Source organism: Streptomyces sp. NPDC088350, from assembly GCF_044753545.1.
Lineage (GTDB): Bacteria > Actinomycetota > Actinomycetes > Streptomycetales > Streptomycetaceae > Streptomyces.
The window spans coordinates 585,823-638,746 of the sequence record NZ_JBIVNL010000007.1; the positions used below are offsets into that span (position 1 = coordinate 585,823).

50 protein-coding genes (1 of these 50 cut by a window edge) are annotated in these 52,924 nt (G+C 70.1%); 31 read left to right on the forward strand and 19 right to left on the reverse strand.

Features of this window, described 5'->3' with window-relative positions; all coding sequences use genetic code 11:
• The 3 genes in view from ACIQBL_RS27330 to ACIQBL_RS27340 are tightly spaced (at most 58 nt apart) and all read left to right on the forward strand, a layout consistent with a single transcriptional unit that may run on beyond the window.
• On the forward strand, positions 1–4,022 hold the 3' portion of the coding sequence (locus ACIQBL_RS27330) for a LamG-like jellyroll fold domain-containing protein (protein WP_401945688.1). It extends 5,533 nt beyond the left edge of the window; 4,022 of the gene's 9,555 nt are visible here — the last part of the coding sequence; its start codon lies beyond the left edge, outside the window; it ends in the stop codon at positions 4,020–4,022.
• 43 nt (positions 4,023–4,065) lie between these two features.
• Positions 4,066–4,569, forward strand: coding sequence for a hypothetical protein (locus ACIQBL_RS27335; protein ID WP_401945690.1), 504 nt, complete (start codon positions 4,066–4,068; stop codon positions 4,567–4,569).
• A 58-nt stretch (positions 4,570–4,627) separates the two neighbouring features.
• Positions 4,628–5,071, forward strand: a complete 444-nt coding sequence (locus ACIQBL_RS27340) for a hypothetical protein (protein ID WP_401945691.1) — start codon at positions 4,628–4,630, stop codon at positions 5,069–5,071.
• A gap of 844 nt (positions 5,072–5,915) precedes the next feature.
• On the opposite strand, the gene ACIQBL_RS27345 is transcribed toward ACIQBL_RS27340, so the two are convergent.
• On the reverse strand, positions 5,916–6,905 hold the full coding sequence (locus tag ACIQBL_RS27345; protein WP_401945693.1) for a DEDDh family exonuclease: 990 nt from the start codon (positions 6,903–6,905) through the stop codon (positions 5,916–5,918).
• 172 nt (positions 6,906–7,077) lie between these two features.
• Here ACIQBL_RS27345 and ACIQBL_RS27350 point away from each other — a divergent pair, with 172 nt between their 5' ends.
• The 8 genes from ACIQBL_RS27350 to ACIQBL_RS27385 all read left to right on the forward strand — a co-directional run bounded on the left by ACIQBL_RS27350 (position 7,078) and on the right by ACIQBL_RS27385 (position 14,759).
• Positions 7,078–7,875, forward strand: coding sequence for an acetoacetate decarboxylase family protein (locus tag ACIQBL_RS27350; RefSeq protein ID WP_401945695.1), 798 nt, complete (start codon positions 7,078–7,080; stop codon positions 7,873–7,875).
• Positions 7,875–8,759: an SDR family NAD(P)-dependent oxidoreductase gene (locus tag ACIQBL_RS27355; RefSeq protein WP_401945697.1), complete on the forward strand. Its 885-nt coding sequence runs from the start codon at positions 7,875–7,877 to the stop codon at positions 8,757–8,759. The genes ACIQBL_RS27350 and ACIQBL_RS27355 overlap by 1 nt, the downstream gene beginning before the upstream one ends.
• Positions 8,760–8,769: 10 nt before the next feature.
• Positions 8,770–10,053 carry an amidohydrolase family protein gene (locus tag ACIQBL_RS27360; RefSeq protein WP_401945698.1) on the forward strand — a complete coding sequence of 428 codons (1,284 nt, stop codon included), beginning with the start codon at positions 8,770–8,772 and terminating at the stop codon, positions 10,051–10,053.
• On the forward strand, positions 10,050–11,297 hold the full coding sequence (locus ACIQBL_RS27365) for an amidohydrolase family protein (RefSeq protein ID WP_401945700.1): 1,248 nt from the start codon (positions 10,050–10,052) through the stop codon (positions 11,295–11,297). The genes ACIQBL_RS27360 and ACIQBL_RS27365 overlap by 4 nt, the downstream gene beginning before the upstream one ends.
• Before the next feature lie 24 nt (positions 11,298–11,321).
• Entirely contained in the window at positions 11,322–12,041 is a 720-nt protein-coding gene (locus tag ACIQBL_RS27370; RefSeq protein ID WP_401945702.1) for a VIT family protein, read from the forward strand.
• Between the two features lie 100 nt (positions 12,042–12,141).
• Positions 12,142–13,008 (forward strand): sterol desaturase family protein, encoded by an 867-nt coding sequence (locus ACIQBL_RS27375; RefSeq protein WP_401945703.1) that lies wholly within the window; start codon positions 12,142–12,144, stop codon positions 13,006–13,008.
• Complete coding sequence (locus tag ACIQBL_RS27380; protein ID WP_401945704.1) at positions 13,005–13,670, forward strand: lysoplasmalogenase; 666 nt, start codon at positions 13,005–13,007, stop codon at positions 13,668–13,670. Before ACIQBL_RS27375 ends, ACIQBL_RS27380 begins: the two co-directional genes overlap by 4 nt.
• A 42-nt stretch (positions 13,671–13,712) precedes the next feature.
• Positions 13,713–14,759: a zinc-dependent alcohol dehydrogenase family protein gene (locus ACIQBL_RS27385; RefSeq protein ID WP_401945705.1), complete on the forward strand. Its 1,047-nt coding sequence runs from the start codon at positions 13,713–13,715 to the stop codon at positions 14,757–14,759.
• Here ACIQBL_RS27385 and ACIQBL_RS27390 read toward each other — a convergent pair whose 3' ends face one another.
• The 3 genes from ACIQBL_RS27390 to ACIQBL_RS27400 form a co-directional block, all read right to left on the reverse strand.
• Positions 14,760–15,770 (reverse strand): CopD family protein, encoded by a 1,011-nt coding sequence (locus ACIQBL_RS27390; RefSeq protein WP_401945706.1) that lies wholly within the window; start codon positions 15,768–15,770, stop codon positions 14,760–14,762. It abuts the gene before it with no gap.
• Between the two features lie 100 nt (positions 15,771–15,870).
• Positions 15,871–17,400, reverse strand: a complete 1,530-nt coding sequence (locus ACIQBL_RS27395; protein WP_401945707.1) for a CoA transferase — start codon at positions 17,398–17,400, stop codon at positions 15,871–15,873.
• Between the two features lie 102 nt (positions 17,401–17,502).
• On the reverse strand, positions 17,503–19,035 hold the full coding sequence (locus tag ACIQBL_RS27400) for a S8 family peptidase (protein ID WP_401945709.1): 1,533 nt from the start codon (positions 19,033–19,035) through the stop codon (positions 17,503–17,505).
• Positions 19,036–19,277: 242 nt separating this feature from the next.
• On the opposite strand from ACIQBL_RS27400, the gene ACIQBL_RS27405 reads away from it, so the two are divergent.
• From ACIQBL_RS27405 to moaA, 3 genes are all read left to right on the forward strand, one after another.
• Positions 19,278–19,634, forward strand: coding sequence for a DUF485 domain-containing protein (locus ACIQBL_RS27405; protein ID WP_401945711.1), 357 nt, complete (start codon positions 19,278–19,280; stop codon positions 19,632–19,634).
• Positions 19,631–21,250 (forward strand): cation acetate symporter, encoded by a 1,620-nt coding sequence (locus ACIQBL_RS27410; RefSeq protein WP_401945712.1) that lies wholly within the window; start codon positions 19,631–19,633, stop codon positions 21,248–21,250. Before ACIQBL_RS27405 ends, ACIQBL_RS27410 begins: the two co-directional genes overlap by 4 nt.
• Positions 21,251–21,408: 158 nt before the next feature.
• Complete coding sequence (gene moaA / locus ACIQBL_RS27415; RefSeq protein WP_401945713.1) at positions 21,409–22,398, forward strand: GTP 3',8-cyclase MoaA; 990 nt, start codon at positions 21,409–21,411, stop codon at positions 22,396–22,398.
• Positions 22,399–22,422: 24 nt separating this feature from the next.
• Here the strand turns inward: moaA and ACIQBL_RS27420 are convergent, their stop codons facing one another.
• On the reverse strand, positions 22,423–22,641 hold the full coding sequence (locus ACIQBL_RS27420) for a hypothetical protein (RefSeq protein WP_401945714.1): 219 nt from the start codon (positions 22,639–22,641) through the stop codon (positions 22,423–22,425).
• Between the two features lie 223 nt (positions 22,642–22,864).
• Complete coding sequence (locus tag ACIQBL_RS27425; protein WP_401945716.1) at positions 22,865–23,263, reverse strand: DUF3099 domain-containing protein; 399 nt, start codon at positions 23,261–23,263, stop codon at positions 22,865–22,867.
• A gap of 265 nt (positions 23,264–23,528) precedes the next feature.
• Here ACIQBL_RS27425 and ACIQBL_RS27430 point away from each other — a divergent pair, with 265 nt between their 5' ends.
• Positions 23,529–23,807 carry a GlsB/YeaQ/YmgE family stress response membrane protein gene (locus ACIQBL_RS27430; protein WP_043685229.1) on the forward strand — a complete coding sequence of 93 codons (279 nt, stop codon included), beginning with the start codon at positions 23,529–23,531 and terminating at the stop codon, positions 23,805–23,807.
• Positions 23,808–23,870: 63 nt separating this feature from the next.
• Here ACIQBL_RS27430 and tyrS read toward each other — a convergent pair whose 3' ends face one another.
• From tyrS to ACIQBL_RS27445, 3 genes are read right to left on the reverse strand one after another with little or no spacing between them, the layout of a single operon-like run.
• Positions 23,871–25,139, reverse strand: a complete 1,269-nt coding sequence (gene tyrS / locus ACIQBL_RS27435; RefSeq protein ID WP_401945717.1) for a tyrosine--tRNA ligase — start codon at positions 25,137–25,139, stop codon at positions 23,871–23,873.
• A 45-nt stretch (positions 25,140–25,184) separates the two neighbouring features.
• On the reverse strand, positions 25,185–26,579 hold the full coding sequence (locus ACIQBL_RS27440; RefSeq protein WP_401945718.1) for a metallopeptidase TldD-related protein: 1,395 nt from the start codon (positions 26,577–26,579) through the stop codon (positions 25,185–25,187).
• Positions 26,576–28,099, reverse strand: a complete 1,524-nt coding sequence (locus tag ACIQBL_RS27445; RefSeq protein WP_401945720.1) for a TldD/PmbA family protein — start codon at positions 28,097–28,099, stop codon at positions 26,576–26,578. The genes ACIQBL_RS27440 and ACIQBL_RS27445 overlap by 4 nt, the downstream gene beginning before the upstream one ends.
• Positions 28,100–28,339: 240 nt before the next feature.
• Between ACIQBL_RS27445 and fabG the strand changes: the two genes are divergently transcribed.
• From fabG to ACIQBL_RS27460, 3 genes are all read left to right on the forward strand, one after another.
• Positions 28,340–29,059: a 3-oxoacyl-[acyl-carrier-protein] reductase gene (fabG, locus tag ACIQBL_RS27450; RefSeq protein WP_401945722.1), complete on the forward strand. Its 720-nt coding sequence runs from the start codon at positions 28,340–28,342 to the stop codon at positions 29,057–29,059.
• A 5-nt stretch (positions 29,060–29,064) separates the two neighbouring features.
• Positions 29,065–29,832, forward strand: coding sequence for an enoyl-ACP reductase FabI (fabI, locus tag ACIQBL_RS27455; protein WP_401945723.1), 768 nt, complete (start codon positions 29,065–29,067; stop codon positions 29,830–29,832).
• A 175-nt stretch (positions 29,833–30,007) separates the two neighbouring features.
• Complete coding sequence (locus ACIQBL_RS27460) at positions 30,008–30,361, forward strand: hypothetical protein (RefSeq protein ID WP_401945725.1); 354 nt, start codon at positions 30,008–30,010, stop codon at positions 30,359–30,361.
• A gap of 49 nt (positions 30,362–30,410) precedes the next feature.
• Here ACIQBL_RS27460 and ACIQBL_RS27465 read toward each other — a convergent pair whose 3' ends face one another.
• Entirely contained in the window at positions 30,411–31,100 is a 690-nt protein-coding gene (locus ACIQBL_RS27465) for a FadR/GntR family transcriptional regulator (protein WP_401945726.1), read from the reverse strand.
• Between the two features lie 70 nt (positions 31,101–31,170).
• Between ACIQBL_RS27465 and ACIQBL_RS27470 the strand changes: the two genes are divergently transcribed.
• The 4 genes from ACIQBL_RS27470 (at position 31,171) to ACIQBL_RS27485 (ending at position 33,627) form a co-directional block, all read left to right on the forward strand.
• A complete protein-coding gene (locus ACIQBL_RS27470) occupies positions 31,171–32,487 on the forward strand; it encodes a CynX/NimT family MFS transporter (RefSeq protein ID WP_401945727.1) in 1,317 nt (438 codons plus the stop codon).
• Positions 32,488–32,535: 48 nt separating this feature from the next.
• Positions 32,536–32,652 (forward strand): SGM_5486 family transporter-associated protein, encoded by a 117-nt coding sequence (locus tag ACIQBL_RS27475; RefSeq protein WP_019060691.1) that lies wholly within the window; start codon positions 32,536–32,538, stop codon positions 32,650–32,652.
• 184 nt (positions 32,653–32,836) lie between these two features.
• Positions 32,837–33,043: a hypothetical protein gene (locus ACIQBL_RS27480; protein ID WP_401945729.1), complete on the forward strand. Its 207-nt coding sequence runs from the start codon at positions 32,837–32,839 to the stop codon at positions 33,041–33,043.
• 65 nt (positions 33,044–33,108) lie between these two features.
• On the forward strand, positions 33,109–33,627 hold the full coding sequence (locus ACIQBL_RS27485; RefSeq protein WP_401945731.1) for a SixA phosphatase family protein: 519 nt from the start codon (positions 33,109–33,111) through the stop codon (positions 33,625–33,627).
• A 173-nt stretch (positions 33,628–33,800) separates the two neighbouring features.
• On the opposite strand, the gene serB is transcribed toward ACIQBL_RS27485, so the two are convergent.
• Both serB and ACIQBL_RS27495 read right to left on the reverse strand, forming a co-directional pair.
• On the reverse strand, positions 33,801–35,009 hold the full coding sequence (serB, locus tag ACIQBL_RS27490) for a phosphoserine phosphatase SerB (RefSeq protein ID WP_401945732.1): 1,209 nt from the start codon (positions 35,007–35,009) through the stop codon (positions 33,801–33,803).
• A 465-nt stretch (positions 35,010–35,474) separates the two neighbouring features.
• Entirely contained in the window at positions 35,475–37,472 is a 1,998-nt protein-coding gene (locus ACIQBL_RS27495) for a streptophobe family protein (RefSeq protein WP_401945733.1), read from the reverse strand.
• A 241-nt stretch (positions 37,473–37,713) separates the two neighbouring features.
• Here ACIQBL_RS27495 and ACIQBL_RS27500 point away from each other — a divergent pair, with 241 nt between their 5' ends.
• Positions 37,714–40,221 carry an FHA domain-containing protein gene (locus tag ACIQBL_RS27500; RefSeq protein ID WP_401945734.1) on the forward strand — a complete coding sequence of 836 codons (2,508 nt, stop codon included), beginning with the start codon at positions 37,714–37,716 and terminating at the stop codon, positions 40,219–40,221.
• A gap of 90 nt (positions 40,222–40,311) precedes the next feature.
• Here the strand turns inward: ACIQBL_RS27500 and ACIQBL_RS27505 are convergent, their stop codons facing one another.
• The 3 genes from ACIQBL_RS27505 to ACIQBL_RS27515 all read right to left on the reverse strand — a co-directional run bounded on the left by ACIQBL_RS27505 (position 40,312) and on the right by ACIQBL_RS27515 (position 43,153).
• Entirely contained in the window at positions 40,312–41,076 is a 765-nt protein-coding gene (locus ACIQBL_RS27505) for a transglycosylase SLT domain-containing protein (protein WP_401945736.1), read from the reverse strand.
• 299 nt (positions 41,077–41,375) lie between these two features.
• A complete protein-coding gene (locus ACIQBL_RS27510; protein ID WP_401945738.1) occupies positions 41,376–42,461 on the reverse strand; it encodes an S-adenosylmethionine:tRNA ribosyltransferase-isomerase in 1,086 nt (361 codons plus the stop codon).
• Complete coding sequence (locus ACIQBL_RS27515) at positions 42,458–43,153, reverse strand: SDR family NAD(P)-dependent oxidoreductase (protein WP_401945739.1); 696 nt, start codon at positions 43,151–43,153, stop codon at positions 42,458–42,460. The genes ACIQBL_RS27510 and ACIQBL_RS27515 overlap by 4 nt, the downstream gene beginning before the upstream one ends.
• A gap of 184 nt (positions 43,154–43,337) precedes the next feature.
• Between ACIQBL_RS27515 and ACIQBL_RS27520 the strand changes: the two genes are divergently transcribed.
• From ACIQBL_RS27520 to ACIQBL_RS27535, 4 genes are all read left to right on the forward strand, one after another.
• Positions 43,338–44,483 carry a GAF domain-containing sensor histidine kinase gene (locus ACIQBL_RS27520; RefSeq protein ID WP_401945740.1) on the forward strand — a complete coding sequence of 382 codons (1,146 nt, stop codon included), beginning with the start codon at positions 43,338–43,340 and terminating at the stop codon, positions 44,481–44,483.
• Positions 44,476–45,117 carry a response regulator gene (locus ACIQBL_RS27525; RefSeq protein ID WP_401945741.1) on the forward strand — a complete coding sequence of 214 codons (642 nt, stop codon included), beginning with the start codon at positions 44,476–44,478 and terminating at the stop codon, positions 45,115–45,117. The genes ACIQBL_RS27520 and ACIQBL_RS27525 overlap by 8 nt, the downstream gene beginning before the upstream one ends.
• 166 nt (positions 45,118–45,283) lie before the next feature.
• Entirely contained in the window at positions 45,284–45,523 is a 240-nt protein-coding gene (locus ACIQBL_RS27530) for a chaplin family protein (protein ID WP_401945742.1), read from the forward strand.
• A 214-nt stretch (positions 45,524–45,737) separates the two neighbouring features.
• On the forward strand, positions 45,738–45,977 hold the full coding sequence (locus ACIQBL_RS27535; RefSeq protein WP_401945744.1) for a chaplin family protein: 240 nt from the start codon (positions 45,738–45,740) through the stop codon (positions 45,975–45,977).
• 321 nt (positions 45,978–46,298) lie between these two features.
• Here the strand turns inward: ACIQBL_RS27535 and ACIQBL_RS27540 are convergent, their stop codons facing one another.
• A complete protein-coding gene (locus ACIQBL_RS27540; protein WP_401945746.1) occupies positions 46,299–47,087 on the reverse strand; it encodes a hypothetical protein in 789 nt (262 codons plus the stop codon).
• A 132-nt stretch (positions 47,088–47,219) separates the two neighbouring features.
• On the opposite strand from ACIQBL_RS27540, the gene ACIQBL_RS27545 reads away from it, so the two are divergent.
• The 3 genes from ACIQBL_RS27545 to ACIQBL_RS27555 all read left to right on the forward strand — a co-directional run bounded on the left by ACIQBL_RS27545 (position 47,220) and on the right by ACIQBL_RS27555 (position 49,638).
• Positions 47,220–48,011, forward strand: coding sequence for an ABC transporter ATP-binding protein (locus ACIQBL_RS27545; RefSeq protein ID WP_401945747.1), 792 nt, complete (start codon positions 47,220–47,222; stop codon positions 48,009–48,011).
• A gap of 80 nt (positions 48,012–48,091) precedes the next feature.
• On the forward strand, positions 48,092–48,526 hold the full coding sequence (locus ACIQBL_RS27550; protein WP_043685042.1) for an NfeD family protein: 435 nt from the start codon (positions 48,092–48,094) through the stop codon (positions 48,524–48,526).
• A gap of 152 nt (positions 48,527–48,678) precedes the next feature.
• Entirely contained in the window at positions 48,679–49,638 is a 960-nt protein-coding gene (locus ACIQBL_RS27555; RefSeq protein ID WP_262061871.1) for an SPFH domain-containing protein, read from the forward strand.
• Between the two features lie 141 nt (positions 49,639–49,779).
• Here ACIQBL_RS27555 and ACIQBL_RS27560 read toward each other — a convergent pair whose 3' ends face one another.
• From ACIQBL_RS27560 to ACIQBL_RS27570, 3 genes are all read right to left on the reverse strand, one after another.
• Positions 49,780–50,286, reverse strand: coding sequence for an HNH endonuclease (locus ACIQBL_RS27560; RefSeq protein ID WP_401945749.1), 507 nt, complete (start codon positions 50,284–50,286; stop codon positions 49,780–49,782).
• Positions 50,287–50,431: 145 nt separating this feature from the next.
• Positions 50,432–50,971, reverse strand: coding sequence for a YbhB/YbcL family Raf kinase inhibitor-like protein (locus ACIQBL_RS27565; protein ID WP_401945751.1), 540 nt, complete (start codon positions 50,969–50,971; stop codon positions 50,432–50,434).
• Positions 50,972–51,011: 40 nt separating this feature from the next.
• Positions 51,012–51,794, reverse strand: coding sequence for a sporulation protein (locus tag ACIQBL_RS27570; protein ID WP_401945753.1), 783 nt, complete (start codon positions 51,792–51,794; stop codon positions 51,012–51,014).
• A gap of 137 nt (positions 51,795–51,931) precedes the next feature.
• On the opposite strand from ACIQBL_RS27570, the gene ACIQBL_RS27575 reads away from it, so the two are divergent.
• Entirely contained in the window at positions 51,932–52,573 is a 642-nt protein-coding gene (locus ACIQBL_RS27575) for a DNA-3-methyladenine glycosylase (RefSeq protein WP_401945754.1), read from the forward strand.
• Positions 52,574–52,924 lie beyond the last annotated feature (351 nt).

Sequence of the window (52,924 nt, forward strand, 5' to 3'; positions counted from 1 at the left end):
CCGGCTCCTCGGGCACGACCGACGTCGCCGAGCAGGACTCCTACGACGATGCGGCCAACCTCACTGCGAAGACCACCGCTGACGGAACACTCACCACGTCGTACACGGTCGACGCGGCCGACCGCACCACGGCCACCACGACGGACCCCTCCGGCCTGGCGCGGACCACCGCTTACACCTTCGACGACGACTCCCGGGCCCTGACCTCGACGCAGACCGACGCGGCGGGCGACCCGGAACAGAAGTGGACGTACACCTACGACGCGGCCGGTGACCCGCTGTCGGCCGCTCAGTACGTCTCCAGCTCCCTCACCCTCACCACCAAGGCCACCTACGACGAGCGCGGCCTGAAGGTCACCGCGACCGACGCGCTGAACAACGTCACGACGTACGCCAACGACGAGGCCGGCCGGCCGACCACGACCACGAGCCCGGCGATCACCACGACCACACCCGGCACCGGCGCGACCGCCACCCTCTACCCCGTCACGATCAACGGCTACGACACCTTCGGTGACCGCACCGCGGCCGAGGACGCGAACGGCCACATCACGGCCACCGCCTACGACCGCGACGGCCGCAGGACCGGTACCACCCTCCCGTCGTACAACGGCACCTCCGCCACCACCGCCTGGACCTACGACGCCTCCGGCGACGTCCTGACCGAGACCGACGCCAAGGGTGAAACCGACTACGCCTACGACCAGTTGGGCGACCTGGTCCAGCAGACCAACCCGGCGATCAGCATCTCCGGCACTGCCACCCGCGGCACCCTCACCTACGCCTACGACCTCGCCGGCGACCGCCTGACCGAGACCTCCCCCTACGGCGCCGTCACCCACCACAGCTACGACGACCTGGGCCGGGACAGCAGCACCTGGACGTACGTGTACACCTCCACCAGCGCGCAGACGAAGCAGGAGACCGACACCGCCTACAACACCGCGGGCCAGGTCGCGAACACCACTTCGGCGAGCGGCGTCAGCGCGAAATACACCTACGACGCGCTGGGCCGCACTCACACGGCCGCCGACACCACAGGCGACACCACCACTTACACCTACGACCTGCGCGACGACGTCATCAAGACCGCCCTGCCGGACCAGACCGCGCAGACCGCGACCTACGACGCGGCCGGCCGCAAGACCGCCACCGCGAACCTGGACGCCGGCGGCTCGGTGCTGTCCTCGACGTCGGCGACCTACACCGACGACGGCGAACTGCGGACGACGACCGACGCCCGCCAGCACACCACCAGCTACGAGTACGACGCCGTGGGCGACCTGACCAAGCAGACCGAGCCGGTCACCGACAGCGCCTCGATCGTCACCACGTACGGCTACGACGTCGCCGGACACCAGACCGCGTACACCGACGGCAACGGCGACACCACGTACTACACGTACAACTCCCTCGGCCTGCCCGCGAGCAAGGAGATCCCGGCCGTCACCGGGTACACCGGCGACGCCGACCGGACCACCGCCTACGCCTACGACGAGCGCGGCCGACTCGTCACCGAGACCGACCCCGGCGGCGTCACCCTCACCAACACCTACGACGCCCTCGACGACCTGACCGCCCAGACCGGCACGGGCGCCGACGCCACCACCGCCGACCGCCACTTCACGTACTCCCTGAACGGCCACCTGGTCGCCTCGGCGGTCGGCGGCATCTCGGAGTACTACGACACCAACGCGCTCGGCGACGTCCTCACCACGTCCGGCCAGGCGGGCAGTTCGTCCTTCACCTACAACGCCGACGAGAGCCCGGCGACCAGGACGGATGCCTCGGGCACGAACACGTACACGTACGACACGGACGGCCGCCTGAACACCGACACCGACGCGTCGACGGGCACCACCCTGACCTACCAGTACAACTCCCTCTCCCAGCCCAGGTCGGTCACCTACGGCTCGGCGGGCGACGTGCGCAACTACGGCTACGACACCCTGCACCGGCTGACCTCCGACATCCTGGCCACAGCCTCCGGCACGACGGTCGCCAAGGTCGCCTACGACTGGGACAAGAACGACAACCTCACCACCAAGACCACGACCGGCGTCCAGGGCGCCTCGACGAACTCGTACGCCTACGACTACGCGAACCGCCTCACGTCCTGGACCTCGGGCTCCGCGACCACCGGCTACACCTACGACGCCGACGGCAACCGCCTGACCGCGGGCGCGACGACGTACACGTACAACGCCCGGGACCAGCTGACCTCCGACGGCACGCTCAACTACAGCTACACGGCCCGCGGCACCCTCTCGGCAAAGGGCTCCACGCCATACACCTTCGACGCCTACGGCCAGCAGGTCACGGCCGGTGCCACGACTTACACGTACGACGCGCTGGGCCGCGCCATCGCCGCCGGTTCGACCACGCTCGCCTACTCCGGCACCGACAACACGGTCGCCTCCGACGGCACGAGCACCTACAGCCGCGACCCGTCGGGCGCCCTGACAGGCGAGTCCTCGGCGACCGGCGCCACCCTGGCCTGGACCGACCTGCACACGGACGTCATCGGCCAGTTCACGGCGACCGGCACCACCCTGACCGGCTCGGCGAGCTACGACCCGTGGGGCACGACCACCGCCTCCACCCTGACCGGCAGCGCCGGCTACCAGAGCGAGTACACCGACCCGGCGACAGGCAACGTGAACATGCACGCCCGCTGGTACAGCCCGGGGACGGGGGGCTTCGACTCGGCGGACACGGTGGACAATCCGGCGGTCGGGGACAGCGCCAACGCGAACGACTACGCCTACGCGAACGACACGCCGATGACCGGGACGGACCCGAGCGGGCACTGCTTCTGGGACGCGTGCATCGGAGAAGCGGAGGGCGCCTACCTCCTGGGCGCGGCCCTGATCAGCACCTGCATCGAGTACTGCTCGGCGCTTTCCAGGACCATCTCCGACGCCCTGTCCTCCTCCAGTTCCTCGTCGCACAGCCACACTTACTCCTCCTCGGCCGCCGCCGGCCACGCTGCCGCCCACGGCCGTACCTGCGCCCAAACCCATTCCTACTCGTTCTGCGAGTCCCTCCAGAGCAGCGGCTCGTCCAGCACGGGCCGGGGTGGCGGAAACGGCGGAGGCGGCTCCGGCGGCGGCACGTGCTACTCCTGCGGCGGTGGCGGAGTCAGCCCTGCGGAAGCGGCCGCGGCGGCGGCCAGGGCAGCGGCGGCTGCGGCAGCGGCCGAGGCCGCCCGCCGCGCGGCGATCCGCGCCCACGCCATCAAGATCACCGCGTCCATCGGCAAGTCGACCCTGAAGGTCCACTCGATCTCGGCAGCTGCCGAGCCCCCGACCACAAAGATCAACATTGGGAACTCGGTGCGCAACGCGGCCTCGGCGGTCGCTGCGGGGCTCACGACAGCTGCCGTCTGCGTGGTGACCGGCGCCTGCGCTCCACGGGACGACGAGTCGTCCACCTGCGCGACGAACGGTGACGGGTGGGTCGACTATCAGAGCACCGATACATCGCACGGCAACCGGGCCCAAGGCGTCACGGCGTGCCTCACCGAGCAGTATCTGGACGACCATCCGGGATCGGACACGACCCAGGACACTCGTCCGCCCGGCTACGACTGGGCCCGGCGATACGCCCGACACCTCGGCGCCGTGCCCCGGGTGTCGGTGAACAACTGCCACCTCCTCGGTAGCCAGCTCTCCGGCTCCGGAACCGACCTGAGGAACCTGTCGACCTGCGGTCGTGATGCCAACGCCTACCCGAAGCGAGGTGGTCTGGGAGCTATGGACAACATGGTTCAATTCGAGAACCAGGTGCAGGCCCAAGTGGAGAAGGGCGAGACGGTCCTGTACTCCGTCCACCCCACATATTCGGGCAATCGCGTCACGCCGGAGGCGTACGAGATGACGGCCACAGCCTGGGACCGAGATGGCAACCTGGTCGGAACCACGATACGCAGCGTGCCCAACCTGATGAACACGCCACGGGGCTGGCGCAACCTGGGCACCGTGGTGGACACGCGCACCGGCAGGGATGTCCCGACCTCATGACCAACGGATCCGATCGATACGAGAGGACATCATGCACTGGGCTGTGGAAGAGCTGAGCCGGGTTGTGCAGCCGCCCTCGGACGGCGGCGACACGGTCGACTGGGATGCTCTGCGCGCTGAGACGGGATGGGAGCTCCCGGCTGACTATCGCGACTTTGTCGCGGCGTACGGGCTGGGTTCGATCAGCGACTCGATCGGCATCCTTACGCCCCCATTCGACGGCTATCCATACGGCGACCACCTGCTCTACGGCGTTCAGTGGCCGCCGGTTGACGGGACGTTGACCTGGGCGTCGAACGAAGCTGGTGACGACTTCCTTTGGCGGTGCGCCGGTGAGCCCGACAAGTGGCGAGTGGTCGTCAGGCCCAGGGACCGCCGCCGGGACCACGAGTACGACATGGGAATGGCGGAGTTCCTGCTTCGCCTGGTGAGGGGCGACATCCGTCCGCCGCTCGGGGCCCGGCTTGATCTGCCGGCCGCGTTCGAATCCTGGCGCGAGGAAGAACGGAGCCTGCTCGACGAGGACGGTGATCTTGAAGGCTTCTGACCGTGCCCACCGCCCGTCTCGTGAACGGTGGTGGGTCGTTCTCGGCGCGGGTGTCGCAGTGCTCCTGGCCGTGGCCGGTGTCGTGGCGCTGCTCCTGCCCTCGGAATCCAGCGAGGACGCGACGCCGCCCGTGCCGGTGTCGCACGTCGACACCGCCACCCGAGCCTGTCTCCTGACGTCCACTGACACGGACACGACGGGCACCTGGGCGGCGATGCAGAAGGTGGCCAGGACACGCGACACGAACATCGTCGTGCAGCGTTACCGCCTGCCTACGTCGGCGAACGCCGCCGCCTACGTCAACACCCTCGTCCAGCTCCGCTGCTCCACGATCGTCACCACGGGCACCGGGGCCCGCTCCGCCGTGGCGTCCCGTCTGGTCGACGGACACATCCCGAACGTCCGCTTCGTGGTCGTCGCCGAACAGCCGGTGTCGGGTGCAACGCATCTGAGCCCGGACTCGGTGAGCACATCGGCCCTGACTCGGGCGGTAATGCGCTGAGCGGCGCGAACCGGTACCTCTGACCGGGAGCCCGATCTCGAAACACCTTCACCTCCATCGGGTCGACGTCCTGCACGCCATGCTCAAACACCGCGTCATCTACGAGCCGACACACGAACAAGCCGCCTGATCAAGAACACAGACCTTGACCAAAGAGATAAGAGCACCCCCCCGACTGGGAAGAGACCGAGGACCGTCCACCCTGCTCACCGGCGACTGCTGGCCCTGCCCTCTGTCCCGGTCTCGACGGACACGACGGGCGCCTGGGCGGCGAAGCGGGGGCCAGGATGCGCGACACGGACATCGGGGAGCGGTGTTACCGCCTGCCCACGTCGGCGAACGCCGTCGCCTGTGTCAACACCCGAGCCTGGCGGTGACGCTCGTTTGACGCTCTGACTTCATGGGTTCTCGCGCGGTTCCGCATCGGGTGCTTCCGTCGCCTGGAGGCGCGCTGTTGTGGGGCAACACCATCGAGGGCGACCAGTTGTTCCTGGTCGACCGAGGCGGAGGCCGGTCGCAGCTGGGCCGACTGGTATGACATGGACCTGCAGTTCGGCATGTGGTTTCGGACGTCCCAGTGACTGAACGCCAGGCATTTCAGGTGAGGCCCTCGGCTTGTTGACGAGGGGTCTCACGGCTCAACTCGTCAGCCAGGGGGCCTCGTTGGCTACCTGTCCTTGCGCACTCGACCTGCCGCACCGCGCCCTGCGCGTGCACCTCGAAGCTCATGCCGTAGTCATTGCCGCACACTTCACATCTCGCCATGCGCCACAGGGTGGGCCGTCCACCCGGCACGGGCGAGCGGGCGCGGGGCGAGTCGCGCCCCAATCACCCGTCCGTACGGTCAGTCCGCCTGCTCGACATCCCGGAGGAGCTGCCCGAAGGCCGCCTCGTCGACCACCGGGGTGCCGAACTGCCGGGCCTTGAGCACCTTCGAGGTGCCCGAGTCCGGGTCGTTCGTGACGAGCAGGCTGGTCAGCCGGGACAGGCTCGTCGCGACATGCAGCCCGGCCTCCACGGCCCGGTCCTCCAGCAGCTCGCGCTCGACGGACGTGTCCCCGGAGAACGCGATCCGCATGCCCTGCTTGAGCGGCCTGCCGTCCTCGAACCGCCCCGGGTTCGGGTACGGGCACGCGGGCCGCTTGCGCGCGGGGCGCCAACTGCCCGCCCCGTAGCCGCTGTAGCCGCCCCCCTGGTGCCCGATCCGGGGCGCGGGCCGGTCGGCGGTCCACTCGGTCAGCGGCCGGCACTCGTGCAACGGCAGCCGTACGCCGGTTTGCGCCGCCGCCCGCAGGCTCGGCCGGAACGCCTCGGCGAGCACGCGCGCGTCGTCCAGCGCGTGGTGCGCGCGCTGCTGCACGACACCGAAGTGCGCCGCGAGGGACTCCAGCTTGTGGTTGGGCAGCGGCAGGGCCAGCTCCTTGGAGAGCGCGATGGTGCACAGCCGCTGACGGACCGGCGGCTCGATCGCCACGCGCGCGTACTCCCGCGCGATCATCTGCCAGTCGAAGACCGCGTTGTGCGCGACCAGCACCCGGCCCTCCAGGCGGGTCGCGAACTCCTCGGCGATGTCCTTGAAGAGGGGCGCGCCCTCCAGTACGTCACTCGTCAGACCGTGGATCCACACGGGGCCGGGATCGCGCTCCGGGTTGACCATCGTGTACCAGTGGTCCTCGACCTCGCCGAGCGCGTCCAGACGGTAGACGGCCGCGGAGATTATCCGGTCGTCCCGGGCCAGGCCGGTGGTCTCCACGTCGACGACCGCGTATCCCTGGGGATACGCGGCCGGCCACGGAGTGGCTGCGGACACTGCGGGCGCGTGGTCTTCGAGCATGGTCACTGAGGATACGGGCCGTCACTGACAGCCCCGTCCCTCAGGTGCCTTGTTCCGCCCACCCGTTCGGGTCCGCCGAACGCACGCACGCGTGGCTATGGACCTTTTGCCCGCCCGGTGCAAGCGTGCTGCCCGCCTGACGGATGACGGCCTACGAAGGGCGGTACGGCGTATGGCACGCGTACGGTACGGCGCACGGACCGAGGCGGAGATCGCCGCCGCACGCACAGCGAGCTCCAAGCTCCCCGACATCTGGTCCACCGGTGTGGTGGCCGTCTGGGAGAGCGACCCGGACGCGGTCGCGGCGGTCCTGCCGCCGCCCCTCAAACCCACCGGGCGGCCCCTGGTCCGTGTGAACATCAGCAAGGTCGAACTGACCGGATATCCCCTGGGCGCCGGCTCGTTCGCGGTCGCCGCCGCGCACGAGGGCGTCGAGGGCTGGTATCCACTGGTGATGCCGATGACCCACGAGCGGGCTCTCACCGGCGGCCGTGAGGTCTTCGGCGAACCCAAGAAACTCGGCGAGGTGACCGTCGAGCGGGTGGGTCTCGTCGTGCACGCCTCCCTGGCCCGGCACGGCATCGCCTTCGTAGAGGTCCGGGGCGCGGTCGGCGAGGAACTGCCCCTCCCCGGGCCGACACAGAAGACCGACTTCTACTTCAAGTTCCTTCCCGCGGTGGACGGTTCGGGCTTCGACGCCGACCCCGTGCTCGTGCACTGCCTGCGCAACGAGAAGGTCCGCCGACTGGAGCGCGTCACCGGAGACGTCGTCCTGCGCGAGTCCATGTACGACCCGGTGGCCGACCTCCCCGTGCGCACCCTCGTCGACATCACCATCGGCGAGAAGGCCAGCGACCAGCGCGGCAAGGTCGTCGAACGGGTCGACGCGCGGGCCCTGTTGCCGTACATCCACCAGCGCTACGACGACCCGCAGCAGATCCATGACGGACCGCCGGAGGGGAGTGTGTGATGGAGCTGACGGAGGGGCAGGTCGCCGTCGTCACCGGGGCCGCGAGCGGGATCGGACTCGCGATGGCACGGCGGTTCGCGGCCGACGGGCTCAAGGTGGTGCTCGCCGACGTGGAGCAGGGCGCCCTCGACAAGGCCGCCGCCGATCTGCGCGCGGACGGTGCCGACGTGCACGCGCGCGTGGTTGACGTCGGCGTACGTCAACAGGTCCTGGATCTCGCCGAGTCGGCGTACGAGACGTACGGCGCCGTCCATGTCCTGTGTAACAACGCGGGGGTCGGCTCGGGTGCCGAGGGCCGGATGTGGGAGCACGAACCGAACGACTGGCAGTGGGCGTTCGCCGTCAACGTGTGGGGCGTCTTCCACGGCATCCAGGCGTTCGTGCCGAGGATGATCAAGTCGAATCAACCCGGTCATGTCGTCAACACGTCCTCCGGGGACGGCGGTATCGCCCCGCTGCCGACCGCCTCCGTGTACGCGGTCACCAAGGCGGCCGTCGTGACGATGACCGAGTCCCTGTACGCCCATCTCAGGGCGGAGCACGCGCGCGTGGGCGCCTCGGTGCTCTTCCCGGGGCCGCACATGCTGCGCACGGGCCTGTGGGAGTCGCACCGCAACCGGCCCGACCGGTACGCCAAGGAGCGCCCCCGGAGGACGCCCTACCGCAGCCTCGACCAGTGGGAGACCGCGATGAGGGAGGCGGGCAAGGAGGTCGCCTTCACGCCCGTCGAGGAGGTCGCCGACCTCGTCGTGGACGGGATCCGCGCGGACCGCTTCTGGCTGCTGCCCGAGAGCGAGCACAGCGACGCCCAGATCAGGGCCCGGGCGGCCTCGATGCTCGACCGGGCGAACCCGTCGTACCTCGAAAGCTTCATCCTGGACTGAGGGGGCCGTTGTGACCGACCAGGAGCCGTACCTGATCATCTCCTCCGACTGCCATGCCGGACTGCCCACCGAGGAGTACCGGCCCTATCTGGACGCCCGGTTCCACCGGGACTTCGACGAGTTCCTCGCCGGGCGCGACCGGCGCCGCGAGGAGATGACCCGGCTCGGCATCCGCAACGAGGCGTTCGCCACCAAGTGGTTCCAGGACAACGAGGAAGGCCTGCGCGGGGGTTGGGACACCGCGCAGCGCCTCAAGGAGCTGGACGGGGACGGGGTCGCCGCCGAGGTGGTCTTCCCGGACGCCGACGCCGTGGACAGCCGGACCGCCGCGCCCTTCGGCGTCGGTCTCGGCCTCTCCGGGGACCAGGACCCCGAGTTGGGCATGGCGGGCGCCCAGGCGCACAACCGCTGGCTCGCCGACTTCGTCTCCGAGAACCCCCAACGGCACTGCGGGGTCGCCCTGTTGCCGGTGACGGCTCCCACGGAGAAGGTCGTCGCGGAGATCCACCGTGCCAGGGAGTCAGGGCTCGGCGCCCTGATGATCCCCTCCATGTGGGTCGACAAGGAGCCCTACCACGACCGCCGTTACGACCCGGTGTGGGCAGCCGCCGCCGAGTGCGCGATGCCCGTACTGACCCACTCCGGGGCCGCGCCCCGCCACGAGTACGGCGACCACCTGGGCATCTACGTCAGCGAGGTCACCTGGTGGCCCGCCCGGCCGCTGTGGTTCCTCCTGTGGTCCGGGGTCTTCGAACGCCACCCGGGCCTCAAGTTCGGTGTCGCGGAGTCGGGTTGCTGGTGGCTGCCGAACCAGCTGTGGTTCATGGACCGCCTCTACCTGGGCGCCCACGGCGGCAAGAAGCTCTCCCCCTTCGCGGAGCTGAAACGGCCGCCGAGCGAGTACCTCGACCGGCAGATCTTCATCTGCGCCACAAACACCAAGCGCCGCGAACTGGCCCAGCGCTACGAGATCGGCGTCGACAACATCCTCTGGGGCAGCGACTTCCCGCACCCCGAGGGCACCTGGCCCGACACGCGCGCGTGGCTGAAGCGGACGTTCCACGACATCCCGGTGGACGAGACCCGCCGCATGCTGGGCCTGGCGGCGGCGGACGCCTTCGGCTTCGACACGGCGGCGCTGGAGCCGCTGGCCCGCCGTATCGGCCCCACCCCTGCCGAACTCGGCCAGCAGGACGACCAGGAGGCCGTGACGGCGTCCTGGGCGCGTTCACGCGAGGTCGGCCGGCACTGGCTGACCGACCACGACTTCCCTGTGCTGGGGGTGACGCCATGAGCGTTGCAGACTCTGTGAGTGAGGACCGGTACACGGTCGTCTCGGCCGACTGCCACGCGGGCGCCGATCTCCTGGACTACCGGCCCTACCTGGAGAAGCGCTACCACGACGAGTTCGACGCGTGGGCGGCCACGTACGTCAACCCGTACGAGGATCTCCTCGCCGACACGGCCGACAAGAACTGGAACTCCGAGCGGCGCATCGCGGAGCTGGAGCAGGACGGGATCGTCGCGGAGGTCGTCTTCCCGAACACCATCCCGCCGTTCTTCCCGTCCGGCTCGCTCATGGCGCCCGCGCCGACGCCCGAGGAGTTCGAGCGCCGCTGGGCCGGTCTGCGCGCCCACAACCGCTGGCTGGCCGACTTCTGCGGGGCTGCGCCGGGCCGGCGGGCGGGTGTCTTCCAGGTCCTCCTGAACGACGTCCAGGAGGCCGTCCAGGAGATCCGCCGGGCCGTCGCGGCGGGCCTCCGGGGCGGCCTGTTGCTGCCCGGTACTCCACCCGGCTCGGGACTGCCGGAGCTCCACTCGTCGACATACGACCCGATCTGGGCCGTGTGCGCGGAGCTCGGCGTCCCCGTCAACCACCACGCGGGCTCGGCGTCCCCGCCCCTCGGCGACGAACCGGCCGCCCGCGCGGTCTACATGGTCGAGACGACATGGTTCTCGCACCGCGCCCTGTGGCACCTCATCTTCGGCGGCGCCTTCCGCCGGCACCCGGACCTGAAACTGGTGCTGACCGAGCAGGGCTCCGGCTGGATACCCGGGGTGCTCGACATGCTGGACTACTACCACGGGCGTCTGGTCGCGGCTGCGGCGAAGGCGTCCACGGCGGAGTCCAAGTTCGGCGCGGGGCTGGCCGCCTCGATGGGCAAGGGCCCGTCGGAGGTCTGGCGCGACAACTGCTTCGTGGGCGCCAGTTTCATGCGCCCCCATGAGGTGCCCCTGCGCGAGCGCATCGGCATCGAGAAGATCATGTGGGGGAGCGACTATCCGCACGACGAGGGCACGTACCCGTACTCCAGGGAGGGCCTCCGCTTCGCCTACGCGCGCGTGCCGCGCGACGAGGTCGCGGCGATGATCGGCGGCAACGCGGCCCGCGTGTACGGCTTCGACCTCGACGTCCTGGACCCGATCGCGGCGAAGGTCGGCCCCACGGTACGCGAGATCGCGGAGCCGCTCGCCGAACCGCCGGCCGACGCGACGAGCCCGGTGTTCGCGCGAGGGGCGTCGGTACGGGTGTGGTGACACCCGGGGTGGAATCCTCCGGGGGTGACGGAAACCAACGGCGAGTCCCACTCCGAGGCCCACAACGGCAGCCTCGGCTCCCGCCTGAACTGGCTGCGGGCCGCGGTCCTCGGCGCGAACGACGGCATCCTGTCGACCGCCGGTCTCGTCGTCGGCGTGGCCGGTGCCACGGACGACCGCTCGGCACTGCTGACGGCCGGTCTCGCGGGTCTCCTCGCCGGTTCCATGTCGATGGCGGCGGGGGAATACGTGTCCGTCTCCACCCAGCGCGACTCGGAGAAGGCCGCCCTGGCCCTGGAGAGGCGCGAGCTGAAGGAGCAACCGGAGGCCGAACTGGAGGAGTTGACCGAACTCCTCCAGGACCGCGGCCTGACCCGTGAGGTGGCCATGGAAGCGGCGGCCCAGCTCACGGAACGCGACGCCCTGCGCGCCCACGCGCGCGTGGAGCTCAACATCGACCCCGACGACCTCACCAACCCCTGGCACGCGGCCTGGGCGAGCTTCCTGTCCTTCACGGCCGGCGCCCTGCTGCCCCTCCTGGCGATCGTTCTGCCCCCGGCAGGCTGGCGCCTCGGCGTCACCGTGCTCTCGTCCCTGGCGGCCCTCGTCCTCACCGGCTGGGCCGGCGCACGGCTCGGCGCGGCCGGTCCGAAACCGGCGATCGTGCGGAACGTGGCCGGTGGCGCGCTGGCGATGGCGGTGACCTATGCGGCGGGCACACTGCTGGGGGCGGCGGGGGTGTGACCGGTTGGCGGAGATCGCCAACAAGCAAGCGCGTACCCCAGGTAATACTTGTGGGTAACAACGTCTGGTCGTGGCCGATGCGCGGGCCTACGGTTCACCCATGCCGAACCTGCCCGACGCCGTGCTCTGGTCGATACCCGCCTTCGTACTGCTCACGGTGATCGAGATGATCGGCGTGCGCGTCCATCCCGACGAGGACGCGGCGGGCTACGAGGCGAAGGACGCCGCCACGAGCGTCGGCATGGGGCTCGGGAGCCTCGTCTTCGACTTCCTCTGGAAGATCCCGATCGTCGCGGTCTACACGGCGATCTACGAACTCACGCCGCTGCGCGTGCCCGTCCTGTGGTGGACGATCCCGCTGATGCTGCTCGGGCAGGACTTCTTCTACTACTGGTCCCACCGCGGCCACCACGTCATCCGCATCCTGTGGGCCTGCCACGTCGTCCACCACTCCAGCCGCAGGTTCAACCTCACCACGGCCCTGCGCCAGCCCTGGACGACCCTCACGGTATGGCCGTTCTACGTCCCGCTCATCGCCCTGGGAGTGCATCCCGCCGCACTCGCCTTCTGCTCCTCCGTGAACCTCGTCTACCAGTTCTGGATCCACACCGAGCGGATCGACAAGATGCCCCGCTGGTTTGAGTTCGTCTTCAATACGCCGTCCCACCACCGGGTGCACCACGCCTCCCAAGGCGGCTACCTGGACCGCAACTTCGGCGGCATCCTCATCGTCTGGGACCGGCTCTTCGGGTCGTTCGTGCCAGAGGTTGAGCGGCCCGTCTATGGGTTGACGAAGAACATCAACACATTCAACCCGATCAAGGTCGCCACCCATGAGTACGTCGCCATCGCCAAGGACCTGAAGGCGGCGACCAGTTGGCGCGAGCGCGCGGGGCGGGTGTTCCGGGGACCGGGCTGGACACCGGCGGCCGCGGTGGAACGGGCCGAGGAGTCCGTGGCCGCGTGAGAGCGTCCCGGGCGCTGTCGGGTGCCTTCGTCCTCGTCACCGCCCTCGACCTCGTCTCCCTCGTCGTGGGCTTCCGCGCCGGCCATCTGGTCACCAAACCGCTGATCATGCCGCTGCTCGCCGCGTTCGCCGCCCGCGCGGGCGGCCCTCGGCTCCTGGTCGCCGCCCTGCTGTGCGGCTGGGGCGGCGACGTCCTGCTGCTCTCGGACACCGGCCCCGCCTTCATGGCCGGGATGGCCTCCTTCGCCGCCGGTCACGTCTGCTACCTCGTCCAGTTCCGGCGCCATGGTCCGCCACGCGCACGTGTGGGGCTGCTCGCCGTCGGCTACGCGGTCGCCCTCGTCACCCTGGTCGTCCTGTTGTGGCCCGACCTGCCGTCAGGCCTCCGTGTCCCCGTCGCCGGCTACAGCACTCTTCTGACCGCCATGGCGTACACCGCGGCCACCAGGCTCGGCCCTGTCGCCGGGCTCGGCGGGCCGCTCTTCATGCTCTCCGACACCCTGATCGCGACCGGCGTCGCCGACTGGCCGCAGCTGCCCCGGCCCGACTTCTGGATCATGCTCACCTATGCGGCGGCCCAGTTCCTGCTGGTCCGGGGCGCCCTCGATGCGCGGCCCGCACCGGTGGCGGCGTACCGTGAAGTGCGCTCGACCACCCCCTGAGCGCACCGCACCAGCACACCAGAGACGAGAAGGATCCTCGCCATGCGCGCCACCACCATCCACGCCCCGTTCGACATGCGCGTGGAGGACGTGCCCGAGCCCCTGGTGCAGCTGCCCACCGACGCCGTGGTCCGGGTGCTGCGCGCCTGCATCTGCGGCAGCGACCTGTGGGCGTACCGCGGTGAGGCGGCCCGGCAGCCGGGGCAGCGGATCGGGCACGAGTTCCTCGGGATCGTGGAGGAGACGGGCTCCGAGGTGAACGGCGTCAAGGCCGGTGACCTCGTGGTCGCGCCCTTCATGTGGTCCGACGGCGTCTGCGACTACTGCCGCGAGGGCCTCACCACCTCCTGCGTGCACGGCGGCTTCTGGGGCGCCGTGGGCTACGACGGCGGCCAGGGCGAGGCGGTACGCGTGCCCTTCGCCGACGGCACCCTCGTACGGCTGCCGAAGGAGGCCGCCTCCGACGACCACCTGCTGTCCGCGCTGCTGACCCTGTCGGACGTCATGGGCACCGGCCACCACGCGGCCCTCGGCGCGGGGGCCCGCAAGGGTGCCACCGTCGCCGTCGTGGGCGACGGAGCCGTCGGCCTGTGCGCGGTGCTCGCCGCCAAGCGTCTCGGCGCCGAGCGGATCATCGCGCTCGGCCGTCACACGACCCGCACGGACATCGCCCGCCGCTTCGGCGCCACCGACGTCGTCGCCGAACGCGGCGAGGCCGCCGTCGAGGCCGTCCGCGAACTCACCCGAGGCCAGGGCGCGCACGCCGTCGTCGAGGCCGTCGGCACCGAGCAGTCCATGCGTACGGCCGTCAACGTCACGCGCGACGGCGGTGCGATCGGCTTCGTCGGCGTGCCGCACGGCAGCGGCACGGGTCTCGACCTCGGGGTCATGTTCGACCGGAACATCGCGCTGCGCGGCGGGGTCGCGCCGGTCCGTGCGTACATCCCGGAACTGCTGCCCGACATCCTGGACGGCACCATCGACCCCTCGCCCGTCTTCGACCTGACGGTCGGACTGGAGGGCGTCCCCGACGGCTACAAGGCGATGGACGAGCGCACGGCCCTGAAGGTCCTGGTCACCAACAGTTGATCAATGCCAGCGGATCGGCAGCGGCAACGCCGTCAACAGTCCGGAGACCATGACCACCACCCCCAGGGCGACGACCTCGGCCCGCGCGGGTGAGCAGGCGGTCAGCGGATCGGCGGCCCGCCGCAACCGGTACCGCGACCACAGCGCGAGGACGGCGACGGTGGCGACGAGGATCACCTTGGCGAGCAGGGTGCGCCCGTACGCCGTCGTCGTCAGCTGGTCCAGGATCGTGCCGACCGGCATCCGGCGCAGCGAACTCCACACCCCTGTCGCGGTGATCGCGGCGAGCAGCACGGCGGCCACGCGCGCGTAGAGCCCCAACAACGCGGCCCCGGCCTCCTCGCCCCGCCACGTCCGCAGGGTCCGCAGCACGTGCAGCAGACCGCCCACCCAGAGCGCCGCACACGTGAGGTGCACCAGGGTCAGCTCGGAGCCGACCAGCGGGCTGTGCTCGCTCGTCGGATGCGCGCGCAGCGCCTCCGCGACGACCACGGCGGCGAGCGGCCACACCTGGATGCCGGGCCGGCGCGAGCGGGCGCACAGGGCCGCCACGGCGAACGCGTTGACCTCCAGGAGCGCCAGCTTGCCGTCACGGGACTGGTAGAGGCCGCCGACGTCGATCTGGGCGAGGCCGCTCGGCACCAGGTTGCCCGTCGCCACGACCGACGCGAGCCCCAGCGCGGCGACGAAACCGGCACCGGCCGCGTACGGCGCCCAACTGCGGGGGCCGTTCGAGGGAGCACCGGGCACGGTACGGGCCAGCCGGTTCACGAACAGCTCACCCAGGGGGACGCACAGGGCCCCGAACAGCACCGCCCGCAGCAGCGCGATGCCGCCGACACCGGGCGCGGCGGCCTCCCCGGTGCCGTGCAGTGCGGCGGACGGCCCGAGCAGCGGGATCAACGCGGCGAGCCCCACCAGGGCCAGTACGGCGACGGCCCGACGCGTACCGGGGCGCCGCCCGGAGCCGCTCGTGCCGGCCGCCTCGACAGTCGGTCGTATCAAGGTCACCCCACGATCTTCACCAGCCGTCACATAACCGGGCAAGTGCAACAAAACAACTGGCGGAACGGTATTCCGCTCATAGGTACGTTTCCGGCCGACCCCCGGATCAAGCCCAACGAGCCGCGTCAGTGCCCCAACGACCCGGCGGACGCGCCCAGTTCGCGGGCCCGCCGGTGAAGGAGACCGGCGACAGCGCGTGCCGCAGCCGCCCGATACCGCTGCCCGTCTCGACCAGCCAGGCGTCGGGCAGGTTGTACGCCGTCCCGCTCTCCTCGTGCGCCGTTCCGTCCCGCCAGTGTGCCGCCGGGCTGCTCGCGTACGCCGTCCCGCCGTGCTTGTCCGCCGCCCGGCCCTCCCCGTGTCCCGTCCGGCCCTGCTTGCCCTCGTGCGCCGTTCCGGCCACCGCTTCTCCGGCCGCAACCCCTCTCCGCTCGCCCCCGCCCGTCGTCAGCCAGGCCGCGGTCCGCGCGAGTGCCAGCCGCAGGACGAGGCTGTGGCCCTGCTCCGACTGTTCCGTGAGCGCCCGCAGCACGGCCGCCGCGAGGAGATACCCGGTCCCGTGGTCGAGGGCCTGCGCGGGCAGCGCACCGGGCCGCGCCGGCGACCCCTCGACCGCCGCGATACCGGTGGCGACCTGCACCAGGCTGTCGAACCCGCGCCGGCCGCCCCACGGCCCGTACGCGCCCCACGCCGACAACTGCGCCACGACCAGCCCGGACCTGCGGCCGACCAGGGCCTCGGGGGAGAGCCCGAACCGGTCCAGAGCGCCGGGCCGGTACCCGGTGACGACCACGTCCGCCCGTGCGAGCAACTCCTCGAAGGCCCGCCGGTCGGCCGCCGTGCCGAGGTCCAGCCGAGTCGACCGCTTCCCGAAACCGGTGTCCGCGTGTGCGTCGGGGTCCTCCGGCAACTGCGGGGCGTCCACGCGCAGCACGTCCGCGCCCAGCAGCGCCAGCGTGCGGGTGGCCACCGGGCCCGCGATCACCCGGGTCAGGTCGAGCACGCGCACCCCGGCGGCGGGCAGCAACGGGTCGCCGTCGAGCGGCGGGAGTTCGCGCGCGCGTGCGGTGCCGAGCCGCTCGCGCTCGACGAGCGGTCGCCCGGCCACCGCGGCCCCCTGCGGGTGCGCGGCCCACTCCTCCGCCGTCCGCAACGCGACCGCGAGACCTCCGGCGCCGAACACCGCGGTCTCGACCTCCAGGGCGGACCGCTCGGCGAGCACGCCGGCCACGTCCTCGACCGACGCGTCCTCCGGCAGCTTCAACGCGCCCAGCAGCCGCGCCCGGTGGTGCGGATAGTTCGCGTGGGTGCGGACCCAGCCGTCGGCTGTCCGCCAGAACCGTGACAGCGGCGCGAACGTGACCGGCGCCCGCCCGTCGATCAACAGATGCCGCTCACTGACGAACGCCGTGGCGACGGCCCCGTCGTCCACCCGCACCCCGGGCACCTCCGCGAGCCCGGCCCGCCGCGCTCCCAACTCGGCGGCGGCCAACGCGCACGCTCCCACGCAGGCCCGCGCCAACTCCCGTACGGGAAGCCGCGCTTCGAGCGCCCCCTGGCGCACGACGGTCGAGACACCTGAGACCAGGGCGGGATCGCCGCCCGTCGCTGCCCATGCCACCTTGATGTCAGTCATGATTGAACTATGCAGTATTGATTCAATCAATATATGTAGGGATGCCTGTACGCACGAACGGGCCGGGCGGAGATCCGCCCGGCCCGTCGACGGGTGTCTTGTCTACTTCACCGCCCGCAGTGCGTTGACGATGCCGAACCCGTAGAAGCCGTTGACGCGCTTGCCGCCCACGCAGGTCGCGTCCACGACGCCGTCGCCGTTGGTGTCGTACGGGTCGGTCGGGCAGCCCGGGTTGTCCGCCTCGGCCTTCAGCAGCGCCTGCAACTGCGCCGGAGTGGCGTACGGGTGGGTGGACTTCAGCAGCGCGGCCACGGCGGCGACGTGCGGGGTCGCCATCGAGGTGCCCTGGAGGTAGCCGTACGTGTTGTTCGGCAGCGTGGACAGGATGCGGCCGTTCTTCGACGGGGTGTCCGGGATCTGCCGCGCGTCCCCGCCCGGCGCCGACACGTCGATCACGCCCTGGCCGTAGCTGGAGAAGTACGACTTGGCCTTCTTGACGCCGACCGAGCTGACCGTGACGATGCCCGGCAGCTGGGTCGGCACGTCGAAGCACTCGTGCGGGTCGACCGTCCGCGTCACCGCGGTCGAGTCGTCGGGGCTGGAGTCGTCGACCAGGGCGTCCGAGTCGAGGTCGTCGTTGGAGTTGCCGGCCGCGGCGACATTGAGCGTGCCCTTGCTCTGGGCGTACAGCTGGGCCCTGTTGACAGCGTCCACGATGGCACGTTGATCGGGATCGTCCATGCAGTTGTACAGCCAAGGATCAACGTAGTAGCTGTTGTTGGTGATCTCCACGCCGTGATCCGCGGCGAACACGAACGCGCAGACCACGCTCTCCGGGTAGAACAGCTGACTCGAGTCCGGCTCGGCCACCGTGATCCCGGAGACCTTCACACCCGGCGCGACCCCCGCCACACCGATGCCGTTGCGGGCGGCGGCGATCTCACCCGCGACATGCGTGCCGTGGTAGTGGGCGGAGTCCACGGGGCGCCAGGAGCCGTATGTCGTGTCCGCCTTGCCGCCCACGCAGTTCGCGGACTGCGAGGGGGAGAAGTTCGGGGCGATGTCCGGGTGGGTGTCGTCGACGCCGACGTCGATGACGGCGACCGTCACGCTCTTGCTGCCCGGGTTGATCTTCGCGGCCTTGTCGGCACCGATCGCGGGCAGGTCCCACTGGTCGGCCTCAAGAGGCTCGCTGTCACCGGCGGCAGCGGAGGCCCTCGCCGTCTTCGCGGCCTGCTCCTTGGAGAGGTACTGCACCGAGCCCTCGTCGGTCGTCGAGGCCAGGCTCAGCGGCGCGGTGCGCGTGGCACCGGCCGACTGCACACCGCGCACCTTGCGGATGACCGTCCCGAAGTCGGGGTTCGCCGAGTGCACGACGATCACACCGATCTTCTCGTACGTCACCACGATGGTGCCGCCGGCCGCATTGATCGCCTTCTTGACCGAGTTGATCGTCCAGTGGTCCAACCGAGTGTTGACCACATACGCGAGGCTGGGCGCGTCAGCGGTCTGCGCGGTGGTCCCCGCGACCGGGACCGCCGAGGCCGCCGACGGAAGGAAGCCGAGCGAGGCGGTCAGCGACAGCACGACCGGGACGGCCAGGGCGAGCCGGCGTCTGGGGCGCAGATGAGCCATGGGATCTCCACATCATCCGAAAACGAAACGGCCCGAGACGTGGTGGCGCGCTCGGGCAGGTACATGACGAGTGGTGCAGACCTGAAGTTATCTCCCGTGGCGGCCGGCCAGCAATGATTTCCCAAAGGCGACTACCGAAAGAAGTCAAAGGCGTTGAACCGGTCGACGTGTCGCGCCGTGCCCTTGGGCAGGAAGCGCCAAGTCCGATCAGAACCCGCAGCTCCGCAACGCGAGGAGACACCGTGGCCACCGAGACACCGCCACCCTCGAAAGCCGAACGCAAACTCCCGACCACCGAGGAGTTCGAACAGGTCCAGGAGAGCGCGGAGTTCGCCGAACTGCGCCACGCCCACCGCTCGTTCGCGTTCCCGCTGACCGTCGCCTTCATCGCCTGGTACCTCCTGTACGTCCTGCTGTCCAACTACGCGGGCGACTTCATGGACACCAAGGTCGTCGGCAACATCAACGTCGCCCTCGTCCTGGGCCTCGGCCAGTTCCTGACCACGTTCCTCATCGCCTGGTGGTCCGCGCGGTACTCCGCCACGAAGCTCGACCCCAAGGCCGATGCCATCAAGTCCCGGATGGAGGGCGGCGCATGAGCCCCGCGATCACCCTGGCCGCCGGCGAGGCGAGCCAGCACCGGCCGCTGATCATCACCCTGTTCGCGGTCTTCGTCGCCGCGACACTCGTCATCACCGTATGGGCGGGCCGTCAGACCAAGAGCGCCGCCGACTTCTACGCGGGCGGCCGCCAGTTCACCGCCTTCCAGAACGGCCTCGCCGTCTCCGGCGACTACATGTCCGCCGCGTCCTTCCTGGGGATCGCGGGCGCCATCGCCCTCTTCGGCTACGACGGCTTCCTGTACTCCATCGGCTTCCTGGTCGCCTGGCTGGTCGCCCTGCTCCTGGTGGCCGAACCGCTGCGCAACTCCGGCCGCTACACCATGGGCGACGTCCTCGCGTACCGCATGCGCCAGCGCCCGGTCCGTACGGCGGCCGGCACCTCGACCATCGTGGTGTCGATCTTCTACCTGCTGGCCCAGATGGCCGGCGCGGGCGTCCTGGTCTCCCTGCTCCTCGGCATCACCACCGACGCCGGCAAGATCGGCATCGTCGCCCTGGTGGGCGTCCTGATGATCGTGTACGTCACCATCGGCGGCATGAAGGGCACCACCTGGGTCCAGATGGTCAAGGCCTGCCTGCTCATCGCGGGTGCCCTGCTGCTGACCTTCCTGGTGCTGCTGAAGTTCAACTTCAACGTCTCCGACCTGCTCGGCAAGGCCGCCTCCAACAGCGGCAAGGGCTCCGCCTTCCTGAACCCCGGCCTCAAGTACGGCGCCACCGGCACCACCAAGCTGGACTTCATCTCCCTGGGCCTGGCCCTGGTCCTCGGCACCGCGGGTCTGCCGCACATCCTGATCCGCTTCTACACGGTGCCGACCGCCAAGGCCGCCCGTAAGTCGGTCATCTGGGCCATCGGCCTGATCGGCGCCTTCTACCTGATGACCTTGGCCCTCGGCTTCGGCGCGGCGGCACTGATCAAACCCGACGAGATCATCGCCTCCAACAAGGCGGGCAACACGGCGGCCCCCCTCCTGGCCCTCCATCTGGGCGGCGTCGACTCCAACTGGGGCGCCATCCTCCTGGCCACCATCTCGGCGGTCGCCTTCGCCACGATCCTCGCGGTCGTCGCCGGCCTGACCCTGGCCTCGTCCTCCTCGTTCGCCCACGACATCTACGCGAACGTCATCAAGCGGGGCCAGGCCACGGAGAAGCAGGAGATGTCCGCCGCCCGCTACGCCACGGTCGGCATCGGCGCCGTCTCCATCGTCCTCGGCGCCCTCGCCCGCGACCTGAACGTCGCCGGCCTGGTCGCCCTCGCCTTCGCGGTAGCCGCCTCCGCCAACCTCCCGACGATCCTCTACAGCCTCTTCTGGAAGCGCTTCACCACTCCAGGAGCCCTGTGGTCGATCTACGGCGGTCTGGTCACCGCGGTCGGTCTGGTCCTGTTCTCGCCCGTGGTCTCGGGCAAACCCGCGTCGATGTTCCCCGGCGTCGACTTCCACTGGTTCCCCCTGGAGAACCCGGGCATCATCTCCATCCCCGTCGGCTTCCTGCTGGGCTGGCTCGGCACGATCCTCTCCAAGGAGGAGCCGGACACCGCCAAGTACGCGGAACTGGAGGTACGGTCCCTGACCGGCACCGGAGCCCACTGATCCGCTCCGAGTCCCCCCACGCCGACGGCCGCGTCGTAGATCCCTACGACGCGGCCTCGTCGTACCTCGTGGGATCGGGCCGCTCTCGTTGTCAGTGGTGTCGCGTAGGCTCGCAGGTGTCGGAAAACATGCGATCAAAATCGAGGGAGGGGGCCCACGTGCTCATCGACACCTATGGCCGAGTGGCCACCGACCTGAGGGTTTCGCTGACCGACCGGTGCAACCTCCGGTGTACGTACTGCATGCCCGAGGAGGGCCTGCAGTGGCTGGCGAAGCCCGACCTCCTCACGGACGACGAGATCGTCCGCCTGATCGACATCGCGGTCACCTCCCTCGGTATCGAGGAGGTCCGCTTCACCGGCGGCGAGCCCCTGCTGCGCCCCGGCCTGGTCGGCATCGTCGAGCGGGTCGCGGCCCTGGAGCCCCGCCCGCAGATGTCCCTCACGACCAACGGCATCGGCCTCAAGCGCACGGCGACCGCCCTGAGGAAGGCGGGCCTGGACCGGGTCAACGTCTCCCTGGACACCCTGCGCCCGGACGTCTTCAAGACCCTCACCCGCCGCGACCGCCTCAAGGACGTCCTCGCCGGCCTGGAAGCCGCCCACGACGCGGGCCTGACCCCGGTGAAGATCAACTCGGTGCTGATGCCGGGACTCAACGCCGACGAGGCCCCGGACCTGCTGGCCTGGGCCGTCGAGCGCGACTACGAACTGCGCTTCATCGAGCAGATGCCCCTGGACGCCCAGCACGGCTGGAAGCGCGACGGCATGGTCACGGCCGGCGACATCCTCGCCTCCCTCCGCACCCGCTTCGAGCTGACCCCCGAAAGTTCCGACGAACGCGGCTCGGCCCCGGCCGAACGCTGGATCGTGGACGGCGGCCCGCACCGCGTGGGCGTCATCGCCTCGGTCACCCGCCCGTTCTGCGGAGCCTGCGACCGCACCCGCCTCACCGCCGACGGCCAGATACGCAACTGCCTGTTCGCCCGCGAGGAGACCGACCTCCGCACCGCCCTGCGCTCCGACGCCCCCGACGCCGAGATCGCCCGCATCTGGCGCCTGGCGATGTGGGGCAAGAAGGCGGGCTCGGGCCTGGACGACCCGTCGTTCCTCCAGCCCGACCGCCCGATGTCCGCGATCGGCGGCTGAGCGACCCCCGCAGGCCCGCAAGGCTTACGAACCCTCGGGCGCTTCCCAGTCCTCGAACTTGACGACGTCCTTCAGGAATGCGCGTACACCGAGGAACTGGGAGAGATGCTCGCGATGCTCCTCGCACGCGAGCCACGTCTTGCGTCGCTCCGGCGTATGGATCTTCGGGTTGTTCCACGCGAGGACCCACACGGCGTCGGAGCGGCAGCCCTTCGCGGAGCAGATCGGTGTCTCGTCACTCACGGGAACTCACGGAATTCGTCTCACAGATGCGCTGAAAAGGCGACGCCGAGCAGCCACGGGGGGAGCTGCCCGGCGTCGGTCTGTCGCTCCGACGGGGGATGCGGAGCGCGTACGAAGTATGTCACGGGTAACCGGTCGCTCGGCACCGGAACAACATGATTGATCTGAGCTTTTCTTGAGCTCGATGCGGAGCCGACTTCCGTTTCTGGCACGTTCGCCATGGTCACGACCGGTCGTACGGTTCGCCTCCCGCACCCGGCGTCGGCTCGGGCACGGCCCCTTCCGGGACGGGTTCCGCGAACGCCCCGTCGGAGCGCGGCGGTGCGATCATCGGCCGCAGCGGAGCGGTGACGAACGTCGACGGAAGCCCCGGCGCGTTCTCCCGCCCGGCGTTCGCGATCACCACGGCGACATAGGGAAGCAGCACACCGAGCACCAACGCGACGATCGCGACGTGCCGTTCGACGTTCCACAACGAGACGGCGAGGATCACCGACGCCGTACGGATCGACATCGAGATGACGTACCGGCGCTGCCGACCGCGGATGTCCTCCGCGAGTCCCGTCCGGGCTCCGGTGATCCGGAACACCTGGGCGTTGCCTTCGCCGTGCAGCTTCCGCATCACATTCCACCATCCGCCCGCATCGGACTCTCCCCGGCCCGCACACCGGTTCGCACCCGATCCGGGAACCGGGCCCCGACACGTCCTACGTTACGCCGCGCCTCCGCCGCCTTCGAGACCGGGGGACCTCCGGTCCGGGCGACGGATCTGCGCCGTAGCGCGTATGGCCGTACCCGACATGCGCCGTACGGCGACCGGACCCACACTTGGCGTAATGCTCACGTCGAACGTCGAGCTGTACGTCGAGCCGTACAAGGAGGCAGCCATGGGCTGGTTGTGGGCGATCATCGTGGGATTCGTGCTGGGCCTGATCGCGAAGGCGATCATCCCGGGCAAGCAGCACAGTCCGCTCTGGCTGACCACCATCTGCGGCATTCTCGGCGCCATCGTCGGCAACGCGATCGCCCGAGCGGCCGGCGTCGACGCGACCAGCGGCATCGACTGGAGCCGCCACGCGTTCCAGCTCATCGCCGCGATCATCATCGTCTTCGTGGTCGACATGGCCTACATGGCGACAATCGGCAAGAACAAACAACGAGCCTGACAGTCGTATGACGAGGGGTGGTCTCCCGAACCGGGAGACCACCCCTCGTCATACCTCAAGCACTCACGCGCCCGTGACCTCCACCGCGGCAAGGTTCTTCTTCCCCCGCCGAAGCACCAGCCACCGCCCGTGCAGCAGATCTTCCTTCGCCGGCACGGCATCCTCGGCGGCGACCTTCACGTTGTTCACGTACGCGCCGCCCTCCTTCACCGTGCGGCGGGCTGCGGACTTGCTCGCCACCAGGCCGACCTCGGCGAACAGGTCGACGACCGGGCCGAGTTCGGCGACCTGGACATGCGGCACCTCGGAGAGCGACGCGGCCAGCGTCCGCTCGTCCAGCTCCGCCAGCTCGCCCTGCCCGAAGAGCGCCTTGGACGCGGCGGTCACCGCGGCCGTCTGCTCGGCTCCGTGCACCAGCGTCGTCAGCTCCTCGGCGAGCGCGCGCTGGGCGGCGCGGGCCTGGGGACGCTCCTCGGTCTGCCGCTCCAGCTCCTCGATCTCCTCGTGGGACCGGAAGCTGAAGATGCGCAGGAACTTGGAGACGTCCCGGTCGTCCGCGTTCAGCCAGAACTGGTAGAAGGCGTACGGCGTGGTCATCTCGGGGTCGAGCCAGACCGTGCCGGACTCCGTCTTGCCGAACTTGGTGCCGTCGGCCTTCGTGATCAGCGGGGTGCCGAGCGCGTGCACCACGGCCTCCGGGTCGACCCGGTGGATCAGGTCGGTGCCGGAGGTGAGGTTGCCCCACTGGTCGCTGCCGCCGGTCTGGAGCGTGCACCCGTGCCTGCGGTACAGCTCCAGGAAGTCCATGCCCTGGAGGATCTGGTAGCTGAACTCGGTGTAGCTGATGCCCGCGTCGGAGTTGAGCCGACGGGAGACGGCCTCCTTCGCGATCATCTTGTTGACCCGGAAGTGCTTGCCCACGTCCCGCAGGAACTCGATGGCCGACAGGCCCTGGGTCCAGTCCAGGTTGTTGACCATGATCGCGGCGTGCGGGCCCTCGAAGTCCAGCAGCGGAGCGATCTGCGCGCGCAGCCGCTCCACCCAATTGGCCACGACGTCGGGCGAGTTGAGCGTCCGCTCCGCGTTGGGCTTCGGGTCGCCGATCAGGCCCGTGGCGCCGCCGACCAGGCCCAGCGGACGGTTGCCCGCCTGCTGGATCCGGCGCATCGTCAGGATCTGCACGAGGTTGCCGAGGTGCAGGCTGGGCGCGGTCGGGTCGAAACCGCAATAGAACGTGACGGGACCGTCCGCGAACGCCTTGCGCAATGCGTCCTCGTCAGTGGAGAGGGCGATGAGCCCGCGCCACTGCAGTTCGTCGACGATGTCCGTCACGGTTCTCGTATCTCCTTGGGATGGTCTCGTGAATCAGGTACGAGGTTATACGCCCTGACTGACAGAGCTCATATTGAAGTCCGGCACCCGCAGCGCGGGCATCGCGGCCCTAGTGAACCAGTCGCTCCATTCCCTCGGCAGCGTCTTTTCCGTCCGCCCCGCCTCGGTCGCCCGCCCCAGCAGGTCCACCGGCGACTCGTTGAACCGGAAGTTGTTCACCTCGCCGCTGACCTCGCCGTTCTCGACGAGGTAGACGCCGTCCCGGGTCAGCCCGGTGAGCAGCAGCGTCGCCGGGTCGACCTCGCGGATGTACCAGAGGCAGGTCAGCAGCAGCCCGCGCTCGGTGTTCGCGACCATCTCCTCCAGGGAGCGGTCCTCGCCCCCGCTGAGGATCAGGTTGTCGATCGACGGCGCCACCGGCAGCCCGGTCAGCCCCGCGCTGTGCCGACTGGTCAGCAGATGCTCCAGCTCGCCCTCGCGCACCCAGTCGGTGGCCGTCAGCGGCAGCCCGTTGTCGAACACCGACTGGTCGCCGCCGGAGGTGTGCGCGAGCACGAACGGCGCGGACTCCAGTCCCGGCTCGTTCGGGTCGCTGCGCAGCGACAACGGCAGCTCGGTGAGCTTCTCGCCGACGCGGGTGCCGCCGCCCGGCTTGGAGAACACCGTGCGCCCCTCGACCGCGTCCCGGCCCGACGCCGACCACATCTGGTAGATCAGCAGGTCCGCGACCGCGGTCGGCGGCAGCAGCGTCTCGTACCGGCCCGCGGGCAACTGGATCTTCCGCTCCGCCCAGCCCAGCCGTACGGCCAACTCGGCGTCCAGGGCCGCCGGGTCGACGTCCTTGAAGTCCCGGGTCGAGCGGCCGGCCCAGGCCGAGCGCGTACGGTCCGGGGACTTGGCGTTCAGCTCCAGCGTCCCGTTGGGCTGGTCGTGGCGCAGGCGCAGCCCCGTCGACGTACCCAGGTAGCTGGTCACCAGCTCGTGGTTGGCGAAGCCGTACAGCTCGCGACCGCCCGCACGCGCGCGTGCGAAGGATTCGCCGAGCGCCGGCGCGAAGTCGGTGAAGACGGAGGACGAGGTCTCGGCGGGCGCGTCCGTGAAGTCGGGCGACTCCGGTACGCCGGTGACGAGCGGCTGTGCGTCCTCGGCGGGCGCGGCACCCCGCGCGGCGGCCTCGGCGGCCCGCACCAGCGGTTCCAGCTCCTCCGGGGTGACGGCGGACCGGGACACGACCCCCGAGGCCGTGCCCTCCTTGCCGTCGACCGTCGCGATGACGGTGAGCGTGCGCCCGCGCGTGACGCCGTTCGTGGTCAGCGCGTTGCCCGCCCAGCGGAGGTTGGCGGTCGACTGCTCGTCGGCGATGACGACACAGCCGTCGGCCCGCGACAGTGCGAGGGCGCGCTCGACGATCTCGTGCGGCTTGTTCGTACGAGGACTCATCGACCGGCCTCCTGCGTGGTGTTGAGGATGTTGACGCCCGTGAAGAGGGCCGACGGGCAGCCGTGCGAGACCGAGGCGACCTGGCCCGGCTGGGCCTTGCCGCAGTTGAAGGCGCCGCCCAGGACGTAGGTCTGCGGACCGCCGACGGCCGCCATGGACCCCCAGAAGTCGGTGGTCGTCGCCTGGTAGGCGACGTCCCGCAGCTGTCCGGTGATCCGCCCGTTCTCGATCTTGAAGAACCGTTGCCCGGTGAACTGGAAGTTGTAGCGCTGCATGTCGATCGACCACGACCGGTCGCCCACCACGTAGATCCCGCGGTCGACCCCGCCGATCAGGTCCTCCGTGGACAGCCCCGCAGGGTCCGGCTGCAACGACACGTTGGCCATGCGCTGCACCGGCACATGGCCGGGGGAGTCGGCGTACGCGCAGCCGTTCGAGCGGTCGAAGCCGGTCAACCTGGCGATGCGGCGGTCGAGTTGGTAGCCCACCAGGGTGCCGTCCTTGACGAGGTCCCAGGACTGGCCCTCGACGCCCTCGTCGTCGTAGCCGATGGTCGCGAGGCCGTGTTCGGCGGTGCGGTCACCGGTGACGTTCATCCGCTCGGAGCCGTACTTCAGCTTGCCGAGTTTGTCGAAGGTGGCGAAGGAGGTGCCGGCGTAGGCGGCCTCGTAGCCGAGCGCGCGGTCCAGTTCGGTGGCGTGGCCGATGGACTCGTGGATCGTCAGCCACAGGTTGGACGGGTCGACGACGAGGTCGTACAGGCCCGCCTCGACGCTCGGCGCGCGCATCTTCTCGGCGAGCAGCTCGGGGATGCGCGCCAGCTCCTCGTCCCAGTCCCAGCCGGTGCCCGTCAGGTACTCCCAGCCGCGGCCCACGGGCGGCGCGATGGTGCGCATGGAGTCGAACTCACCGCTCGACTCGTCGACCGACACCGCGTTCAGCTGCGGATGCAGCCGGACCCGCTGCTGGGTGGTCACCGTCCCTGCGGTGTCGGCGTAGAACTTGTTCTCGTGCACGGTGAGCAGCGACGCGTCCACGTGGTTGACGCCGTCCGCCGCGAGCAGCCGGGCACTCCAGTCCGCGAGCAGCCCCGCCTTCTCCTCGTCGGGCACCGAGAACGGATCGATCTCGTACGACGAGATCCACGTCCGCTCCTCGTGCACGGGCTCGGCGGCCAGCTCGACGCGCTCGTCCGACCCGGCCGCCTTGATCACCTGGGCGGAGAGCTTCGCCATCGCCACCGCCTGCGAGGCGACCTTGGCGGCGGCGTCGAGACTCAGGTCCACCCCCGACGCGAACCCCCAGGTGCCGCCGTGCACGACCCGCACCGCGTACCCGAGGTCGGTGGTGTCCGACGTACCGGCCGGCCGCGCGTCCCGCAGCCGCCAGGACGCGCTGCGCACCCGCTCGAACCGGAAGTCCGCGTGCTCCGCCCCGAGCGCACGCGCGCGTGCCAGCGCGGCGTCGGCCAGGGCGCGTAGCGGAAGTGCCGTGAAGGCTTCGTCGATGGAATGGGGCACGGAGGTCTCCCTGCTGTCGTGGCCTGTCGGGTCCGATCATGTCGCGCGAGCGGGTTCGGGGACCACACGTTTCCGCGCCGCGTCGGCACATTCTGTAGGGACCCGACAGCGAGTCCCGTAAGCCACTGTCGGTGCCCGATTGTCCCGAGACGGGAGCGGACCGATAGGTTTTCGATAAAGCCGCCTGTCGACCAGGTGTACCGGGCAGGCGTGCAGGACCGCTATCGAAAGGGTGATCCGTTGAGCCGCTCGGTTCTCGTCACCGGAGGCAACCGGGGCATCGGCCTCGCCATCGCCCGTGCGTTCGCCGACGCCGGCGACAAGGTCGCCATCACGTACCGCTCGGGTGAGCCGCCGGCCGCCCTCCTTGAATTGGGCTGCCTGGCCGTGAAGTGCGACATCACCGACTCCGAGCAGGTGGAGCAGGCCTACAAGGAGATCGAGGCCGAGCACGGCCCGGTCGAGGTCCTGATCGCCAACGCCGGCGTCACCAAGGACCAGCTCCTGATGCGCATGTCCGAGGACGACTTCACGTCGGTCATCGACACCAACCTCACCGGCACCTTCCGCGTCGTCAAGCGCGCCAACCGCGCCATGCTGCGCGCCAAGAAGGGCCGCGTCATCCTGATCTCGTCGGTCGTCGGCCTGATGGGCGGCCCCGGCCAGTCGAACTACGCCGCCTCCAAGGCCGCCCTCGTCGGCTTCGCGCGCTCCCTCGCCCGTGAGCTGGGCTCGCGCAACATCACCTTCAACGTCGTCGCGCCCGGCTTCGTCGACACCGACATGACCAAGGTGCTCACCGACGAGCAGCGCGAGGGCATCATCAAGCAGGTGCCGCTCGGCCGGTACGCGCAGCCCGAGGAGGTCGCCGCGACGGTGCGGTTCCTCGCCTCGGACGACGCCTCGTACATCACTGGAGCCGTCATCCCCGTTGACGGCGGACTGGGAATGGGTCACTGATCACCATGAGCGGAATTCTCGAGGGCAAGCGCGTCCTGATCAGCGGTGTGCTGCTGGAGTCCTCCATCGCCTTCCACGCCGCCAAGCAGGCCCAGGAGCAGGGCGCGGAGATCATCCTGACCGCGTTCCCGCGGCCCACGCTGACCGAGCGCATCGCCAAGAAGCTCCCCAAGCCCACCAAGGTCATCGAGCTCGACGTGACGAACGACGAGCACCTCGCGCGTCTCGCCGACGTCGTCGGCGAGGAGCTGGGCGGCCTCGACGGTGTCGTGCACTCCATCGGCTTCGCGCCGCCGGACGCGCTCGGCGGCAACTTCCTCAACACGCCCTTCTCGTCGGTCGCCACCGCCATGCACGTCTCGGCGTTCTCCCTGAAGTCGCTGACCATGGCCTGCCTGCCGCTGATGCAGAACGGCGGCTCGGTCGTCGGCCTCACCTTCGACGCGTCCTTCGCGTGGCCGCAGTACGACTGGATGGGCCCGGCCAAGGCCGCCCTGGAGGCCACCAGCCGCTACCTCGCGCGCGACCTGGGCAAGCAGAACATCCGCTGCAACCTGATCTCGGCGGGCCCGCTCGGCTCGATGGCCGCCAAGTCCATCCCGGGCTTCGACGAGCTGGCGTCCGTGTGGGACAACCGCTCCCCCCTGGAGTGGGACCTCAAGGACCCGGAGCCGGCCGGCAAGGGCATCGTCGCCCTGCTGAGCGACTGGTTCCCGAAGACCACCGGCGAGATCATCCACGTCGACGGCGGCCTCCACGCCATCGGAGCCTGACCTCCCGGCCCGGCCTCTCCTACGGCGTCGACGCCCCGTTTCCCGCACCGCGCGGGGAGCGGGGCGTCACCCGTTCGGCCCCTCCGGCCGGGCGGGGGCGCATCACAACTGCGCACTCTGGATTACGCGTTCACCACGCGATTCCCTCCCCAGCACCGCCGAGGAGGTTCCCCTTGTGCGCCTGTCCCGCAGCCTGGCCTCAGTGACCGTCGCCGTCGCTCTCGTCATCTCCATGGCGTACGAGGCGATCCCCCACGCACGCGTGGAGGCCCGAAAACCGGCCGCACCCCAGCTGTTCGGCGCCGCCTGCCACACCACCGTCCACGGCTCGCACGTGATCGCGTACTGCCACAACCCGTACCCCCAGACCGACCGCGTCAGCCTGCACATCGAGTGCGACCGCTGGTGGGACGTCGACAGCGACGGCACCGGGACCGACGCCGGACCGGCACAGACCGTACGACTGACGGGCCGCTGCTGGGAGGACGTCCGCGCGGTGTGGGTCAGCCACCAGAAGCGGGCGAGTTGAGCCCTTACGAACAGGGCGACTACGAAGAGGGCAACTAGGAAGAGGGCAACTACGAAGAGGGCGATTCGAACCGCCCCGGGCGGCACACGAACGGATAGCTCGCGGCCTCCGCCCCGGCCGCCCCCGCGTCCCCCGCGCGGATCGCGTCCACGAGCGGCGTGTGGTCCATGTACGTCTCCGGGGTCAGCTCCTCGCCGACGTCCGCGCGCAGCCAGTCCCGCAGCACCTCGCCCAGGTCGGCGTACATCGCCGTCATGACGTCGTTGTGGGAGGCCGCCACCACGGCCATGTGCAGGGTCGCGTCGGCCGTCACGAAGGCCTCTGTGTCGCCCGACTCCCAGGCCTCCTCACGCCGTACGAGCAGGGCGTCCAGCTGCTTGAGGTCCTTCTCGGTGCGCCGCTCGGCCGCCAGCTGCGCCGCCGCGGACTCCAGCGTGGAGCGCAGTTCGGCGATGTGCCGGGGGTCGGCGTCCGCGAAGCGGCGGTGCATCACGCCCGCCAGCTCGCTGGTCGCCACGACGTATGTGCCCGAGCCCTGGCGGATGTCCAGCAGGCCGTTGTGCGCGAGCGCGCGGACGGCCTCGCGGACCGTGTTGCGGGCGACCCCGAGCTGTTCGACCAGCTCCGGCTCGGTCGGGATCCGGGAGCCGACCGGCCACTCGCCCGAGGTGATCTGGTTCCGCAGCGCGGCGATGACCTGCTCGGACAGCGCCGAACGACGGGGGTGGCTCAGGGGCATGGCACACCTTCGCATGTGCGGGGCGGGAGCGGGCCACCCGGGGATGGACAACCAATCATCCCATGATTCTATGATGGGTGGCATGGCAAGCGAGGAAACCCGGACAGTGAAGTCCACGACGAACGTCAGCAGCTCCGCCGCGAGCGACACCCCGGAGCCGACCGGAGGAGCGTCCACGCGCGCGTGGACGACGCGTCTGTTCGCCGCCGGCATCGTGCTCGCCGCGCTGAACCTCCGCCCCGCCATCACCAGCCTCGGCGCCCTCCTCGAAGAGGTCCGCGACGGCCTCGGCATGAGCGGCAGCGTCGCCGGACTGCTCACCTCCGTGCCCCCGCTGTGCTTCGCCCTCTTCGGTGTCATGGCCCCACGCCTGGCCCGCCGCTTCGGCCCCGCCGCCGTGGTCTGCGCCGGCATGGCCGCCATCACCGCGGGCCTGCTCATACGGCCGTACATCGGCGGTACTACCGGCTTCCTGGTCGGCAGCGCGCTCGCGCTCATGGGCATCGCGGTCAGCAACGTCCTGATGCCGGTGATCGTCAAGCGCTGGTTCCCGGACCGGGTCGGCTCCATGACCGGCCTGTACTCGATGGCCCTCGCCCTCGGCACCGCCGCCGCGGCAGCTGTCACCGTGCCCATGACCGAGGCCCTGGGCGGCAGTTGGCGCTCCGGCCTGGCCGTGTGGGCGGCGCCGGCCGCAGCGGCCGTACTGCCGTGGACCGCTCTCCTGCGACACCGGGAGGCGCCCTCCGACCAGCACTCCCGCGCGCGGGAAGCACGGGAGGCCGGGCATGTGCAGCCCCGGCTGCGGATCACCCACAGCCGTACCGCCTGGGCGCTCGCCGTGTTCTTCGGGCTCCAGGCCACCGCCGCGTACATCACGATGGGCTGGATGGCGCAGATCTTCCGGGACGCCGGGGTCTCCGCGGGCACCGCCGGGCTGCTGCTGGCGGTCACGATGGTGATGGGCGTGCCGCTGGCCTTCGTCATCCCGCGCGTGGCCACCCGGCTGCCCCGGCAGGGCCCGATCGTGATCGCGCTCGGCGTCTGCGGACTCGCCGGATACGCGGGCCTGTACCTCGCCCCGGCCGGCGGAGCCTGGGCCTGGGCCGTGCTGCTCGGCGTCGCCAACTGCGCCTTCCCGCTGGCCCTGACGATGGTCGGCATGCGGGCCAGGACCGGCGCGGGAGTCGCCCAGCTGTCGGCCTTCGCGCAGAGCACTGGCTATCTGATCTCCATCCCGGGACCGCTCCTGGTCGGGGTGCTCTACCAGCACAGCGGCGGCTGGGGACTGCCGATCGCCCTCATGGCAGGCCTGATGATTCCGCAGATGGCCGTGGGCGTCCTCGCGGGACGCGACCGCACCGTGGAGGACGAGGCGGCGCGCTGACCCCGCCCCGGCGGACGCGGCGCGGACGGCGGATGCGAGACTTGCCGTATGCCAGTGCTCGACCCGAACCCCCAGAACGGCCAGCGGAAGATGCTCATCGTCTTCGGCTCGTTCTTCGCCATCTTCATCGTCATCGCCATCATCGCGACGATCGCGTCCCCGTGACCGGACGCCCGTGAGTACGCCTCCGCGGGCCGATGGTGGGGTTGTCCCCACCATCCCCTAGGGGGTGAGGCTCAGGGTCAAGTGGGTGGATCTCCGGATGGGTTGGGGGCCGCGCGTTCCGTAACTTCGAGGTGTGACCGCGAGAAGCGGATCGCGGACCACTCGGAGACCAGCGGAGGCATCCATGTCGGCCCCTACGCACACCCGGCCCCACCCGGCGACCACGGGCGGCGTCGACATCAGGCTGCCGTGGTGGGCCCTCGCCCTGCCTGCGCTCGCCTTCATCGTGCTGCTCGTGATGATGCTCAATCCCACGGACGCGCAAGCGGCGGCCTCGGACCCGATGATCACCCATCTCTTCGAGCGCGTACAGCAGCTCATAGCCCGCTGAGCACGGGCGGAGCCGCCCGTCAACTACCCGCGCCCCATGGCCTGTTTCATGCGAAGCTGGATCCCATGAGCGTCGCAGAACCCCGCAGGATTGTCCTCTTCCGGCATGCGAAAGCCGACTGGCCCGAGGTGACCGATCACGAGCGACCGCTCGCCGACCGCGGCCGCCTGGACGCGGCCACCGCCGGAAGCAGACTGGCCGACACCGGCATCCCCTTCGATCTGGCCCTCTGCTCCACCGCGGTCCGTACCCGGGAGACCTGGAAGCTCGCCGTCCACGAACTCGCGCACCGGCCGAAAACCGTCTACGAGGAGCGGCTCTACGAGGCCTCTCCCGGCGAGCTGATCGCCGTGCTGAACGAGACGCCCGACGACACGCAGAACCTGATCCTCATCGGGCACAACCCGGGAGTGCAGGGCCTGACCGAGGTCCTCTCCGGCCCGGGCACCGGCGAGGCCCGCGAGTGGCTGACCCGCCGCGGCTTCCCGACCGCCGCCTTCGCCGTCCTGACCTTCAACGGCTCCTGGAAGGCACTGGAGCCGGGGGTGGCGACGCTGGCCGACTACTGGGCGCCGTCCGAGTAGACCCACGGCTCGGGCCATGGTGAGTCCGTGCCGGAGGTCCTGGATGGTGTCGCCGCGAATGTGACACTTCCTACCGGGAGTGTCACATTCGCGGAACTGGTACCCGGCCCCCCATGGGTTCGCCAAGAGCATCCCACGCGCTGCCGGGCCCCTGAAGGTCGTGAAGACAGGTGTCAGTCCTCGTCGTGCGTGTCCGCCGCCTCGACCTCTTCGCGGGTGACGCCCAGCAGATACAGCACGGTGTCGAGGAACGGCACGTTCACCGCCGTGTGCGCGGCCTCCCGGACGACCGGCTTCGCGTTGAAGGCGACGCCGAGACCGGCCGCGTTGAGCATGTCCAGGTCGTTGGCGCCGTCGCCGATCGCCACGGTCTGCGCGAGCGGTACGCCCGCCTCGGCGGCGAAGCGGCGGAGCAGCCGTGCCTTGCCCGCGCGGTCCACGATCTCGCCGGTGACCTTGCCGGTCAGCCTGCCGTCCACGATCTCCAGCGTGTTGGCCTGGGCGAAGTCGAGCCCGAGCCGGTCCTTGAGATCGTCGGTGACCTGGGTGAACCCGCCCGACACGACACCGACTTGATAACCGAGCCGCTTGAGCGTCCGGATCAGGGTGCGGGCACCCGGCGTCAGCCGCACCTCGCTGCGCACCTTGTCGACGACCGACGCGTCCAGCCCCGCCAGCAACTCCACGCGCGCGTGCAGCGACTGCTCGAAGTCCAGCTCCCCGCGCATCGCGGCGGCCGTCACCTCGGCGACCTCGGCCTCGCAGCCGGCGTGCGCGGCGAACAGCTCGATGACCTCGTCCTGGATGAGCGTGGAGTCGACGTCCATGACGACGAGCCGCTGGGCCCGCCGGTGCAGCCCCGCCGCCACGACGGCGACATCGACGCCGAGCGCCGCCGCGTGGGTGGCGAGGGCGGTGCGCAGGGGCTCGGTCTCCACCCCGGACACCGCGAACTCGACCGCTGTCACGGGGTACTTGGCGAGCCGGAAGATACGGTCGATGTTGCCGCCGGCCTTGGTGATGCGGGCGGCGATCGCGGCGGTGGACTCCGCGGTGAGCGGATGTCCGAGCACGGTCACGAGGGAACGCCCGAGTCCGCGCGGCCGGTTGTCGCCGAGGCCGGAGATGATCTCCGCCTGCATCTTCATCGACTCGGCCCAGCTGTGCACGGTGGCCCGCAGATCCCCTTCGAGCCCGGCGGGCGGTGGCGTCACCAGCGCGCACAGCACCATCCGGCCACGCGTGACGACCTGCTCGATGTCGACCACGTCGACGGAGTAGGCGGCGAGGGTGTCGAAGAGTCCGGCCGTGATGCCCGGCCTGTCCTTGCCGAAGATCTTGACGAGGAGAGTGGGGACGTCAGAGGTCTGCGAAGCGCTCATGGTGTACCCACCGTATCCGGCACGGAGTGCCTAATGCCGCAGAGGTCCGCCTAGCGGACACGGAACAGTGGGTGTCGGGTCGGTGGCGCGCAGCTTACGGGGCGATCACGAAGGTGCTGGTGGGCGGTCATGAGTGGGCTGGGGCGATCGGGGTGGGGCGCGGCGCCGATCAGGAAGTGGACGGGGAGTGGGCAAGAGGTGACCGGTACGGCCCTGGACGCGGCGGATACGGCCGGACGGGTGGGGGCGCCGAGCGGTGGGCCGTGGCCCATGGGCTGGTCTGCCTAAGGGATTGGTGTGCCCGGGGGTTGGTTGGTCCACGGATGACGCCCAGGCACACCGTCCGACGTCGCCCGCGGCTCACCCGGCACCGACGACGAGGCTCACCGGCGCCCCTTGGGCCTCCCGGCACCGACGACAAGGATCACCGACGTCCCTTGGGCCTCCTGGCACCGACGACGAGGCTCACCGGCGCCCCTTGGGCCTCCCCGGAGGCAGCGGTGGTGGTGGCGGGGGCGGAGGAGGCTGCTGACCGTCCTCCGAGTCGTCCCCCGGCCAGTCCCGCGCACCAGGCCCGGGCCGACGCCGAGGCGACCGGGACGGCGGCTCGTAGGGCTGGGCCATGGTTGGAGCGCCGTACAAGTCGACCGGCGGCGAAGGGGCGCCGGGCGACTGCGGGTCGTCGTAGGAGCGAGTGCCGTCGTCCGGAGGGACGACTCCGGGCTGCTGCGAGGTTCCGGGGTACGGGGGGACTCCGCCCGGCCCTGCGGCTCCGGGTGCCGGCCCACCCCTCCGCGGTGCCGGCCTCCCACCGGGCCACGCTCCACCCGGCGGCCTGCTGTCCTCCGGCTGCCGTAGCTCGTCGGGCAGTTGCAGATACGGGTTGGTCGCGGGGTTCGGTGCGCGATACGGCGTGCTCGGTACGTAGGGGCCCGAGTGCCCGGCGGTCTCCGGATGGCCTGCTTCTCCCGCGCTCCCCACAGGCTGCGCGTGTTCCGGATAACCTGGCTGCCCATGCTGCCCCGGCACTCCGGCCCCCGGTCCCGCCCCCGGAGCCGTAGCCCCCGAGTCACCCAGTGCCAACCGTGCCGCGTGCCGTCCGGCCGCCCCGGTCGCGTACGCGAGCAGCCCCCCGACGCCTCCCGCGCCCGCACCCCACAGCGCGCCGAGCAGCAGCGCCATGCCCAGATGCCCGTGCAACTCGATCCCGGCGCCGAACGCGTCGAACCCCAGCACCGACAGTGACGCGTCCACGGACACGTCCGTCAGCCAGGCCAGCAACGGCAGTGTCAGCGCGGTCACGACCCCCAGCCGTACGGCACACCGCCCGGCGAAACCGAGAGCTCCCGCCCCGCCCTTTGCCCCCACAGGGGTCCGTGCCGCGGTGAGCACCCCCGCCAGCAGCATCATCAGTGCCGCGGCGACCCCCAACAGCCATACCCGGCCGTCCAGTTCGGCCAGTCGCCCGAGTGTCACCGGCTGGTCGGACTTCACGCTGAGGAGTTGGTCGAGGGGGTGGGGGAGCAGCTTCGCCAGTTCGCCGGTCGCCTTGCCGTCCCAGGGGACGAAGAGGCCGAGCGGGATGCCGAGCCAGACCCCGTTGGGCGCGCCCAACAGCGCGGCGCCCGCGATCCGCTTGGGGTGGTCGTCGCCGACCGCCGCGTACGCCGCCGCCGCGAGCCCCGCCGCGACCGCGACCAGCAGCACCGCGACGAGCGCGGACGCGGCCGGCCGTACGACACGGTGGACGGCCTCCCAGCCGCGGGGGAGGGGCGTACGGCGGGACGCCAGCAGGGCGATCAGCAGGATGCCGGCCGACCAGCCCAGGCCGCCCAGCAGCGTCGGCGCCGTGTCGACGGTGAAGCCGACCGCCGCCTTCGCCTTGACCAGGTCGCCGATCCTGCCCGGCAACAGGCCGCCGATGTCACCGATGCCGGGGATGTTCACCCCGCCGCCACCGCTACCGCCCGTCAGTTTGTCGAGGCCCAGCTTGTTCCCGTCGATCGTGATGACGTCGTGCCCGGCCCAGGCCAGCCCGCCGAGCATCGCCACGAAGAGCGCGATCACCGAGCCCCCGCGCGCGAGGAGTTCGGCCGGGGCGACCACAACTCCGGCCGCGCGCAAGGACCGTAGGAAGAAATACGACAGCAGGAGCGCTCCCGCCAGGCTCACGCCCAACGGGGTGATCGTGACGGCTGTGGTGGCCTGGGCGCCGGTCAGGCCGAAAGCGGAGACATCGCCGGTCGGTGTGACCGAACCGCCCGCGCCGAGGGCGACCACCGCGGCGGTCATCGGGCCGAGCGAGCCCGTCGCGTCGGCGCCCAGCAGGTGCAGGCCGAGCGCGGCCGTGCCCGCCATGCCTATCAACGCCCAGCTCACCGCGGCGATCGCGGACAGCAGGACGTCGCCCCAGGGCACCCTCGTGTCGTAGTTCGCCGTCCTGACACTCGTCGCTGAGTTCATGGCAGACCCCCCGATCCGCGGCGCGGTGCGGACACCACGCGTGTCCCCCCTCGCGTGGATTACCACTCTCCGGGTCGGTTTCCACCCCGTCAACGGAACCGGCGGAAGCGTGCGGGCGTGGTCTTCACAAGGCCCGACTTTCGGTCAGGGGGTGCAGCCTGAAATAGTTCCCGACGATGTTCGCCATCCCTAGACTCCCTGTGATGGGGGTAACTCGGGGGACTACTCAGTGGGGCATGGAGTGCCGGAACTCGTAGTGGAATTGAATGGACGGACCTGGACGCTCGACGCGTCCAGGCCCTACACCCTCGGACGTGATCCGCAGGGGGATGTCGTGGTCGACGACGCCAGGGTCTCCTGGCGGCACGCCACGATCAGCTGGAGCGGCCGGAGTTGGGTGATCGACGACCACGGCAGCACCAACGGCACGTTCGTGCAGGGCCAGCGCATCCATCAGATGGAGATCGGCCCCGGCTCGTCCGTGTACCTGGGCAACGCGACCGACGGCCCGCGCCTGAACCTGTCCGGCGCCGCGGCCTCCGTGGCCACGCCGCAGGCCCAGCCGCAGCAACAGCCGTACGCCGCACAGGGCGCGGGCCCCGGCTGGGCACAGCAGGCGCCGCCGCAGCAGACGCCGGAGCAGCAGCGGTATCAGCCGCAGGCGGCTGCCGCGCAGATTCCGCAGCAGCCGGGACCCGGTGTCGGCGCGGGGGCGCCGCCGGTCTACGGCGACCGCAGCCCGACCACGTTCCACCAGTTCTCGCTGGGCCGCGTGATGCGCATCGGCCGTGCGCTGGAGAACGAGTTGGTGGTCTCCGACCTCCAAGTCTCGCGCCACCACGCCGAGTTCCACGCGACGCCCGACGGCCGCTTCGAGATCCGCGACCTGGGCTCGCACAACGGCACGTACGTCAACGGCCAGCCGATCACCAAGGGCGGCTCGGCGCTGCTCGGCCCGAACGACATCGTCGGCGTCGGCCACTCCACGTTCCGCCTGGTCGGCGACCGGCTCGAGGAGTTCGTCGACACCGGTGAAGTCTCCTTCTCCGCACGGCACTTGACGGTGACGGTCGACGGCGGCAAGCAGATCCTCAAGGACGTCTCCTTCGGCGTCCCGGAGAAGTCGCTGGTCGCGGTCATCGGCCCGTCCGGCTCCGGCAAGTCGACCCTGCTGAAGGCGCTCACCGGTTACCGGCCCGCCAACGAGGGCGATGTCCTCTACGACAACCGGAACCTCTACAAGCAGTTCGCCGAGCTGCGCCAGCGCATCGGTCTGGTCCCGCAGGACGACATCCTGCACAAGGAACTGACCGTCAAGAAGGCCCTCAAGTACGCGGCCAAGCTGCGCTTCCCCGCCGACACCACCGGCACCGAGCGCGAGGCCCGTATCGACGAGGTGCTGCGCGAGCTGAAGCTCGACATCCACAAAGAGAAGAAGATCACCTCTCTCTCCGGCGGCCAGCGCAAGCGCGTCTCGGTGGCCCTGGAACTCCTCACCAAGCCCTCGCTGATCTTCCTGGACGAGCCCACCTCGGGCCTCGACCCGGGCATGGACCGCGATGTCATGCAGCTGCTGCGCGGCCTCGCCGACGACGGCCGCACGGTCCTCGTCGTCACCCACTCCGTGGCCGAACTGGCGATCTGCGACAAGCTGTTGGTGATGGCGCCGGGCGGCTCCGTCGCCTACTTCGGCCCGCCGGAGGAGGCCCTGAACTTCTTCGGCTACGACACCTGGGCCGACGTCTTCTCCGCCTTCGAGAACTACCGCGACTACGACTGGGCGGGCCGCTGGAAGGGCTCGCAGCACTACCAGATGTACGCCGCCGACATCGACGCGATCGCTCCGCAGTCCGTACAGATGCCGCCGATGCAGGCGATGAAGCCGCCGAAGCCGCAGGGCTGGATGTCCCAGTTCGTGACGCTGGTGCGCCGCTATGTCGCGGTGATCGCCTCCGACAAGGGCTTCCTGGCGCTGATGGTGATCCTGCCGGGCGTCCTGGGCGCGGTGAGCCTGCTCATCGACTCGGGCAACAGCCTGCTGCCCAACCCGCCCAGGGCGAACGGCCAGATCATTCCGAACGGCACGGCCACCACGGTCCTGCTGATCCTCGCGGTCGGCGCCTGCTTCGCCGGCGCGGCCAACTCCGTCCGTGAGCTGATCAAGGAACGGGTCATCTACGAACGGGAGCGCGCGACCGGCCTGTCCCGTTCCGCGTACCTGATGTCCAAGGTGTTCGTGCTCGGTGTGATCACCGCGCTCCAGGGCCTGATGGTCGGTGTCATCGGCTTCTCCAGCCGGGAGATCCCGAAGCAGGGCCTGGTCCTCGGCAGCCAGACCATGCTCGAACTCTGCATCCCGATCATGGGCCTCGGCTTCACCGCGATGATGTTCGGCCTGATCATCTCCTCGCTGGTGAAGACGGCCGAGAAGACCATGCCGCTGCTGGTGATGTTCGCGATCATCCAGGTCGTGTTCACCGGCTGCCTGTTCACCCTGAACGGCGCGATCGGCGTCAACCAGTTCTCGTACCTGATGCCGTCCCGCTGGGCGGTCGGCGCGGCGGGCGCCACGCTGGACTTCAACAGGATCAGCCCGCCCAAGCCGGGCGACAGTAACGACCCGCTGTGGAACCACACAGTCGGCGCCTGGGGCATGGACATGGCCGCCCTGATCGTCCTCGGCGTGGTCTGCGGCTTCTTCGTGGCCCGCTTCCTGCGCCGCCACGAGCCCGAGGTCATGCGCAAGTAGCGGTTCCCGTACGACGCCGAAGGGCGGCACCCCTCACACGGGTGCCGCCCTTCGGCGTCGCTGCCGAGACCCAGAGGTCCGCCGGAGGCCTCAGTAGGCGCTGTTGACGTTGTCGATCGAGCCGTACCGGTCGGCCGCGTAGTTCGCCGCGGCGGTGATGTTGGCGACCGGGTCGTAGATGTTCGTCGAGGTACCGGCGACGTGGTACGCGTTGAACGTCGGCTGGATGACCTGGAGCAGACCGATCGACGGGGTGCCGTTGACCGCGTTGACGTCCCAGCCGTTGACGGCGCTGGGGTTGCCCGAGGACTCCCGCATGATGTTCTTGTACAGGCCGTTGTACGAGCCCGGGATGCCCTTCGCCTTCATGATGTCCAGCGCCTCGTTGATCCAGCCGTTGAGGTTGTTGGTGTACGTCTTCGCGGCGACGGGCTCGATCGTGACGCGCTCGCTGGCGCGGCTCGCGGCCTCCTTGGCCTTGCGCGCGGCCTCCGCCTTCTTCTTGGCGGCGGCTTCGGCGGCGGCCTTCTTCTTCGCGGCGGCGTCCGCTTCGGCCTTCGCCGCCTTCGCCTTCGCGTCGGCCTTCGCCTGGATCGCCTCGGTCTTCACACTGGCACCGGCGAGCTGGTCGGTGACGCTGGCCTTGACGCCCTTGATCGGCTCCGAGCTGTACGCCACCTTCGCCGAGGACGCGGCGTCGGTCGTGGTCGTCCCCGCGTCGCCGGGCACGGCCGAGAAGGCGAGGGCGGCGGCGCCGAGCGTGGCGACACCGGCGAGCGCGATCCTGTGCTGCCTGGTCAGCTTGGGCAGCTTGGTCAGGCGACTATGACCAGGAGTGCTGGAGTTCTTGGGCATGACGGATGGACCTCTTCGAATTGCGCGGAGGTCGCTCTGCGGTCCGGCGGGGACGCGGGTGCTTCCGGCACAAACGCCGCGGACGGGATCCGCGGCGCTGAGCGACGGCTGCAATTCTTAGCGGTCGCAAAAACCTGTGGCAAAGGTGTGACGTACGATCCCGGGTAGTGGAGCAGTGAAGGGCAAAACGGGACAGAAGGGGATGTCCGTCCCGCTCAAGCGGGTCGCGCTTCTCTCCTATGTCCCGTAGTACGTGATCTGCGCCCTATGCGCGGGCTCACATCGACCGCACGACAACCTCACCCGCAGTTGCGTGAGCAATGCGTAACGTGAGCGCCCTCCTCCGGGAGGACGAGGTGCACGTCCCCGAACTCGTGCCACAGGTAGAGCCCGCGCAGTGCCTCCTCGTAACCACGGTGGACAGCGGCCCGCCCGGCGACCGCCTCCAGCATCAGCAGATGCGAGGCCTCCGGCTCGTGCAGCCCCGTCAGCAGCCCGTCCACCACCCGCACGCCCCGCTCCGGCGTGACGACGAGATCCGTCCACCCCGCACGCGCGCGTACGACCCCGTCGGTCCCGGCGGCCGACTCCACGGCTCGCACGGCGGTGGTCCCGACCGCGATCACCCGCCCGTCCCCGGCCCGGGCCGCGTTGATCAACCGGGCAGACACCTCCGACACCACGAACCGCTCCGGATACGGCGGCTCGTGCACCTCGGCCGACGCCACCCCGGTGTGCAGGGTGACCGGCGCGAACTGCACCCCCCTGCTCACCAGCTCCGCCACCAGCCGCGCCGTGAAGGGCCGCGCGGCACTCGGCATCTCCGCACTGCCGCTCCCGTCCCCGGACGGCAACGAGAACACCGTCTGATAGACGGAGAGCGGCTGGTCCCGCTCCGTATAGGAGTAGCGAATGGGCCGCCCGTGCTCCCGCAACAGCCCCGCCGCCCCCGGACCCGACACCCGCGCCCACCACAACCGCTCGCCCCGCCCGCTCACCGGCTCCTCCAGAGCCAGCCGCACACCCCCGGGCAGCCGCACCACCGTCCCGGCGGGACCGCCCGCACGCGCGCGTGTGGTGCCCTTCCCGTCCGGCTCGCGCAGCTCGACCGCCCACCGCTCGTCATCACCCCGCGTCGAGAAATGCACCACCACGCGCGCGTGCCCGATCCACCCGTCCACCGCCGCGGCCAGCGTCGGCGACGTGTTCACGATCAGCAGATCCCCGGCCCGCAGCAGCAGCGGCAACTCCCGGAACCCGTGATGAGACACCTCGGTACCCCGCGACACGAGCAGTCGCACGGCGTCCCGGTCGAGCCCGGGCCCGCGCTGCTCGACCGGCACGCGCGCGGACAGTTCCTCCGGAACCCGCAGGGCGATCGTCATCGCCTCTCCAGCAGCGCCGGGGCGCCGTAGCGACCGCTCGCCGGACGCTCGTCCAGCAGCCGCAGGAAGGCCGGTACCACCCCGGCCGGCGCCGGCCGGGGATCGTCGTCGTCCGGTACGGCCGCCGCGTACAGGTCCGTACCCATGTCCCCGGGGTCGACCGCCCACACCCGCAGCCCCGGCTCCTCCACGCCGAGCACGGCCGCGAGATGGTCCAGCGCGGCCTTGGACGCCCCGTACCCGCCCCACGTCTCGTAGGCCTCGGCCGCCGCGTCCGAGCTGACCGCGATCACGGCACCCGCCCGCGAGGCCCGCAGCAGCGGCAGCGCCTCCTGGACCAGCCCCAGAGCGGCCACCACGTTCACCTCCAGCGCCCGCCGCAGCCCGTCCAGGGACAGCTCCTCAAGGCGTACGAGCGGCTCGGCGCCCAGCGCGCTCGCGTTGCTCACCACCAGGTCGACGCCGCCCAGCTTCCCCGCCGCGGCCACCAGCTCCGCCCGGTGCGCGGCGTCGGTGACATCCCCGGGAAGGGCCTCCACGCGCGTGCCGTACGCGGCGACGGATACCGCGGCCTCCGTCAGCACCCCCTCGGTCCTGGCGTCGAGCACCAGGTCCCACCCCCGTTCCGCGAGGGCCTCGGCCAGTGCCCGCCCCAGCCCCTTGGACGCCCCCGTGACGATCGCTACCGACATGACACACGTCCCCTCGTCGACCACGCCTGCATCGGCGTGCCCCCACCGTAGGAACGGGCCAGCCCGCCCCGCGTCGGGCGTCGGCCGCAGCCCACCGGGGCCCTTCGACCTAGGCCCACCGGACCAGACGACGGCCGTCACCGGCCCGATCCGCGTTGTCACACCCCGCCGGTACCGTGAGGACATGAGTCAAGGTCCACGGTCCGGCCTCGCGGCGGTGAGCTCCGCGCTGCTGGCCATGAGCAGGCACCTGGAGGTGCGCGACGTCCTCAAGACGATCGTCGCCTCGGCCCGCGAGCTGCTCGACGCGCAGTACGCCGCCCTCGGCGTCCCCGACGACCACGGCGGCTTCGCCCAGTTCGTGGTCGACGGCGTCAGCGACGCCCAGTGGAAGGCCATCGGCCCGCTCCCGCGCCAGCACGGCATCCTCGCCGCGATGCTGCACGAGGCCAAGGCCGAACGCCTCGCGGACGTACGCAAGGACCCGCGCTTCGAGGGCTGGCCCGCGGCCCACCCCGACATGTCCGACTTCCTGGGCCTGCCCATCCGCGACGAGGACGAGGTCATCGGCGCCCTCTTCCTGGCCAACAAGAACTGCCCCAAGCCGAACGGCGGTTGCGGCTTCACCGAGGAGGACGAGGAACTGCTCTCCATCCTCGCCCAGCACGCGGCCATCGCCCTCACCAACGCCCGCCTCTACGAGCGCAGCCGCGAACTGACCATCGCCGAGGAGCGCTCCCGGCTCGCCCACGAGCTGCACGACGCGGTGGCCCAGAAGCTGTTCTCCCTGCGCCTCACCGCACAGGCCGCCGCCACCCTCGTGGACCGCGACCCCTCCCGCGCCAAGGGCGAACTCCAGCAGGTGGCCGCGCTCGCCGCCGAGGCCGCCGAGGAACTGCGGGCCGCAGTGGTCGAGTTGCGCCCCGCCGCGCTCGACGAGGACGGACTGAGCGCCACCCTGCGCACCCAGATCCAGGTCCTCGACCGCGCCCACACCGCCCGCGTGACCTTCACCGGCCGGGGCTTCCGCGCCCTGCCCGCCGCCCAGGAGGAGGCCATGCTCCGCGTCGCCCAGGAGGCCCTGCACAACGCGCTGCGCCACTCCGGCGCGGACCACGTCGCCGTGACCCTGGAGCGAAGCGGCTGCGGAGCGGTGCTACGGGTCACCGACGACGGCAGCGGCTTCGAACCCCAGTCGATCCGCCGCGCGGGACGCCACCTCGGCCTGGTCTCCATGCGGGACCGGACGAACGGCGTCGGCGGCACGCTGACCGTGGAATCGGCGCCCGGAAAGGGCACCACGATCGAGATGGAGGTCCCCGGTGGCTGACCCGATCAAGGTGCTGATCGTCGACGACCACCAGGTCGTCCGCCGGGGCCTGCGCACCTTCCTGGAGGTGCAGGACGACATCGAGGTCGTCGGCGAGGCCGCCGACGGCGCCGAAGGAGTCGCCCGCACCGAGGAGTTGAAGCCCGACGTCGTCCTCATGGACGTCAAGATGCCGGGCATGGACGGCATCGAGGCGCTGCGCAAGCTCCGCGAACTGGCCAGCCCCGCGCGCGTGCTGATCGTCACCAGCTTCACCGAACAGCGCACGGTGATCCCGGCCCTGCGCGCGGGCGCCGCCGGTTACGTCTACAAGGACGTGGACCCGGACGCCCTGGCCGGCGCCATCCGCTCCGTCCACGCCGGCCACATCCTGCTCCAGCCCGAGGTGGCCGGTGTCCTGTTGTCCCAGGAGGAGTCCAACTCGGGGCAGGGAAGAGGCGGTTCCCTCACGGAGCGGGAGCGCGAGGTACTCGGCCTCATCGCCGACGGCCGCTCCAACCGCGAGATAGCCCGTGCCCTGGTGCTGTCCGAGAAGACGGTCAAGACCCATGTCTCGAACATCCTGATGAAGCTCGACCTGGCAGACCGCACCCAGGCCGCCCTGTTCGCCGTACGCCACGGTCTGACCAGGTGAGCGGCACCGCAGCGGTGGAGTGACGGCAACACGGAGCGTCCCGTTCCGGGCTGAGATTCATACCGTCGTGGGAATGTCCCCCGGATGGCGCATCCTTCGTGGATCTCCACCGTTCTCCAGTGCGTGCCGCGGCGCCTGCCGCGGTGATCGCTAGGAGGACTCAGAAGTGAAGAACCTGAAGAAGGCAGCGGCCGTGACGATGGTGGCCGGCGGGCTGGTGGCCGCCGGTGCCGGGCTGGCCTCCGCCGACGGTCTGGCGAACGGCCAGGCCATCGGTTCGCCCGGCGTCGGCTCGGGCAACGTCGTCCAGGTCCCGGTCCACGTCCCGGTCAACGCGGTCGGCAACAGCGTGAACGTCGTCGGCGTCCTGAACCCCGCCTTCGGCAACCTGGGCGTCAACCGCTGACGCACGTCGCCCCGCGACAGTGACCTCCGGCCTCCCTGGGCGCTCCCCGGGAGGCCGGTCTGCTCGTCACCTGGTCATCCGGTCGGCTTGTCGCCCCAATGATCCGAACGGGCAGTCAAACGCGCATTCCCGTGCCGTTTTCGGCGCCCCCCGCGTTGATCAGCGCACGACCCGCGGCCGGGTCGGTCACGCAATCGCAGGAGGAATGCTTCCCATGAACATCGCCAAGAAGGCCGCCGTGGCCCTCACCGTCGCCGGTATCGCCGCCGGCGCCTCCGCCGGTGCCGCCGTCGCCGACGCGGGCGCCGATGCCGCGGCCGTGAAGTCGCCGGGCGTCGGCTCGGGCAACGTCGTCCAGGTCCCGGTCCACGTCCCCGTCAACGTCGTCGGTGACAGCGTCAACGTCATCGGCCTGCTGAACCCCACGTTCGGCAACAAGGGCGTCAACGGCTGACACCCACAGCACTGAAGAGGGGCCCCGCGAGTCAACGACGACTCGCGGGGCCCCTCTGCTGTAGAACTTTTCGGCCCAGCGATCTCAGCCCGTCCGGTGCCTTTTCAACTCAGGCCGCCAAAATCCGGCCCGTCCGGCGGTACCTCTCAGCAGGGGCCGGCAAAATCCGGCCCGTCCGGCGGTACCTCTCAGCACGGGCCGCCAGAATCCAGCCCGTCCGGCGTTTGAGGACGAGGCCCCTTCAGGGCCGATACGGGGGCCTGGGGGCGGAGCCCCCAGAAGACGCCCACACCAACACACGGCATCCGCGCAAGGGAACGATCAGCGCACCCCCTTCTCCCGCTCCTCCACAACGGAGTTGTACGCCGCGACCTGCGCCCGCCGAGCCGTCCGCTCCACCGGCCGCAACGCCCCCGCCCGCACCGCCATCTCGGACGCGCTCACCGCACCCCCATGCCCGCTCTCGTAGGCGAGGGACACCAACAACCCCACCCGCTGCGCCAGCTCCAACACCCGCACAGCCCGCGGCGGATACCCGGGGGCCAAAACCTCCCGCCCCCGCTCCGCCCGCGCCCGATACGCGTCGACCGCCGCCTCCGCGACCGGCCCCGACCCGGCCACGTCCAGCCGCGACAACACCTCCGTCGCATCCCGCAGCGCCTCCGCCAACTCCCGCTCCGCCTCCCCGAGCGAGGGCACATCGGCGGGCGGCGCCTCCCGCACCGGCAGGCAGTGCCAGACGACCTCGACGTGCACGTCGCCGGCGGGACCGGCCTCGTACACCTCGGGAACGAGGCCGAGCGCGGCGCCGTAGCAGACCACCGCCTCCTCGGCGTCCAACGCCCGGGCGTTGAAGTCGGGCGGGCCGCTCAGGCCCAGCGGGTGTCCCGGCGTGGGCAGCGCCACGCGCAGCCCGGTCACCCCGAGGGTGCGCAGCCGCCCGAGCGCGAGCGTGAGTCCGACGGGCGCCGTTTCGCCGGGCAGTCCCTCCACCCGGTGCACGGCGTCCTCGCCCACGATGGCGAGCACGGCGTCGTCCGGTGAGACAAGTCCGGCCAACAGGGCATTTCCCCAGGCGGCGAGGCGTCCTGAACGTGGTTCCGAAAGCATGGCCTCCACCCTAAGGACCGGACCGATGGAATGGACCGCCCGGCCGGTGGCGTAGATTTCTTCGAGGGCTGCGCCTACCGGCGCACGCGACAGCCGAGACAGGCCGACGATGCAATGGGAGACAGCGCGCTCATGAGCGATGTTCTGGAGCTGGAGGACGTAACCGTGGTCCGGGAGGGCCGGGCTCTGGTGGACCAGGTCTCCTGGTCGGTCAAGGAGGGCGAGCGCTGGGTCATCCTCGGTCCGAACGGCGCCGGCAAGACCACGCTCCTGAACGTCGCGTCCAGCTACCTGTTCCCCAGCAGCGGCACCGCCACCATCCTCGGCGAGACCCTCGGCAAGGTCGACGTCTTCGAACTGCGCCCCCGCATCGGCGTCGCCGGCATCGCCATGGCCGAGAAGCTCCCCAAGCGCCAGACCGTCCTCCAGACCGTCCTGACCGCCGCCTACGGCATGACCGCCGGGTGGAACGAGGACTACGAGGACGTCGACGAGCAGCGCGCCCGCGCCTTCCTCGACCGCCTCGGCATGAGCGACTACCTGGACCGCAGGTTCGGCACCCTCTCCGAGGGCGAGCGCAAGCGCACCCTCATCGCCCGCGCCCTGATGACCGACCCCGAGCTGCTCCTCCTCGACGAGCCCGCCGCCGGCCTCGACCTCGGCGGACGCGAGGACCTCGTACGCCGCCTCGGCCGCCTCGCCCGCGACCCCATCGCCCCCTCCATGATCATGGTCACGCACCACGTCGAGGAGATCGCCCCCGGCTTCACCCACGTCCTGATGATCCGTCAGGGCAAGGTCCTCGCCGCGGGCCCGCTGGAGCTCGAACTCACCGCGCGCAACCTCTCCCTCTGCTTCGGCCTCCCGCTCCTCGTCGAGCAGGTCGGCGACCGCTGGACCGCACGCGGTCTCCCCATGGCCTGACCGAACTCCCCTGAAAAATACGGGTCGTACGGGCATATGCGCCCTGTCCGCGACGGGACCCGCAGCTCTACCATGACCATGTGAACGACATCGGCGCATGGGTGTGGTGGCTCGTCGGCGCGGCAGCACTCGGAATCCCGCTCGTGGTGACCGCGATGCCGGAGTTCGGCATGCTCGCCGTGGGCGCCGTCGCCGCCGCGGCCACCGCCGGGATCGGCGGGGACCTCGTCGTCCAGGTCCTCGTCTTCGCCGTCGTCTCGGTCGCGCTCATCGCGGTCGTACGACCCATCGCGGCCCGGCACCGTTCCACACGGCCCCAACTCGCCACAGGAGTGGACGCGTTGAAGGGCAAGCAAGCCGTCGTCCTGGAGCGCGTCGACGGCTCCGGCGGCGGCCGGATCAAGCTGGCCGGGGAGATCTGGTCGGCCCGCTCGCTCGACACCGACCGGGCCTACGAACCGGGCCAGGAGGTGGACGTCGTAGAGATCGAGGGAGCCACCGCGATCGTCATCTGACTTCGCAGGACTCGACCGATGACCTCGCAGGACTCAACTGAACCGAACAGCACACGAGTTGCGCGAGGGTCTGACAGACTCGACCAGCAAGATCTTCAACAACCATAAGATCTTCCGAAAGCGCCGAGGCGGAGAAGGGTACGGGGAGCACGATGGAACCGGTCATCATCGTCTTGATCATCCTGGTGGTGTTGGTCTTCATCGCTTTGATCAAGACGATCCAGGTCATCCCGCAGGCAAGTGCCGCGATCGTGGAGCGATTCGGCCGCTACACGCGGACACTCAACGCGGGACTCAACATCGTCGTCCCGTTCATCGACACCATCCGCAACCGCATCGACCTGCGCGAACAGGTCGTACCGTTCCCGCCGCAGCCGGTGATCACCCAGGACAACCTGGTCGTCAACATCGACACGGTCATCTACTACCAGGTGACGGACGCGCGGGCCGCGACCTACGAAGTGGCCAGCTACATCCAGGCGATCGAGCAGCTCACGGTCACCACGCTCCGCAACATCATCGGCGGCATGGACCTGGAGCGGACCCTGACCTCCCGCGAGGAGATCAACGCGGCCCTGCGCGGAGTCCTCGACGAGGCGACGGGCAAGTGGGGCATCCGCGTGAACCGCGTCGAACTCAAGGCAATCGAGCCCCCCACCTCCATCCAGGACTCGATGGAGAAGCAGATGCGCGCCGACCGTGACAAGCGCGCCGCGATCCTCACCGCGGAGGGCACGCGCCAGGCGGCCATCCTCACCGCGGAGGGCGAGAAGCAGTCCCAGATCCTGCGCGCCGAAGGTGAGGCCAAGGCCGCGGCCCTGCGCGCCGAGGGCGAGGCCCAGGCCGTCCGTACGGTCTTCGAGGCGATCCACGCGGGCGACGCCGACCAGAAGCTCCTCAGCTACCAGTACCTCCAGATGCTGCCCAAGATCGCTGCGGGCGACGCCAACAAGCTCTGGATCGTCCCCAGCGAGATCGGCGACGCCCTCAAGGGCCTCTCCGGCGCCATGGGCAACGTCGGCCCGTTCGGCGGCGGTTCGGGCAACGACGGAGGCAACTCCGGCAACTCGGGCGGCAATTCAGAACGCCGAGAGAAGCCGTCCATCGACTGACGGCGGCCACTTCTGAAGCTACGCCAGCCCCGCGCCCCCAAAGGGGCGCGGGGCTGTATCAATTTGCGGCTCCGCCGCGTGGGCGCGATCAGCCACATACAACGCGCACCCGACGACCAACCACGCCCCTACGGCGACTAGTCAGGCAGCATCCCGAGCCAACCAACCAGGCAGCGCATCAAAATCCTCAACCGCCAGCGCGAGCAACATCGCATCGGCCGGCGTCGGCTCGAACGGCCGTCGCAGCAGCGGCATCCCCGCCTGCTCCGGAGTCCGCGCCGCCTTGCGGTGGTTGTCCTCCGCGCACGAGGCCACCGTGTTCAGCCAGGAGTCCTGACCGCCCTGCGCCCTGGGCACCACATGGTCGACCGTCGTCGCCCGCCTGCCGCAGTACGCGCACCGGTGCCGGTCCCGGACCAGCACACCCCGCCTCGACCACGGAGCTTGTCTTCGGAACGGCACCCTCACATACCTGCACAACCGGATCACCCGGGGCGCCGGTATATCAACCTCGGCTCCGCGCATACGCAGTTCGGGGTGGGCCTGCTCGACGACAGCCTTGTCCTGGAGCACCAGAACGACGGCTCGATTCAACGACACCGTCGACAGCGGCTCGAAGCTCGCGTTCAGCACCAGCGTGTCCCGCATCCAGCCCACCTCCCGTGTGCAATCGGCCCACCGCGTGGCGGGCTTGGATCAACTCTGGCCGGGCACGCCGAGATGGACAACGCAATAAAAAATGCCCGCCTCTGATCAATTCCAAGACCAGAGGCGGGCAAACGTTCAATGAACGTCAGTCTTCCGTGGGCGCTTCGTACTCACCGATCAGCTGGGCACGTGCCAGCGCGTGGAACCGCAGGTTGAAACCGACGACCGCCGGAGAAACGTCCGAGTCCGGACCCAGCTTCTCCGCGTCCACGGCGTACACCGTGAACACATAGCGGTGCGACCCGTCCCCGGGCGGCGGCGCGGCCCCACCGAAGTCCTTCGACCCGTAGTCGTTCCGCACCTGTACGGCGCCGTCGGGCAGCCCCTCGAACTTGCCGGTGCCCGCACCCGTCGGCAGCTCGGTCACCGAGACCGGGATGTCGAACACCGTCCAGTGCCAGAACCCGCTCCCCGTAGGGGCGTCCGGGTCGTAGCAGGTCACGGCGAAACTCTTGGTCTCGGCGGGGAAGCCCTCCCACCGCAGCTGCGGCGAGGTGTTGCCGGCCGCGTAGACCTGAGCGTCCTTGAGCGTCGCCCCCGGCTCGACGTCCTCGCTCGTCACCGTGAACGACGGCACGGGCGGATGGAAGTCATGGGGGAGCGGCCGCCGCTTGAGCTCGGTCACCTCGGTACCTCCTGATCGATCGCTTCAGTGAGTACCGAGCCTAGAACCAGTTGCGCTTGCTGCCGACCTCGGACAGCCACTGGTTGAGGTACGCCGCCCAGTCCGTCCCGTGGAAGTCGTGCAGACCCACCTGGAAGGACCGGAAGGTGTCACTGCCCTCGCTGAACAGGCCCGGCTTCTTGTCCATCTCCAGGATGACGTCCATCGCGTTCTCGTCGGCGACGAAGCTCAGCTCGACCTGGTTGAGCCCGCGGTACTGCGACGGCGGGAAGAACTCGATCTCCTGGTAGAACGGCAGCTTCTGCCGCGTCCCCCGGATGTGACCGCGCTCCATGTCCGCGTTCTTGAAGCGGAAGCCCAGCCGGATGAAGGCGTCGAGGATCGCCTTCTGCGCGGGCAACGGGTGCACGTTGACCGGGTCCAGATCACTGGAGTCCACAGCCCGGGCGATCGCCAGCTCGGTGCTCACCCCGATGTGCATCCCGCGCAGCGCCTGACCGTCGATCATCGTGACCGGCGTCTCCCAGGGGATCTCGAGCCCGAACGGCACCGTGTGCGCGGCACCCGCCTGCAACTCGAAGGCGTCGCCCAGCCGCACCTTCGTGAACTCGATGTCCTGCTTGTACTCCTGGTCGCCGCTCTCGATCTCGACCTTGGCCTGCAGTCCGACCGAGAGCCCCTGGATCTCCTGGCTGACGGACCCGCCCTGGATCCGCACCTCGCCCTGGACGACACCACCAGGAACGACGTTGACCTCGGTCAGCACCGTCTCCACCGAAGCCCCGCCGGCCCCCAGGCTCGCGAGCAGCTTCTTGAACCCCATGACTCTCCCTTTACGTATGGACCCTTGATCCCTACAAACGCGATCCGACCGCGACCGGTTCCGCGCCACACCCTGGCAAGCGGACGGATCCTTGACCACCCCTTGGCACAAGTGGGCCTGGACTACGCTCGGACGCCATGATCGCGCCCCCGGACCGTATGCCACTCCCCAGAGAGTTCTTCGACCGCCCAGTACTGGAGGTCGCCCCCGACCTCCTGGGCCGCGTCCTCGTCCGCACGACCCCCGACGGTCCGATCGCCCTGCGCATCACAGAGACCGAGGCCTACGACGGCGGGAACGACCCCGCCTCCCACGCGTATCGCGGCCCGACGGCCCGCAACAGCGTGATGTTCGGTCCACCCGGGTACGTCTACGTCTACTTCACCTACGGCATGTGGCACTGCATGAACCTGGTGTGCGGTCCCGAGGGCACGGCGAGGGCGGTGCTGCTCCGCGCCGGCGAGATCGTCGAGGGCGCCGAGCTGGCCCGCAAACGTCGACTCTCGGCCCGAAATGACAAAGAACTGGCCAAAGGCCCCGCCCGCCTGGCCACCTCCCTGGACGTCGACCGTTCCTTGGACGGCACGGACGCGTGCACCACGGGCGAGACACCCTTGCGCATGCTGGCCGGCACACCCGTGCCCTCCCATCAGGTAAGCAGCGGTCCCCGCACCGGAGTGTCCGGCGAGGGCGCGGTCCACCCGTGGCGGTTCTGGATCACCAACGACCCTACGGTGAGCCCTTATCGGGCCCATACGCCAAGGCGTCGGTCAAGTTGACGCGCCATGGCGGGGTGCGTAATGTAGCCCGAGCCGCTTGACCCGGGTACGGCATTCGCCTGCAGCCGGAAGCGGCCAACCCACTACCTACGACTCCCTCTCAGCAGGGGCGCATTCGGCATGTCTGCATGCCTGAATTCGAACTTGCGGAACTCGATTATGAGCTGGCGAGGGAATCGGCTAACGTAGTGAATGTCGAAAGGCCGACAGGCGAAAGCCCAAAGCGTTTGACAATCCCAACCGACAGGGAATCGGGACCGGAAACGGTCTGATAGAGTCGGAAACGCAAGACCGAAGGGAAAAGCCCGGAGGAAAGCCCGAGAGGGTGAGTACAAAGGAAGCGTCCGTTCC

Coding starts and splice junctions, on each gene's coding strand:
- ACIQBL_RS27465 (WP_401945726.1), bottom strand. CDS start 31,100: ATGCCCCTGAGCCACCCCCGTCGTTCGGCGCTGTCCGAGCAGGTCATC.
- ACIQBL_RS27505 (WP_401945736.1), bottom strand. CDS start 41,076: ATGCCCAAGAACTCCAGCACTCCTGGTCATAGTCGCCTGACCAAGCTG.
- ACIQBL_RS27365 (WP_401945700.1), top strand. CDS start 10,050: ATGAGCGTTGCAGACTCTGTGAGTGAGGACCGGTACACGGTCGTCTCG.
- ACIQBL_RS27510 (WP_401945738.1), bottom strand. CDS start 42,461: ATGACGATCGCCCTGCGGGTTCCGGAGGAACTGTCCGCGCGCGTGCCG.
- ACIQBL_RS27395 (WP_401945707.1), bottom strand. CDS start 17,400: ATGACTGACATCAAGGTGGCATGGGCAGCGACGGGCGGCGATCCCGCC.
- ACIQBL_RS27515 (WP_401945739.1), bottom strand. CDS start 43,153: ATGTCGGTAGCGATCGTCACGGGGGCGTCCAAGGGGCTGGGGCGGGCA.
- ACIQBL_RS27440 (WP_401945718.1), bottom strand. CDS start 26,579: ATGAGTCCTCGTACGAACAAGCCGCACGAGATCGTCGAGCGCGCCCTC.
- ACIQBL_RS27345 (WP_401945693.1), bottom strand. CDS start 6,905: ATGCTCGAAGACCACGCGCCCGCAGTGTCCGCAGCCACTCCGTGGCCG.
- ACIQBL_RS27480 (WP_401945729.1), top strand. CDS start 32,837: ATGTCGGCCCCTACGCACACCCGGCCCCACCCGGCGACCACGGGCGGC.
- ACIQBL_RS27575 (WP_401945754.1), top strand. CDS start 51,932: ATGATCGCGCCCCCGGACCGTATGCCACTCCCCAGAGAGTTCTTCGAC.
- ACIQBL_RS27470 (WP_401945727.1), top strand. CDS start 31,171: ATGATGGGTGGCATGGCAAGCGAGGAAACCCGGACAGTGAAGTCCACG.
- ACIQBL_RS27350 (WP_401945695.1), top strand. CDS start 7,078: ATGGCACGCGTACGGTACGGCGCACGGACCGAGGCGGAGATCGCCGCC.
- ACIQBL_RS27400 (WP_401945709.1), bottom strand. CDS start 19,035: ATGGCTCATCTGCGCCCCAGACGCCGGCTCGCCCTGGCCGTCCCGGTC.
- ACIQBL_RS27430 (WP_043685229.1), top strand. CDS start 23,529: ATGGGCTGGTTGTGGGCGATCATCGTGGGATTCGTGCTGGGCCTGATC.
- ACIQBL_RS27555 (WP_262061871.1), top strand. CDS start 48,679: ATGGAACCGGTCATCATCGTCTTGATCATCCTGGTGGTGTTGGTCTTC.
- fabI (WP_401945723.1), top strand. CDS start 29,065: ATGAGCGGAATTCTCGAGGGCAAGCGCGTCCTGATCAGCGGTGTGCTG.
- ACIQBL_RS27560 (WP_401945749.1), bottom strand. CDS start 50,286: ATGCGGGACACGCTGGTGCTGAACGCGAGCTTCGAGCCGCTGTCGACG.
- ACIQBL_RS27520 (WP_401945740.1), top strand. CDS start 43,338: ATGAGTCAAGGTCCACGGTCCGGCCTCGCGGCGGTGAGCTCCGCGCTG.
- ACIQBL_RS27545 (WP_401945747.1), top strand. CDS start 47,220: ATGAGCGATGTTCTGGAGCTGGAGGACGTAACCGTGGTCCGGGAGGGC.
- serB (WP_401945732.1), bottom strand. CDS start 35,009: ATGAGCGCTTCGCAGACCTCTGACGTCCCCACTCTCCTCGTCAAGATC.
- ACIQBL_RS27410 (WP_401945712.1), top strand. CDS start 19,631: ATGAGCCCCGCGATCACCCTGGCCGCCGGCGAGGCGAGCCAGCACCGG.
- ACIQBL_RS27375 (WP_401945703.1), top strand. CDS start 12,142: ATGCCGAACCTGCCCGACGCCGTGCTCTGGTCGATACCCGCCTTCGTA.
- ACIQBL_RS27535 (WP_401945744.1), top strand. CDS start 45,738: ATGAACATCGCCAAGAAGGCCGCCGTGGCCCTCACCGTCGCCGGTATC.
- ACIQBL_RS27385 (WP_401945705.1), top strand. CDS start 13,713: ATGCGCGCCACCACCATCCACGCCCCGTTCGACATGCGCGTGGAGGAC.
- ACIQBL_RS27485 (WP_401945731.1), top strand. CDS start 33,109: ATGAGCGTCGCAGAACCCCGCAGGATTGTCCTCTTCCGGCATGCGAAA.
- ACIQBL_RS27540 (WP_401945746.1), bottom strand. CDS start 47,087: ATGCTTTCGGAACCACGTTCAGGACGCCTCGCCGCCTGGGGAAATGCC.
- ACIQBL_RS27355 (WP_401945697.1), top strand. CDS start 7,875: ATGGAGCTGACGGAGGGGCAGGTCGCCGTCGTCACCGGGGCCGCGAGC.
- ACIQBL_RS27475 (WP_019060691.1), top strand. CDS start 32,536: ATGCCAGTGCTCGACCCGAACCCCCAGAACGGCCAGCGGAAGATGCTC.
- ACIQBL_RS27495 (WP_401945733.1), bottom strand. CDS start 37,472: ATGAACTCAGCGACGAGTGTCAGGACGGCGAACTACGACACGAGGGTG.
- ACIQBL_RS27425 (WP_401945716.1), bottom strand. CDS start 23,263: ATGCGGAAGCTGCACGGCGAAGGCAACGCCCAGGTGTTCCGGATCACC.
- ACIQBL_RS27570 (WP_401945753.1), bottom strand. CDS start 51,794: ATGGGGTTCAAGAAGCTGCTCGCGAGCCTGGGGGCCGGCGGGGCTTCG.